Below are 56768 nucleotides of genomic sequence, written 5' to 3' on the forward strand. Positions count from 1 at the left end.
TGGGGTGCTTGGTCGCAGATCGAGGCAAGGCGAGCCACCCGATACGTGCCAAGATGCTGGAAAGCGCCGACGCACCAGATGCGTCTTTTTCACCACGGCGCAAAACGGCAAGCGCCGTCGCAAACAGCGCAAGGGTGGAAGCGCTGTTTCGCTAGTGATACACCTCGCGCGCCGGGACCGAACGAACGCCGGCCGCCATTCGCGAAGCCTTTTTGGGGCGAGGTTGGGACGTTGAAGAAATATTCGGTATTCGCCATCGCCCGGGAAGCCATGCGCGGCCACAAGGGCTGGGAGGAACAGTGGTCCTCGCCTGAGCCCAGGAAAGAATACGACGTCATCATCGTCGGCGCCGGCGGCCATGGCCTGGCCACCGCCTATTACCTCGCCACGGTGCACGGCATCACCAATGTCGCGGTGCTGGAAAAGGGCTGGCTCGGCGGCGGCAACACCGGCCGCAACACCACCATCATCCGCTCCAACTATCTCTATGACGAGAGCGCCGGCATCTACGACCACGCGCTGAAGCTGTGGGACGGGCTCAGCCAGGAGCTCAATTACAACGTCATGTATTCGGCGCGGGGCGTCATGATGCTCGCGCACAATGTGCACGACGTGCAGGTGCTGAAGCGTCACGTTCACGCCAACCGGCTGAACGGCATCGACAATGAGTGGCTGACGCCGGAGCAGGCGAAGGAATTCTGCCCACCGCTCAACACCTCCAAGGAGGCGCGCTATCCGGTGGTCGGTGCGTCGCTGCAGCGGCGCGGCGGGACGGCCCGTCATGACGCCGTTGCCTGGGGCTATGCGCGCGGCGCCTCGGCGCGCGGCGTCCACATCATCCAGAATTGCGAGGTCAGCGGCGTCAAGCGGGCCGCGAACGGCGCGGTCATGGGCGTCGACACGACGCGCGGCTTCATCGGCGCCAAGAAGGTCGGCGTCGTCGCCGCCGGCCATTCCTCGGTGATCATGAACATGGCCGGCGTGCGCATGCCGCTGGAGAGCTATCCGCTGCAGGCGCTGGTGTCGGAGCCGGTCAAGCCGGTGGTGCCCTGCGTGGTGATGTCGAACACCGTGCACGCCTATATCTCGCAGTCCGACAAGGGCGAGCTGGTGATCGGCGCCGGCACCGACCAGTATGTCTCCTATTCGCAGACCGGCGGCCTGCACATATTGCAGCATACGCTGGACGCCATCTGCGAGATGTTCCCGATCTTCACGCGCATGAAGATGCTGCGCTCGTGGGGCGGCATCGTCGACGTCACGCCCGACCGCTCGCCGATCCTGGCCAAGACGCCGGTGCCCGGCCTCTATGTCAATTGCGGCTGGGGCACGGGCGGCTTCAAGGCGACGCCGGGCTCGGGCCATGTCTTCGCCCACACCATCGCCAAAGACGATCCGCACCCGATCAACGCGCCTTTCACCATCGAGCGCTTCCGCACCGGACGGCTCATCGACGAGGCGGCGGCGGCGGCGGTGGCGCACTGATGATGGCGCAGATGGCTGTCGCGATGCCGCTGATGCTGGCGGGGGAACAAGTGCTTGCGGGGGAACGGGGCATGTTCCATTTTCCCTCGCCGGACGAAGTGCGCACGCAGCCGATCAGCCGCACCGGCAACGAAACCGTCTGGCCGTTTTCGGTCGATGACGGCACGCTGGCCTGCGTCTGGAGTGGCGGCCAGAGAGTGGTGATGTTCTTCGAGGGACGACCCGAAGGACTCGACGAGGCCGAGACATTCCAGCCGCGTCAAGTCATCGTCACCACCGATCCGATGCAGCTCACCCTCGGCAACATGGCGTCCCGCGATCTGTTTCGTCCCGCTGCAAGCGTGGAAGAGCGCATCCGGCTCGTCGCACCGTTCGCGACCTTGGGACAGAAGCTTTGCGATCAACCGGCGGGCGCCCACGTCGGCCACGGCGAATTGTAGGAACCAGGACAATGCTTCTCATCCGCTGCCCCTATTGCGAGGAAGAGCGTCCGGAACTCGAGTTCCGCAACGCTGGCGAGGCGCACATCGCGCGCTCGGCCAATATGGCCGGCGAGAGCGACGACGATTTTGAAAAGTTCTTCTTCATCCGCTCCAACCCCAAGGGCATCATTTATGAGCGCTGGCGGCACATGCATGGCTGTGCGCGCTTCTTCAATGCCGTACGCGACACCGTCACCGACAAATTCGTCATGACCTACAAGGCCGGCGAGCCCAAACCCACCAAGCTGCCGAAAAACTCCAACGAAGTGGTTGCCAAATGAGCGGCGCGTTCCGCATTCCCGGCGCTGGCCGCTTCAGCCAAGCCAAGACCGCGCGGTTCAGCTTCGATGGCCAGTCCTATGCCGGCATCGAGGGCGACACGCTGGCCTCGGCGCTGCTCGCCAATGGCGTCCATCTCGTCGGCCGTTCGTTCAAGTACCACCGTCCGCGCGGCATCCTGTCGGCGGGCGCCGAGGAGCCGAACGCCCTGGTCGAAATCAGGCGCGACGCGGCACGCAAGACGCCGAACGTGCGGGCGACCGTGCAGGAGCTCTATGATGGGCTTGATGCGCAGTCGCAGAACCGCTGGCCGTCACTGTCCTTCGACCTCGGTGCGGTCAGCGATATCGCCTCGCCGCTGCTTTCGGCCGGCTTCTACTACAAGACCTTCATGTGGCCGAAAGCGGCGTGGAAGACGCTCTATGAGCCAAAGATCCGCGCCGCGGCCGGTCTTGGCGTTTCCCCGGACCAGCCGGATCCCGACCATTATTCATCGCGCTATGCGCATTGCGACGTGCTGGTGCTGGGCGGCGGTGCGGCAGGCATCGCGGCAGCGCTTGCGGCGGCCGAGACCGGCGTGCGCGTCATCCTCGCCGACGAGCAGGCCGAGTTCGGCGGCAGCCTGCGTTTCGAGAGCGGCGCGAAGATCGACGGCCAGGACGGTTTTGCCTGGGCGCAAGCTGCCGTGGCGAAGCTCGCCGCGATGGACAATGTCCGCGTGCTGTCGCGCACGACGGCGTTCGGCTACTATGCGCAGAATTTTATCGGGCTGGTCGAGCGTGTCAGCGAACATCTGAGGACCCCCGGCCACGATCTGGCGCGCGAGCGGCTTTGGCAGGTCCGGGCCAAGCGCGTGGTGCTGGCCTCCGGTGCGATCGAGCGCCACATGGTGTTTGCCGACAATGACCGGCCCGGCATCATGCTGGCGGGTGCCGCGCGCACCTATCTCAACCACTATGGCGTCGCCGTCGGCAGGAATGTCGGCGTCTACACCGCCAATGATTCCGCCTATGCAGCGGCGATCGACCTGAAGAAAGCCGGCGTCAACGTGGCGGCGATCGTCGATCTGCGCGACAATCCGACCGGACCGGTGATCGACGAGGCGAGGGCGCTCGGCATCGAGGTCAATTTCGGCCGCGCGGTGATCCGCGCCGGCGGCAAGCTCAGGGTCTCGTCGATGACCGTGCAGCCGAAGAATGGCGGCGGCGAACGCACCATCGCGGTCGATGCGATACTGATGTCGGCCGGCTGGACGCCGTCGGTGCATCTGTTCTCGCAGTCGCGTGGAAAGGTCGCCTTCAACGACGAGACCAAGCGCTTCGTGCCGGGCATCTATGCGCAGGACTGCGTCTCGGTCGGCGCCTGCAACGGCACCGACGGGCTGTCTGCGACGGTCGATGAGGCCTATGCGGCAGGCGCCAAGGCGGCCAGGGATGCGGGTGCCAAAACCGCCAAGGGCAGCAAGCCGAAGGTAGACGCCTCGGAGAGCTGGTCGCGCGGCATGCTGGGTGCAGCGCCCGGCGCCGGGTCGGATACGACGGTGAAGGCCTTCGTCGATTTCCAGAACGACGTCACCGCCAAGGACATCCGCCAGGCGGTGCACGAAGGCATGCGCTCGATCGAGCACGTCAAGCGCTTCACCACCAACGGCATGGCGACCGACCAGGGCAAAACCTCCAACATGCACGGCTTGGCGATTGCCGCCGAGACGCTGGGCAAGCCGATCCCGGAAGTCGGCCTGACCACGTTCCGGGCGCCCTATACGCCGGTCACCTTCGGCGCGATCGTCAGCCATGCGCGAGGTCCGCTGTTCGACCCGACACGCAGAACCGCGATCCATCCCTGGGCCGAGGCGCAAGGTGCCGTGTTCGAGGATGTCGGCCAGTGGAAGCGCGCCTGGTATTTCCCCAAGGCGGGCGAGGACATGCACGCGGCGGTCGACCGCGAATGCGTCGCCGTGCGCAAGACGGCTGGCCTGTTCGATGCCTCGACGCTGGGCAAGATCGAAGTGGTCGGGCCGGACGCGGCCAAATTCATGGAGCTGCTCTACACCAACCCATGGGAGAAGCTGGAGCCCGGCCGCTGCCGCTACGGCATCATGCTGCGCGAGGACGGGTTCATCTATGATGACGGCGTCGTCGGCAGGCTGGCCCCCGACCGTTTCCACGTGACGACGACGACCGGCGGCGCGCCGCGCGTCATGAACCATATGGAGGACTATCTCCAGACCGAGTTCCCGCATCTCAATGTCTGGCTGACCTCGATCACCGAGCAATGGGCTGTTATCGCGGTGCAGGGACCCAAGTCGCGCGACATCATCGCGCCGCTGCTCGAAGGCATCGACATGTCGGACGAGGCGCTGCCGCACATGTCGGTGCGCGAAGGCAAGATCTGCGGCGTGCCGACGCGGCTGTTCCGCATGTCGTTCACCGGCGAGCGCGGCTTCGAGGTGAACGTGCCGGCCGACTATGGCCAGGCGGTCTGGGAAGCGCTGTGGGCCGAAGGCCAGAAGCATGGTGCGGCTGCTTATGGCACCGAGGCGATGCACGTGCTGCGCGCCGAAAAGGGCTACATCATCGTCGGCCAGGACACCGACGGCACGGTAACGCCGAACGACGCCGGCCTCGATTGGGCGGTCGGCAAGAAGAAAACCGATTTCGTCGGTATCAGGGGTTTGACGCGGCCGGATCTCGTTGCCAAGGGCCGCAAGCAGCTGGTCGGCCTCAAGACCAGAGATTCCAAGGTGGTGCTGGAAGAAGGCGCGCAGATCGTCGAGGATCCGAAACAGGCGATCCCGATGAAGATGATCGGCCACGTCACCTCGAGCTACTGGTCGGAAAATTGCGGCCGCTCGATCGCTCTGGCGCTGGTCGCCGGCGGCCGCGACCGGATGGGCGAGACCCTCTATGTGCCGATGCCGAACGGGGTGATCGAAGTGGAGGTTACCGGCATGGTGTTCTTCGACGAGACGGGAGGGCGCCTCAATGGCTAAGGCCGCTGCAAGAAAGACGGCTCCGGCTGCATCGCCTTCGGTCGAACGCCGTCCGGCGCTGGCTGGGCGCAGCACCACTGCCGCCAGCGTCAAGGTCGAGGTGCTGCCGCCGGCCGAGCGCGTTTCATTACGGGCGCCGGAGGCTTCGGTCGCAGCGCTTTCAAAGGCGCTCGGCGTGACCTTGCCGAACAAGCCGAAAACCGCTGCCGCGAACGGCGGGCGCACCGCTCTGTGGCTCGGCCCCGACGAATGGCTGGTCATCGATGAGGCCGACAACGATCCGCTCGCCGATTGCGCCAAAGTATCCGCGCTGCATTCGGCGGTCGGCGTCTCGCATCGCAACATCGCGATATCAGTGACGGGTGCCGGAGCGGCGGCGGCGATCAATGCGGGCTGCCCGCAGGACCTGTCGCTCGACGCCTTCCCGGTGGGAGCAGCGTCGCGCACCATCCTGGGCAAGACCGAGATCGTGCTGCTGCGCACGGGTAACGACGCCTTCCGGGTCGAATGCTGGCGTTCCTTCTCGGACTATGTCTTTACTTTGCTGTCCGAGGGATCGCGCGACGCGGCGGTCTGAACTCGGAACGTTTTGCAGGGCACGCTCGTTCTGCATCCGCACGCCGAGGGAGAATGCCGATGCCGTCGAATTCCGCGCCGAAGTCGCCGGTCATAAAGACATCGGCTGTCCGCTCGCTCGAACACGAGCGGCACGAAGCGCCGAGCGCCGAAGACGAACTCGAGGAAGGCCTCGAAGACACGTTCCCGGCCAGCGATCCGATATCCATCACTGGAACGGCCATTCCTGGAGCTCCGGCAAAACCAGGCAAGGCCAAGACCGTGCCCGGGCGCAAGAGGCGCAAGCCGTAGTTTCCATCGGGCAAGATCTCATCGGGCCTTCTCAATCCCCTTGGACATGCTATTTAAAGCGCTTTGGGAGATGAAAATGCCGACAAAAGCGATCGTATGGGGCGAGAACGTCCACGAGCAGACCAATGAAGCCGTGCGCGACCTCTATCCCTTGGGGATGCACGGCACCATTGCCGCCGCCCTCAACCAGGACAAGGGCATCGAGGCGACCACCGCCACCTTGCAGGAACCCGAACATGGCCTGAGCGAGAAGCGCCTGGCGGCCACCGACGTGCTTTTGTGGTGGGGCCACGCGGCGCATGGCGAGGTCAAGGACGATATCGTCGAGCGGGTGCAGAAGCGGGTCTGGGAAGGGATGGGCCTGATCGTGCTCCATTCCGGCCACTACTCGAAGATATTCAAGCGGCTGATGGGCACGCCCTGTTCGCTGAAATGGCGCGAGGCGGGCGAGCGCGAGCGCGTCTGGGCGATCAACCGCGGCCACCCGATCGCGCAAGGCATCGGCGAGTGCCTGGAGATCGGCGAGACGGAAATGTATGGCGAGCCGTTCGCCGTGCCGGAGCCGCTCGAGACGGTGTTCGTCTCCTGGTACGAGGGTGGTGAGGTGTTCCGATCCGGGCTGACCTACCAGCGCGGTGCAGGACGGATCTTCTACTTCTCGCCCGGCCACGAGACCTATCCGATCTATCACAATGAGGGCGTGCAGCAGGTGCTGCGCAACGCCGTCCATTGGGCGCACAACCCGGCGCCGGCCTGGTCCGGCATCACCAACGCGCCGAACGTGCCGACGGATGCGGCCAAGGAGAAGATCGTGCAGAAGGGGCTGCGCCTGCATGCCGACGGCGACAAGGGCCTGAGTTGATTCGGGCCTGAGCTGATCGGGGCCTGAATTGCTTAAGGCGTGAGTTGATTGGGGCTTGGGGCTAATGCACCGAATTCTTCTGCTCGGCACCGGCGGTATCGCCGGGCATCATGTCGAGGAGTTTGCCGAGATCCCGGGCTGCAGCATCGTCGCCTGTGTCGACCAGGTGCCCGGCCGCGCCGCAGCGTTTGCCGCCGTCAGCAAGATCGGCGAATCTTTCGAGAGCCTGGAGGCGGCGATCGCCTGGGGTCAGTTCGATGCCGCCATCAACGCGACGCCGGATGGTGCGCATATGGCGACGACGCTGGCGCTGCTTGCCCAGGGAAAGCATGTGTTTTGCGAAAAGCCGCTGGCGCCGAACCACGCCGACGCGCTTGATATGACCGAAGCGGCCGAGGCTGCAGGGGTGGTCAACATGGTCAACCTGACCTATCGCAACTCACCGGCGATTCATGAAGCGCGGCGCATGGTGCTGGCCGGCGAGATCGGCGAGCTGCGCCATGTCGAGGCGAGCTACCGGCAAAGCTGGCTGGTCAGCCAGTCATGGGGCGACTGGCGGGTCGAGGACAAATGGCTGTGGCGCTTGTCCAGCCGGCACGGTTCAACCGGCGTGCTGGGCGACGTCGGCATCCACATCCTGGACTTCGCCACCTATGGCGCCGATCAGGACATCGTCAGCCTCCACGCCGATCTGGTGACGTTTCCGAAGGCCGAGGGCGAGCGCATCGGCGACTATCTGCTGGATGCCAATGACAGCGTGGCGATGACGGCCCGGCTCAGTTCCGGCGCGCTCGCCACGATCGCGGCGAGCCGCTACATGACCGGCCACGCCAACGATTTGTCGCTGGCCCTGCACGGCACCAAGGGCGCCATCAGGGTCGAGACCGACGGCAAGGCATCTAACCTGTCGGCCTGTCTCGGCGGCGATGTCGATCTTCAGCAATGGCGAACGCTGGCGCTGCCCAGTGTCAAGCGCAATGCGCGACGCTTTGCCGATGCGCTGGATACAGGCCGGAATGGCGATCCGTCGTTCCGGCGTGCCGCCGACATGCAGAAGCTGATCGACGCAGCCTTTGAGAGTTCAGCGGCGAAGCTGCCGATTTCGGTCGGCTGAAACTGGCCGGCTTGTGCCGGCCAGACGTGATTTCCGCAGATATCAGAATGCGCTCGGCACAATCCACGGATTGATGCTGATGCCGAGGCGCGGGCCCTTGCCTTCAGCGGTGTTTTGCGTGGCACCCTTCTTCTCGACCGAACCGGTCGAAGCGCAATCGAGCTTCACGTTGGTCTTGGTGTCAACGCAGGCCGCCACCGGCGCATGCTTGACGGGGTGGGTGGTGTTGGCGGCGAAGGCCGAGCCCGAAAGTGCCAGCACGGCGGCGAGGGTGAGGAGTGTCTTTTTCATTGTCAGTCTCCGTTTTCGACGGGTAAATTTCTCTCGTACATGTACGATACACTGTACATATACGCCCGTCGATCGCGAAGTTCAAGGAAAACCGTACGCGTACAATAAATTTTTTGTTAACCAAGAAACCCCCAGTCTGGAGGGGATACACAAACCAAAGGAAACGGGGTTCAGCAGTTGACCGGTGTCTCGGTCAGCGGCGGGACGTTTTGCGTGCTGAGCGTGGCGAGCGTGAAATCGCACATCCGCTTCACGAAGGCCTGCGGATCGCCGAAAGGGTAAAAAGGAAAGGTGATGAGCAGCGAGATCGTGCCGTGTCCGACCGCCCAGAGCATGGTGGCGATGGCGCGCGGATCGCCCTGCAATTTGCCGGCGGCGACGCAGGCCTCGACCCTGCTGATCAGCACCTTCATAGCAGGGTTGCTCTCTTCCATTTCGTTGTAGCCTTCTGGCAGCTTGGTCTTTTCGGTCATGAACACGGTGCGGTATTCGTTGGGATTGCCGAGTCCGAAAGCGGCATATTCGGTCATCACCGCCTGCAAGGCCTCGATCGGATCGTCGGACGGATGCTCCTCGATGCGGCGGGCAAGCGTCTCGAATGCATCCTCGGCCAGAGCGAACAGGATGTCCTGCTTGTCGGCGAAGTAGGAATAGACCGACATCGGGGCGTAGCCGACCCGCTTGGCCAGCTTGCGGATGGTCAGGCCTTCATAGCCTTCCTCCTGGACGAGCTTGTGCGCGGCCTCGACCAGTTCGGAGCGCAGTTCGGCCTTTTGTTTCTCGCGGCGTGTCGGGACGCTCGGCGGCAAGATCTGGTGCCTTTGGTTGGTTGGTGTCTGGCTAAATTATATACGCTGTACGGAAACGGACAAGAGCGCGGGAGGTTCCCAAGCGGTATGCTTCGGATCGTGCCGACGCTTGTCGAAGTTGGCGGCACCCGTGATCAGCACCTTTGCTCCGTCAAAGCGGCCCATCACGCCTCCTTGTCGATCAGCTTCGCGGCAAGACGCGAAAGCAGCTTCACCGCCTCGCCATAGGTCCGGGCTTTTTCCGGATTGGAGGCGTTGCCGTCCAGCGCCCGCTTGTAGACGCCTTGGCAGATCGCGGCCAGCCGGAAGAAGGAAAAGGCCAGGAAGAACGTCCAGTTGCCGATACCGGTGAGCCCGCGCCGCCGGCAGTAGGCGGCGACGTAGTCCGTTTCGGAGGGCAGCCCGAGCGCCGCGCGGTTGATGCCGCCCAGGCCGCGAAAACCCGACGCGTGCGGCAGCCGCCATTGCATGCACTGATAGGCGATATCGGCGAAGGGGTGGCCCGATGTCGACAGTTCCCAGTCGAGCACCGCCAGAACCTTTGGCCGGTCCGGCGCGAAGATCAGATTGTCCAACCGGTAATCGCCATGCACCAGCGAGACGCGGCCGTCATCGGCGGGCATATGCGTCTCCAACCAGGCAATCAGCCGATCCATATCGGCGACGGTGCCGGTTTCCGAAGCGCGGTACTGGCTCGTCCAGCGCGCCAGCTGGCGCTCGAAATAACTGCCCGGCCGGCCGAAATCGCCGAGTCCCACTGTTTCGACATCGACCTCGTGCAGCGCGGCAAGAGTGGCGTTCATGGCATCGTATATGGCGGCGCGTTCTTCGTTGTCGCGAGCCTCCGGCAGGGCCGGATCCCAGAAAATGCGGCCGTCCAGGAAATCCATCACGTAGAACATGCGGCCGATGGGCGAGTCTTCCGCCGACAGATGCAGCATGTCAGGAACAGGCACGGCGGTGCCGGCAAGCGCGCTCATCACCCTGAATTCGCGGTCGACCTGATGCGCCGATTTCAGCAATTGCCCCGGCGGCTTGGCGCGCAGCACGTAACGGCCGCTTGCCGCCGTCAAAAGGTAGGTCGGGTTCGATTGGCCGGATTTGAACTTCTCAACTGCCTCAAGGCCGGAAAAGCCAGGTATGTTCGCCTTGAGGTAAGGCGCAAGCGCTGCCTGGTCGAGAACGGGATCACTCATGCCGTCTCGGGCTGGCGTTCTATCAAGGTCAGCGTCAGCCAGCGCGCGGTCAGCGCCGGCTTCTTCGAACCCTCGATCTCGATCGTCACGTCATGCGCGGTCTGCACCCAGCCCGACGGCCTGACCTTGACGTCGGCCAGCACGAAACGCGTGCGGATGCGCGCGCCGGTCTTCACCGGCGCCAGGAAGCGCAGCGAATCGAAGCCGTGGTTGACGCCCATCTTGCCGTTTTCCAGCGGCGGCATGGTCTCGAAAGTCATCGCCGACAACAGCGACAGCGACAGGAAGCCGTGCGCGATGGTGCCGCCGAACGGCGTTTCGCGCATGGCCCGCTCCGGATCGCAGTGGATGAACTGGTGGTCGTCGGTGGCGTCGGCGAACTGATCGATCATGCGTTGCGTGACCGCCCGCCACGGCGACACGCCAACCTCCTTGCCGACACTGGCCAGAAGCACATCGAGACTGATCGGTTCCACGCTCATGTCCTCCAGTTCCCCCCGGCTTCTGTGGCCGGAAAATGTCATTCCTTGAACAAGGTCAGCCCATGCTGCACCGACTGTCCGCCGTCGATCGGCAGAATGGCGCCGGTGATGTAGCTGCCTGCACGGCTGCACAAATAGAGCGTTGCGCCGGCAATGTCATCCGGTGCGCCGATACGGCCGATCGGAACATGGCTGCCGACGTGCCTGGCCTGCTCATCCGTGCCCGTGGCGAATGCCGTCATCCGGCTCTGGAAGGGGCCGGGAGCGAAGGCATTGACGGTGATGCGGCGGCCGGCGAACTCGAGCGCAAGGGTGCGGGTCAGATGATGCACGGCTGCCTTGGACGCCGTGTAGGAATAGGCGTCGTCGGCCAGCGGCTGCGTGCCCATCACCGAACCGAGATTGATCACCCTGGCCGGATCGGCGTCGCTGGCGGCAGCGTCGAGCAGTGGCAGCAATTCGCGGGTCAGATGGAAGACCGCGGTGACATTGACGCCAAACACCTTGGCCCAAGCCGAATAGGGGAAGCTTTCCAGCGGCGCGCCCCAGGAGACGCCGGCATTGTTGACCAGAATATGCAGTTTCCCGGTCCGCGCCTTGACCGCGGCGACGAGTGCAGCGATGCCGGCTTCGCTAGAAACGTCCCCGGCGAAGCCCTCGGCCCGGCCCGGTGCACCAAGCTCGTTCAACTCTTCGGCGACCTGGATGCAATCCTCGCCCTTGCGCGACGCGATCATCACGCTGGCGCCGGCCCTGACCAGCCCGGTCGCCGCCATGCGGCCTATGCCGGTCGCGGCACCCGTCACCAGCGCGGTCTTGCCGGCCACCGAAAACAGCTCGTCCAGATAGCTCATCACAATCCTCCGCGCTCGGCATGCGGGCAAACAGTTCGCGTTGACAAGGCTATCCGAAGTACGGTCATCCTTGCCACTGACAAAATGCCTGGCATGCATGAAGGGTTAGCGACCGATGACGGAGATGAATCTCGGCATGACCGAGCGGCTGAAGCCGATCCACACGCGCGTCGCGGCCATGGTGCGCGACGAGATCATGCCGCTCGACAGGGAATTTCTGAGCGAGGTGGGCAAGGCAGGCAACCGCTGGGTCTACAGTGCGCGCCAGAGCGAGATCCTCGAAGGGCTGAAGAAAACCGCAAGGGAGCGCGGCCTGTGGAATTTCTGGCTGACCGGCTCGGAACGCGGCTACGGCCTTTCCACCGTCGAATATGCCTATCTGGCCGAGGAGATGGGCAAGGCGCATCTCGGCGCCGAGACCTTCAACTGTTCGGCGCCCGACACCGGCAATATGGAGGTGCTGGAACGGTACGGCTCGGCCGACCACAAGAAAGAATGGCTGGAACCGCTGATCGAGGGCAAGATCCGCTCGGCCTATCTGATGACCGAGCCGGATGTCGCGTCGTCCGATGCCACCAACATTGCCATGCGCTGCGAACGCCAGGGCGACGACTACGTGCTCAACGGCGAGAAATGGTGGGCTTCGGGCGCCGGCGATCCGCGCTGCGCCATCTACATCGTCATGGTCAGGACCGGCGGCGATGACGAGCCGCAGCACCGCCGTCATTCGATGATCCTGGTGCCATCAGGCACAAGGGGTGTGACCAAGGTCCGGGCCATGCAGGTTTATGGCGATGACGACGCGCCGCACGGCCACATGCACCTTCGCTTCGACAATGTGCGGGTACCGACATCGAACCTGATCCTCGGCGAGGGCAGGGGGTTCGAGATCGCGCAAGGGCGGCTCGGTCCCGGCCGCATCCACCATTGCATGCGCGCCATCGGCCAGGCCGAGATGGCGCTCGAGATGCTGTGCCAGCGTTCCTTGCGCCGCGAGGCCTTCGGCCAGAAGCTGGCAAAGCTCGGCGCCAATTTCGACATCATCGCCGAATGCCGCATGGAGATCGAGATGGCCCGGCTGCTCTGCCTCAAGGCGGCGTGGATGATCGACCAGGGCGACGCCCGCGCCGCAGCCCCCTGGATCAGCCAGATCAAGGTGGTGGCACCCCGCGTCGCGCTCAAGGTCACCGACGAGGCGGTGCAGATGTTCGGCGCGCAAGGCATCAGCCAGGACACGCCGCTGGCGCGGTCGTGGACGCATCTGCGGACCTTGCGCCTTGCCGACGGGCCGGACGCCGTGCATCGCCGTCAGGTGGCGCGCACCGAGCTGAAGAAATACACGCAAGAAAAGGTCTGAGCGCCGGCATCGTCATCTGGCGATGCCGACAGTCCAAGCACGGAGTGTTCCAATGGCCGTCCCCTCCGAAATGAAGGCGCTGCTGCTGGTCGGCGACGGCTACACCAGGACGCCGAGCGGCAGTGTGCTGGAGGCGATGGAGCCGTATCTCGAGCCGGGCAACATCGCGGTGCCGACACCCGGACCGACGCAGGTGCTGATCAAGGTCAGCCTCGCCTCGATCAACCCCTCCGACATCGCCTTCGTCAAGGGCCAGTACGGCCAGCCGCGCGCCAAGGGACAGCCGGCCGGCTTCGAGGGCGTCGGCATCGTCGTCGCCAGCGGCGACGAGACCTATCCCCAAAGCCTGATCGGCAAGCGCGTCGCCTTTGCCACCGGCGTCACCAACTGGGGCTCGTGGGCCGACTATGCCGTCGCTGAAGCTGCTGCATGCATTCCGCTGCTCGACACGGTCCGCGACGAGGATGGGGCGGCGATGATCGTCAACCCGCTCACCGCGCTCGCCATGTTCGACGTCGTCAAGGAGGAAGGCGAGAAGGCCTTCGTCATGACCGCCGGCGCCAGCCAGCTCTGCAAGCTGATCATTGGCCTGGCCAGCGGAGAGGGCTTCCGGCCGATCGTCACCGTGCGCCGCGACGACCAGATCGCGGCGCTGAAAGCGCTCGGCGCGGCGCACGTCCTCAACGAAAAGGCGCCGGATTTCAAGGCAGCGCTGCGCGAGGTGATGAAGGCCGAACAGCCGCGCATCTTCCTTGACGCGGTGACCGGGCCGCTGGCTTCCGCCATCTTCGACGTCATGCCGAAGCGTTCGCGCTGGATCATCTATGGGCGGCTCGATCCCGAACACACTGTTATCCGCGAGCCCGGCCAACTGATCTTCCAGCACAAGCATATCGAAGGGTTTTGGCTGAGCGAGTGGATGCGCCAGTTCCGCGATCGCCGCGGCCCGGCGATCCTGGAAGCGCAGAAGCGTTTTTCCGATGGGCGCTGGTCGACCGACGTGACGGCGGTGGTGCCGCTTGCCGAGGCGATGGCGCGGGTGCCAGCGGAACTGGCCAAGCCGAACGGCAAGGTGTTCATCCGGCCTTAGGCCAATTCGAAAGATTCGAGCAGCTTGGACGGGAGGGGCCTCGGAGGGCTTTGCGGGCAGAGATTGCCGGTTATCCGCCGACGCGGGACCGTCAGGCCGATATCCTGGTCCATCAAGCCCCCTATGCCACGCCGCTGCGTCCGTGATATGCCGCCGCCATCGAATGCCGGGACAGGCTGGACTGAGCCTGTTCCGGGATTGTGTGGGGTGCCTTGATGACGATTTCCAAGCCGGTTTTCGACCGTTTGGGGTTTGGCCTGTGGATCGGAGCGTTCCTGGTCGTTCTTGCCATGGTCCTGTGGTCGCCGTACACGCGGACGGTATGGAAGGCCTATATAGATGGCAGCGAGGCGCTTCTGGCCGGTCTGCCACTCTACGACGCCCAATCCGAGATGGGGTATCTCTACGCGCCGGCCTTCGCCGCGCTCTACACTCCAATAGTCAAGCTCGGTCCGCATCTGGGCGGCGTGATGTGGCACTCCCTCGGGTTTGCGGTGCTGACCTATGCCGCGATGCGGCAGGTGCGCAAGCTCGGTGGTGACGAGTTGATGTGGCTGCTTTCTTTCGGCCTCTTCCTCGCTGTGCCGATGGCGCTCGGCGCGATCCGCAACGGCCAGGCGACGATCCTTTTGACCGGCGCTTGCTGGCTTCTCACATTGTCGGCGCTGGAAGGACGACGGGCGGAGACGTTCTTCTGGGCTTCGCTCGCCATCATCGCCAAGCCGACCGCGATCATAATGCTGTTGTTGGTAGGAGCCCTTCGGCTTCGGTTGATACCGGTGCTGGTGCTGGCGGTGCTGTTCGTGCTCGCACTGCCTTACGCTTTTGCTCCCGCCGGCTATCTCAACGATCAGTATCGTGTCTTCGCCCAGATGCTGACCTCCATGGCCGTCGAGAACACCAGCCATTTCGTGTCCACCGATTTCACGGCACCGTTCACCACGATAGGGCTGCCGATACCGGAATTCGGCGCAACGATCGTGCGCATGGTCATGGCCCTGCTTACGCTTTCAGCCGTCATCTGGTTCGACCGCAGGCTCGAACAGGGAAAGGCGGCGCTGGCGATCTTCCTGACGGCCACCTTCTACATGTGCGTCTTCAACCCGCGCGTCGAACCCAACACCTTTGCCATGATCGCGGTACCAGCCGGTCTTGCCATCGCCCTGTTGTGGCGCGAAGAACGGGGCGGCGTCCTCGCCTCGGTGCTGTCGATGACGCTGTTCGTGACCGGGCTGAGCGGCGTCGAGCGCCATGTGCACGATTTCCTCTTCCCCTGGTTCCGGCCGGTCGCTGTCACTTTCATCGCCGGTTCGCTGATCTGGTGGTTCTGGGCCAAGGCACGGGAAAAGGTGGTGAATGCGGGAGTCGCGAATGGCTGAGTTGCGACAGAGCCTCGATATCGTTGCGCCATTCTTCAACGAGGCGGCATCGGCATCGGCCTTCGCGCGCCTGCTAGGCGAGCTCGAAGCGGCCGTGGCACAGCGCTTCGGCATGACCGTGCACAAGATCCTGGTCGATGACGGCAGCGGTGACGATGGCGCTGGACGATTTTCGCAAGCGCTGACGGGATCGTGGGAGATCGTCCGCCTCAGCCGCAATTTCGGCAAGGAAGTCGCTGTACTCGCCGGCCTCGACCAGTCGCGCGGCGACATGGTGCTGATCATGGACGCCGACCTCCAGCATTCCCTGGACATCAGCCTGAAGCTGATCGCCGAGCTGGTGGACCATCCGGACATCGACGTCGTCTTTGCCCAGAACGACCGCCGCGAGGCGAGCTGGCGGCGCAGCCAGCTTGCACGGCTTTTCTACAGCCTGATCAACAGCAGTCAGCGTTTCGATATTCCCGAAAATGCCGGCGACTTTCGCGTCATGCGCGGCGCTGTCGCGCGCGCTCTGACCAGCCTGCGTGACAAGCGTCGCTTCAACAAGGGCCTGTTTGCCTGGGCCGGCTTTCGCCAGAAGGCGTTGCCCTATTCGCCGGAAGGCCGCGCCAGCGGCACATCGAAATGGAGCCGGCTCAACCTCATCGCCTTCTCGCTGGAGGGGTTCACCTCGTTCTCCGTCATTCCGCTACGCCTGATCAGTCTTAGCGGGCTGCTCGCGGCGATGGCCGGCGCGCTCTATGGCGCCAAGGTGTTCTTCGAGGTGATCTTCTACGGCATTGCCGTTCCGGGCTACCCCAGCCTGCTGGTTGCCGTCGTTCTGCTCGGCGGCCTCAACCTGACCCTGCTTGGCCTGATCGGCGAATATGTCTGGGTGACGCTCAGCGAGAGCAAGGATCGGCCGGTCTATCTCGTGCGCGATGTCGTGCGCAGCGAGGCCCCCGCCGACCGGCCGGAGCCGGGCACTTCGAACAGATGACGCGGCGCATTCGCCTGATCGCTGACGATTACGGCCTGGCGCCTGGCGTTTCCGCCGGGATTCTCGATCTTCTCGATCGGGGGCGCCTGACCGGCACCAGCTGCATGACCGGCTTTCCCGAGTGGGCAAAGGAGGCAGAGCGCATAAAACCGCTGTGCGGCCGGGCCGCGGTTGGGCTGCACCTCACCTTGACCGACCAGTTGGCCGCCACCGGCCGGTCGGCCTTGGCGCCGGAAGGCCGGCTGCCACCGCTCCGCGCACTGGCCTTGCCTGTTCTGCGCGGCCGCATCGGCGACCGCCATGTCCATGCCGAGCTTGACGCCCAGTACGGCCGCTTCGTCGAGGCGCTTGGCCGCCGCCCCGATTTCGTCGACGGGCACCAGCATGTGCATTTCCTTCCCGTTGTGCGCACATGGCTGCGCACACGGTTTCCAGAAGGCGCCGACAGGCCGGCCCTGCGCGGCGCCCCGGCGCTGGCCGCAGGGTCGAAAGTCGCCGCCATTGCCGCGCTGGCTGCCGGGTTCAACCGCTCGATGCAGCGCGCGGGCTTCATCGTTTTCCAGCCGCTCGCCGGCATCTATGACTGGCGACAGCCCGAAAAGTTCGCTGCGGTTCTGCAGGCGGCCGTCGAAGGGTTGCCGGAGCGAGGGCTGTTCATGTGCCATCCCGGCCATGTCGACGAGACGCTGCGCGCGCGCGACACCATGCAAGATGTGCGCGAGGTGGAATTCGCGGCCCTCGCATCGGACGAATTCGGCGCTGGTCTGGCCCGCGCCGGCGTCGAGATCTTGGACGGCAAGAGATGAGCGAAGCCGATCGGCCCCAGCGTTCGGCCGGCAGCAAGATCGTCCGCTTCGCCATTGTCGGACTGGCGAACACGGCCATCGACCTTGCCAGCTTCTTCCTGCTGCTCAAGCTCGGGGTTCCGCCGGTGCCGGCCAACATCGCTGCCTGGTTCGTCGCCGTCACCTTTTCCTTCGCGGCGAACGGCTTGTGGTCGTTCGAGCGCAATCGAGCCATCCGGCTGCATGATGCGTTCCTTCGTTTCGCCACGCTTGGAGCGCTGATTTCGCTCGGTGTCTCCAGCCTCTCGATCGCGCTATTCGCCGGCATAATCGGGGTGTGGCCGGCGAAAATCGGGGGCGTCGTGGTGGCGGCGGTGCTGAATTTCCTCGCCGCGCGCTGGTCGATCGAAGGTCGGTTGCTGAGATAGCCGGAATTATTTTTCTTACGAAATTCCGGACGAAAAACCGCTACACACTTTCCTGGAATTTCTATTCTGCCGGCTCCACATTGGTGTAGGCGGCTTCCTCCAACTCGCGCTTCAGCCGGGCTTCCTCGTGGGTCTTCGGCGTGACGAAGCGGCCAAGCAGGAGATAGGCGACCGGCGTCAGGAACAGCGTCGAGACGGTGGCCAGCCCCAGGCCGCCGACGATGACCCAGCCGAGCGCGACGCGCGCCTCGGCACCGGCGCCGCTCGCCAGCACCAGCGGCAGGCCGCCGAGCACGGTGCAGATCATCGTCATCATCACCGGCCGCACGCGGATGATCGAGGCCTGTTCGATCGCCTCGCGCACGCCAAGCCCGCGGTCGCGCAACTGGTTGGCGAATTCGACGATCAGGATGCCGTTCTTGGCCATGACGCCGACCAAAAGCACCAGGCCGATCTGGCTGTAGGCGTTGAGACTGGTGCCCGAGAGGAGAAGCGCGAAAATCGCACAGGCCAGCCCGAGCGGCACCGTCGCCATGATGATGACGGCGCTGACAAAACTTTCGAACTGGGCGGCCAGCACCAAAAGGATAATGACCAGCGCGAAGCCGAAAATGGTGACCATGGCGCTGTTGGTCTCGCCTAGCGTCGCCGCCTCGGCCAGGGGCAGGATGCGGCTGCCTGGCGGCAGCAGCGGTGTGGCGATTTGCTCGGCGCGGGTGAGCGCGTCGCCAAGCGCGAAGTCGCCGCTGAGGTTGGAGGTGATCGCCACAGAGGGCTGCTGCTGTTCGCGCGACAGCGACGGTGGCACGGCGCGTTCGGTCAGCGTTGCGATGGTCGACATCGGCACGAAACGTCCGTCGGCTGTTTTCAGGAAGATGTTTTCCAGATCCGTCGGATCGTTGATCGGATTGGTGGTCGAGACCAGCTTCACGCCGTAGCTGCGGTCGGCGATGTAGACGTCGACGACGTCGTTGCCGTCGAGCATGGCCTGCAAGGTGTTGGCCAGTCCTGATATGTCGATGCCGAGGTCGGAGGCGCGCTCGCGGTCGATGGCCACGGCTAGCTGCGGCTGCGTCGGGTCGATGGACAGGCGCGGTGTCTGGAAGCGCGGGTCCTTCTGCATCTCGGCGATGATCTTCACGGCGGCATCGCCGAGTGCCTTGCGGTCGTTGCCGACCAGCGCGAACTGCAGGCCGTTGCCGGCGCCACGGATACCGAGGCTGTTGGGCTGCACCGGGAAGATGCGCACGCTCGGCACCTGCCTGGTCAGCTGGCTGATCTCGGCCATGATCTCCTGCTGGCTGCGGCTGCGCTCGTTCCACGGCGCCAGCGTCATCACCATGAAGCCGGAGTTGTAGGAGCCGTTCTGGCCGGCATTTTCGAAAGTGCTGCGGATCTCGCCGGAATCGCGCATCGGCTGGATCAGTCTCTCGATCTTCTGCATCTGCTGCGTTGTGTAGTCGAGGCTGACGCCTTGCGGGGCGCTGATGCGCAGAAGCACGGCGGCGCGGTCCTCGGTCGGCGTCAGCTCCTGGCGGATGGTGCCGAACAGCGTGAAGGCGGTGCCGGCGAACAGCACCGCGACCAGAAGCACGATCCATGGCGCGTCGAGGCAGGCGTGCAGGCTGCGCTTGTAGGCCGTATTGAGCGCGCCGCCGATGCGGGCGCCGATGCCATGGCCACCTTCGTGGTGGAGCGATGCGCTGGTCAGCATGCGCGAGGCGAGCATTGGGCACAGCGTCAGCGCCACCACGCAGGACAAGAGCACCGACATGGCAAGCACGAAGCCGAATTCGCGGAACAAGCCGCCGGTCTGGCCGGGCAGGAACGAGATCGGCACGAAGACGGCGACCAGCGTCAAGGTGGTGGCGATGACGGCGAAGAACACCTCCTGCGCGCCGAGCACGGCGGCGGCGCGCGGCCCCATGCCTTCGTTGCGTCGTCGCACGATGTTTTCGAGCACGACGATGGCGTCGTCGACGACCAGACCGGTCGCCAGCACCAGCGCGAGCAGGGTCAGGATGTTGACCGAGAAGCCGGCCAGATAGATGGCGGCGATGGTGCCGATCATGGCGACCGGCATCGACAGGCCGGGGATCAGCGTCGCACGCCAGTCGAGGAGAAACATGTAGATGACGATCAGCACCATGGTGACGGACAGGCCGAGCGCGATCTCGACCTCGTGCACCGCCCCCTTGACGAAGACAGCGTCGTCGCTGGTGATCTTGATCGACATGCCCTCGGGCAGGTTTTCCTGCAGCTTGGCGACGGCGGCCTGGACGCCGGTCGAGATGTCCAGCGTGTTCGATTCCGCCTGGCGGATGATGCCGATGCCGATGCCGGTCTTGCCGTCCGAGCGCAACGTGGTCTGGCCGACGTCGGGGCCGAGCGTGACGGTGGCGACATCGCGGATGCGCGTCGTGCCGCCGACAATTATGTTTTCGAACTCTTCAGGCGTGGTCACGTCGGCAGTCGTGCGGACGATCAGGTCCTGGTTGGTCGTGGTGATCGAACCGGCGGGGGAATCGAAGGCGACCGAGGCAAGGGCGGCCCTGAGGTCGGCGACCGTGAAGCCGAGGCTGGCCAGCTTGTTCTGGTCGACATCGATGCGGAAGATCTTGTCGCGGTCGCCATAGACCTGAACGTCGGCAACGCCGGGCACGGCGGCCAGCTCGTCCTCGATCTGGTCCTGGACCACCACGGTCATGTCCTGGATCGACATGTTGTCCGAGGTCACCGCCAGTCGCATCACCGCGTCGGAATTGGCGTCGGCCTTGACGATGCGCGGCGGATCGGCGGTGTCCGGCATCTGGTTGGCGACGCGGCCGACGGCATCACGCACGTCCGAGGCGGCGACATTCAGATCGACGCCATCGTTGAACTCGATGGTGACGCGGCTCGAGCCGAATGAGGAAGACGACGAGATCGACTTGACGCCGGAGACGCGGGCGACGGCGCCCTCGATGGTGTCGGTCAGTTCGCGATCGACGGTCTCGGCCGCCGCGCCCTCGAAGGTGGTGGAAACGGTGACCACCGCGCGATCGACGTCCGGCAGTTCGCGGATCTCGACGCCGTAGAAGGCGGCCAGGCCGGCGACCGCAATCAGTGTGTTCAGCACGAAGGCCATCACCGGCCTGCGGATGAACAGGGCGGTGAAGCCGGTCTCGCTGGCAGTGTTGGCGGGGCTGGTCATGTGCCTGCGGCGGCGTCCGCGGCGCGCTGCTCTTCGCCGGCGAGGCGGACCGCGCCGCCCTCGCTGACGCTCTGGGTGCCTTCTGTGACCACCATGTCGCCATTGTCGATCTCGGCGTCGATCAGCACGGTCTCGGTGTTGCGCTGTACGATGCGCACCGGGACCCGCCTGGCCTTGCCGTCCTCGATCTGCCAGACATAGGCGCCGTCCGCCCCCCACAGGATCGCCAGCGGGCTGACGGCCGGATAGGTTTGCCCCGGAAATTTCATGGTGATGCCGAACGACATGCCGGCGCGCAGTGAATCCGCCGGGTTGGCGATCTTGGCCTTGACCAGCAGGGTGCGGCTCTTTTCATCGATGTGGTTGTCAATGGCCGAAACGGTGCCGCTATAAGCATTGCTGGGATTGGCGATCGGCGTCGCCGTCAATTGTGCACCGATCTTGACGGCGGCAGCGAAGCGCTCGGGCACCAGGAAGTCGACCAGGATCGAGGACCGGTCGTCGAGCGTGGCGATGGCCGACTGGTTGGTGACATAATTGCCGGCCGAGATCGGCAGGATGCCGACGGTGCCGGCGATCGGCGCCAGAATCGACCGGCGCTGCAGTGCGAGTTCCGCATCCTGAAGCGCCAGCTTGGCGCCCGCCAGCACCACCTCGGCGTCAGCCACTGCGACTGGTGTCGCGGCATTGGAGGCACGAAGCGACCTGACACGGTCGAGTTTGGCCTGCGCATCCTGCAAGGCGAGCTTGGCGCGGTCCTGAGAGATCACTTCGGTCTCGGAATCCAGGGTGGCGAGAATCTGTCCCTTATCGACATGGCTGCCGGATTCGACCAGCAGTTCGGCGAGGCGGCCGGAGCTGTAGGGATTGACGGCCACCGAGGCGTTGGCACGGCCGGTGCCGATTGCCTGCAGGCGGTCGTTGATAACAGCCGAAGTGGCCGCAAGGGCGACCACGTTCACCCGCTGGTTGCCGCTATTGCGGCCGTTTGACTGCTTCGCGTTGGCGGCGCCGGTCTCAGCCGGGGGCGTTGCCGCGGAGGCCCAGTCGATGCCCCAGCGTGCCAGCACGTCCGGCGCGCCGGGATAAAAGCGCAGCCAGGCGGCTGCCGCCACCACCAGCACCACAAGTGCAAAAAGTATCTGTTTCCAGGCGGCCATCGGCACTCCGGTTGGTAAAACAATCCTTCCGTCTACCGGTTTCCCGAAATGAAGCAGACGCAGCGAGGCTATTGTAAGGCAAAGAAGCCGCCTCGATATCGCGTCTTTATGACAATTCTCCGGGGGCTGCGCACATTAAATATATGTAACGTTTGAGAAAATATGCATAACGCTTTGGATCATCACACAGGCACTAACGCAGACTTTCCATCTCGCGAATGCGTTTGGCGCCTTCTGCTTCCAGTTGCCTGGTGACGGCGCCGATCAGCGTTTCGGCGACGACGAAAAGGGCAGCCGAAGAGTCCCATGCCGACGGCACCGCGGTTCGTCCGGCGATAACATGACGAGCAAAGCGGGCGATCGGCGACAGCCACTGGTCGGTGAACAGCACGATCTGGACGCCACGCTGATGCGCCTTTTCGGCGAAGCGGACGAGGCTGTCCTGGTAGCGCCTGATGTCGAAGATCACCAGCACGTCGCGCTTGCCCATGTCGATCAATCGGTCGCGCCACATGCTCTCCTGCCCGGCGAGGTGAAAGACATCCGGCTGGATGACAGCGAGGTGGGCGGCCATGTAGCGCGCCAGCGGATCGGTGAAGCGGCCGCCGATCAGGAAGGTCTTGCCGCGCCGGTCCGCTAGCCGGGCGGCGATGTCGGCAAGCTGCCTGTCGGACAGGTGTCTGAACGTCTCGCGCATGTTGTCGAGCGTCGCTTCCAGCATCGGCGACACCGTCCCACCACCAGGCGAGGGCGGATTGAGCGTCCTTGTCGCCGGCGATTGCAGTTGCGCCGCCAGTTCGTCCTGCAGGCTCGACTGGAATTCCGGATAGTTCTGAAAACCCAGCCGGGCGACGAAACGCAGGATCGTCGGCGAGGAGACGCCCGCCGCGGCCGAGAATTCAGCGACCGTTTTCAGGCCGATCATCGGATAGTTGGCGATCAGTGTCTGGGCCGCGCGCCGTTCGCCGGCCGGCATCGTGCCGAGGCGATCGGCGATCAGTTCGGCAATGCTGGAAATCATGTTTTCCCCACCCCTGGCCCGGCCGAAGGCCTTTTCCGAGATCGCATTTGACAAAGCCGGACAAACTGTATGAAATCATCCACAGGGACGCAATGAGGCAAAATACGTAACATACGATACAGCGCTCCCCGGGGACGGCACAGTATGGAGAAAGCACGGCCCGCCAGCCTTGCATCGTCTGATACCGTAAGGGTGACGAACCCCGGCGGATCGAGCCCTTTCGTGCTGACTTGCGATCACGCCTCGAACTTCCTGCCGGCCGAATTCGGTACGCTCGGCCTTGCCGCCGAGGACCTGTCCCGTCACATCGCCTGGGATCCCGGCGCGCTGCCGGTTGCCCGCCGCATGGCGCAGGCGCTCGACGCGACGCTGGTGGAAACTCGTATTTCTCGCCTTGTCATCGACTGCAACCGGCCACTCGACGCGCCCGACCTGGTACCGCCGGTCAGTGAGACAACGGCCATACCGGGCAATGCCGGCCTGTCGGAGAGCGAGCGGGCGGCGCGTGTTGCCCTGTCATGGCAGCCGTTCCACAACACGATTGCCGGTATCATCGACAACAGGCTGTCACAGGGTCAGCAAACCCGGCTGGTTTCGGTCCACTCCTTCACGCCGGTCTACAAGTCCATGAGCCGGCCCTGGCATATCGGCATCATCCACGACGAGGATCGCCGGCTGGCGGCGCCGCTGATATCGGCGCTGAAGCGGCTTGCCGGCGTCACCGTCGGCGTCAACGAGCCTTATTCGCCTGATGACCGCGTCTATTTCACGCTGGAACGGCATGCGCGCTCGCGCGGCCTGCCCTGCGCGATGATCGAAATCCGCAACGACGAAATCGCCGGCGAGACCGGGCAGCGGAAATGGGCGGATCTGCTCACGGGCATTTTTTCGGATCTGGAGCCAGAGGAGGCCGGATATTCCAGATCGCATTCAGTCGGAAAGTCAGTTCAATCGGCCAATTAGAACCACAGGGGAATGAAAATGGCAGGACCGGATTATACGGACGTTGACAAGAAGGAGGACCTGAAGGTTCTCCATGGCATGGGCTATGCCCAGGAACTGTCGCGAAGCATGAGCCGCTTCTCGAATTTCGCGATATCGTTCTCGATCATCTGCATCCTTTCGGGCGGCATCAACTCCTTCGCGCAAGCCACATCGTCGATCGGCGGCGCAGGTGCGGGCATCGGCTGGATCGTCGGCTGCTGCGTGTCGGGCTTCTTCGCCCTTGCCATGGCGCAGATCGCCTCGGCATTTCCGACCGCCGGCGGCCTCTATCACTGGTCGTCGATCCTCGGCAACCGCTTCACCGGCTGGCTGACGGCCTGGCTAAACCTGTTCGGCCTGATCACCGTGCTCGGCGCCATCAACATCGGCACCGCTTTCTTCTTCGTTGGAACGTTCGGAAGCTGGTTTGGCATCACCGGCACGCCGGGCGAAATCGTCGGGTTCGTCGCCTTCATCACCGTGCTGCAGGCGCTGTTCAACCATTTCGGCATCAAACTGACGGCAATGCTCACCGATGCTTCGGGCTTTCTTATCCTGGGCGCAACAGCAGTGCTGATCGTGGCCTGCCTGGTGTTCGCACCGGCAATCGACATCAGCCGGCTGTGGACGTTCACCAACTATTCAGGCGATGCGGGCGGCGGTGTTTTTCCGCAAACCGACTCCATGAGCTACCTGTTCCTGCTCTGCCTGCTTCTGCCCGTCTATACCATCACCGGCTATGACGCCTCGGCCCACACCTCCGAGGAGACCGTCAAGGCAGCACACTCCGTCCCGCGGGCGATCGTTTCGTCGGTGCTGTGGTCGTCGCTGATCGGCTGGGTGATGCTGTGCGCAATCGTTCTCGCGATCCCGGACCTGGCTGCCGGCGCCAAGCAGGGATGGAGCGTATTCTTCTCGACAATGGATGCAATCCTGCCGGTGTGGCTGAAGGAACTGCTTTATTTTGCAATCCTGATCTCGCAATTCCTCTGCGGCCTCGCCACCGTGACCTCGGCTTCGCGCATGCTGTTCGCCTTCTCTCGCGACGGCGGCATGCCTGTTGGCTCCGCGGCTCTCGCCAAGGTCAACCCGACCTGGCGCACGCCGGTCAATGCGATCTGGACGGCCGCGATCCTCGAGATCCTTTATGTGTTCCTTGCCCAGTTTATTTCGATCGGCGGCACCAACATCTACACCATCGTCGTCAATTCGACGCTGGTGTTCCTGTTCCTGTCGTTCACCATCCCGATCGCACTCGGCATGGTCGCATTCGGCACGGCCAAGTGGCCCAATCCTGGCCCGTGGAACCTGGGCGCCGGACTGTTCAAGCTCTTCTGTGCGCTGTCGATTGTCGGCATGGTGATCATCTTCTACATCGCCATCCAGCCGCCGAACGACAAGGTGCTTTACATCACCATAGGCTTCATCTTGCTGACCGCCGTGCTTTGGTTCGGTTTCGAGAACCGCCGCTTCCAGGGTCCGCCGATCGGTGACCAGATTGCCAAACGCCAGGCCGCGATCAGGGCAGCCGAGGTGGCTATCGGCGAAGCTGGCGCCTGATATCGCCCTATATGGCCATGGCCGGCCTCGCGCCGGCCATGGCTACGTTTATCCCTTTCAATCGACAAGTGCTGGAGTGCCAAAGGAATGGCCGGAAATTTCTCGTTCGATCAGTTGAAGAAAGCGGTCTCCAGCGGTGAGATCGACACCGTGCTGGCCTGCATCGTCGACATGCAGGGACGGTTGGCGGGAAAACGCTTCCTGGCGCAGTACTTCATCGATTCCGCGCATGACGAAACGCATGGCTGCAACTATCTGCTGGCGGCCGACATCGATATGGAACCGGTGCCGGGCTACAAGGCCGCGAGCTGGTCGAAGGGCTATGGCGATTTCGTCATGAAGCCGGATCTCGCCACGCTGCGGCGCATTCCCTGGCTGGAAAAGACCGCACTCGTGATCTGCGACGTGCTCGACCACCACACCCATGATGACCTGCCGCACTCGCCGCGCGCCATCCTCAAGAAGCAGGTCAAGCGGCTGAGCGAGCGCGGCTATATCGGCTATTTCGCTTCCGAGCTCGAATTCTATCTGTTCAACGAGACATACGATTCTGCCCGAAAGAAGCACTGGCAGGGTCTCGACACCGCATCGCCCTATATCGGCGACTACCAGATCGGCATCACCACCAAGGAAGAAGGCGTCATGCGCCGGCTTCGCAATGAGATGGAAGCGGCCGGCATCCCGATCGAAAATTCCAAGGGCGAGTGGGGTCCGGGCCAGGAAGAGATCAATGTGCGCTATGCCGAGGCGCTCGACATGGCCGACCGCCACGTCATCCTGAAGAACGGCGCCAAGGAAATCGCCGAGTCCGAGGGCAAGGCGATTTCGTTCATGTCCAAGTATAATTACGGGCTCGCCGGCAATTCCAGCCACATCCACAATTCGCTGTGGAGCGCCGACGGCAAGACACCGCTGTTCTTCGACAAGACGGCCGACTGGACGCTGTCGACGCTTGGCCAGCAATGGGCCGCCGGCCAGCTCAAATACGCCAAGGAATTCACCTGGTTCCTGGCGCCCTATATCAACTCCTACAAGCGCTTCCAGGCCGGCACCTTCGCGCCGACTAAGATCATGTGGAGCGAGGACAACCGTACCGCCGGCTTCCGCCTGTGCGGCGAGGGCACCAAGGGCATCCGCATGGAATGCCGCATCGGCGGCGCCGATCTGAATCCGTATCTTGCGTTCGCAGCGCTGATCGCCGCCGGCCTTGCCGGCATCGACGAAAAGCTGGAATTGCAGAAGCCGTTCGTCGGCGATGCCTATCAGGCATCTCGCCTGCCGGAGATCCCGAAGACGCTGCGCGATGCCACCGACACGCTGGCGAAGTCGAAGATGCTCAAGCAGGCGCTCGGCGAGGATGTGCTCGAACACTATGTCCACACCGCAAAGTGGGAGCAGTTCGAATACGACCGCCGCATTACAGATTGGGAACTGCACAGAGGGTTCGAGCGATATTGACAGTGTTGCGTTTTTCGCACTATGTTGTGATTATGGCAGCACAACATATGGGAGGCAGGATTGCCCCAAGGCAAAGCCAACGTCGACAAGGTATGGTTTGACAGTCAGATGAAGGAGCGCAACCTGACGGTGCGCCGCATGGCCACCCAAATGAACATGCACTACAGCGCCCTGTCGCGGACGCTGAACGGTGAGCGGCGTATGCAAGTTGATGAAATACGCAAGATCGCTGAAATTTTCGACCAGCCGGAAAGCGAGGTGTTGGTCCACCTGGGCTCTTCGGATGCGAAGGCGGCGGAGCGTCGTCCCGGCTTCATGGAGGGGCAGGTGGATTTCGAGAATGCGTCAGACAAAAACGACACCGCTGGAGAATACATCGTGCCGCCTCGAGGCGGCGATCCGTTGTTTGGGTGCATGGCTGGGACGCTCACGCTTCTTCCGGACGTCGATTACACCGCACCCGCGGATCCGGACTGGGGCAAGGTGTATGACGACTGATGGGGTGCTCCTGGACACATGCTTCATACTATGGCTCTCGACGGAACAACCGGTCGCGAGAGCGGCGGTTGAGAGGGTGACAAGCGCGCGGAAAAATGGCGACGTGATCGCCGTTTCCGTCATGTCCGCCTGGGAAATCGGAATGCTGGTTTCTAAAGGCCGGCTTCCGTTCATCAAGTCACCGCTCTCATGGTTTGAACGGTTCGTGCAGGCTGGTGCAACGAGTGTTGAAGGGATCGACAGTGAGCTCTTGGTCGAATCTTCGTTCCTGCCCGGCGTCGTTCACAACGATCCAACAGACCGGATCATCATAGCTACGGCGCGCTCGAAGAATTTGGAAATTATCACCCGCGATCGCGCGATCCTTGCCTATGGCTCGGCTGGCTTCGTCAAAACAGTTCCTTGTTGATTTGGAGACGTTTAATTGGAAACCGTGAAACTCATATCCCCCGTCGATGGCTCGATCTATGCCGAGAGGCCCGTGGCAACGGACCAGGCGATCAACGCCGCGGTGGAGCGCGCCAAGGCGGCGCAGGAGAAGTGGGCCGAGACACCGATCGTCGAGCGGGGCAAGTACATGCTGGCCATGCTGGAAGCGCTGGTTGCGATGACCGACGAGATCGTGCCGGAGATCGCCTGGCAGATGGGGCGGCCCGTACGCTACGGCGGCGAGTTCGGCGGCGTCAGGGAACGCACCACCTATATGGTCGAGATCGCCGAGCAGGCGCTCAAGTCGGTGCCTGCCTCCAACCCGAAGGACGGCTTCCGCCGCTATGTGAAGAAGGACCCCCTCGGCGTCGTCATGGTGATCGCGCCGTGGAATTATCCCTATCTCACCGCCGTCAACACCATCGTGCCGGCGCTGATGGCCGGCAACACCGTCATCCTGAAGCATGCGGCGCAGACCCTGCTGGTCGGCGAGCGCTTCCAACAAGCTTTCGACAAGATCGGCCTGCCCAAGGGCGTGTTCCAGAATGTGGTGCTGAACCACGCCCAGACCGAAAGGCTGCTCGGCTCGGGGAAGATCGACCATGTCAATTTCACCGGTTCGGTCGCCGGCGGCCGCGCCATCGAAAAGGCAGCGGCTGGCACTTTCATGACGCTCGGCCTGGAGCTTGGCGGCAAGGATCCGGCCTATGTGCTGCCCGACGCCAAGATGGACCATGCGGTCGCCAATCTGGTCGACGGCGCCTTCTACAATTCCGGCCAGTGCTGCTGCGGCATCGAACGTGTCTACGTGCACGAGAAGGTCTATGACGAATTCGTCGAAGGCTTCATCGCCGAGACCAAGAACTATGTCGTCGGCAACCCGCTCGACCAGGCGACGACGATGGGACCGATGGCGCAGGCGCGCTTCGCCGACCTGATCCGCGAACAGAAGGCCGAAGCGCTGCGCAAGGGTGCCAAGGCGCACATCAATATGAAGGTGGCTAACGACAAGGCGGGTTCGCCCTATCTGGCGCCGGAAGTGCTGACAGAAGTCGACCATCAGATGAGCGTCATGCGTGAGGAAAGCTTTGGCCCGATCGTCGGCATCATGAAGGTGCGCAACGACGAAGAGGCGATCGCGCTGATGAACGACAGCCCCTACGGGCTGACCGCTTCGATCTGGACGCGCGATACCGAGCATGCGGTGGCGATCGGCAACCGCGTCGAAACCGGCACGGTGTTCATGAACCGCTGCGACTATCTTGACCCGGCCTTGGTCTGGACCGGCGTCAAGGACACCGGCAAGGGTGCGGGCTTGTCGGCCATCGGCTACGATAATCTGACCCGGCCGAAATCTTTCCATCTGCGCGAAGCCATCTGATTTATTGAAAGACAAAAATGTCCAAGCTGATCTCCAAATGGAACTATCCCACCACCGTCCGCTTCGGCGCCGGTCGCATCAAGGAATTGCCCGAGGTATTGACGGCCACCGGCATCAAGCGGCCGTTGTTCGTCACCGATCCGGGCCTGGCGAAACTGCCGGTCGTCGCCTCGACCTTGAAGATCCTCGACGATGCGAAGGTCCCTTACGGCGTTTTCTCCGAGGTCAGGCCGAACCCGGTCGAATCCAACCTGACCGCCGGCATCGCCGTGTTCAAGAAGGGCAAGCATGACGGCGTCATCGCCTTCGGCGGCGGCTCGGCGCTCGATCTTGGCAAGCTGATCGCCTTCCAGGCCGGGCAGACGCGGCCGGTGTGGGATTTCGAGGATGTCGACGACTGGTGGACGCGCGCCAACTCGGATGCCATCGCGCCGATCATCGCCGTGCCGACCACCGCCGGGACCGGATCGGAGGTTGGCCGCGCCGGCGTCATCACCAATGAGGCCACGCACACCAAGAAGGTCATCTTCCATCCCAAATTGTTGCCGGCTATCGTCATTGCCGATCCGGAGCTTTCGGTCGGCATGCCGGGCTTCATCACCGCCGGTACCGGCATGGATGCGCTGGCCCATTGCCTCGAAGCCTATTGCGCGCCCGGCTACCATCCGATGGCCGACGGCATTGCTGTCGAAGGTGTCCGGCTGGTCTTCGAGAACCTGCCCAAGGCCTATGCCAACGGCAGGGATCTCGTTGCGCGCGCCCATATGATGAGCGCCGCTGCCATGGGCGCCACCGCCTTCCAGAAAGGGCTCGGTGCCATCCATTCGCTTTCGCACCCTGTCGGCGCGCTCTACGACACCCATCACGGTATGACCAACGCGGTGTTCATGCCCTATGTTCTGGCCTTCAACCGGGACTCCATCGAGGAGCGTATTGGCCGGCTCGCCGCCTATTGCGGCATCAAGGGCGGCTTCGACGGCTTCGCCAAAGCCATCATCAAGCTTCGCAAGGAACTGAAGGTGCCGCATGCACTGCCCGGCCTTATCAAGGGGCTCGACATGGACAAGAAGCGTAAGACGCTGATCGCCGACATGGCGGTGGTCGATCCGACTGCCGGCGGCAACCCGGTCAAGCTGACCAAAAAGGCGGCGCTGACGTTGCTCGAAAACGCCATCGCCGGCACGGTCTGAGGCGTTTTCCGCACGCAAAGTGATCTGAAAAGGGGCTATGAAAACAAAGGGGGAGGATGACGGGCAAGGCAGAAATTAGTTAGCCGGAAAAAGAATCCCGAAGCGATTGCTACATCAGGTTAAAAAGAGTTTACTTTTTCGCACTGCGAGCAGCCGCTTTCACAAAGCTTTCATCTGGCTGTCACATGAAAACGATACCGCATCGCAGGCGTCCAACGGCGTCAGTTCAACGGAGAGAACACATGTTCAAATTCACGGGGAAAGTGCTTTCCCTTTCGGCCGCGGCGCTTTTCGCGTCGACGGTGATTTCGTCCGCGGATTCGCTGGACGATCTCGTCAAGGCCGCCAAGGCGGAAGGCCAGCTCACCACCATCGCGCTGCCGCATGACTGGTGCGGTTACGGCGACGTCATCGCCGGCTTCAAGGCGAAGTATCCGGAAATCACCGTAAACGAACTCAATCCCGATGCCGGTTCCGGCGACGAGATCGAGGCGATCAAGGCCAACAAAGACAACAAGGGCCCGCAGGCGCCTGACGTCATCGACGTCGGCCTGTCCTTCGGTCCGACCGCCAAGGCCGATGGCCTGATCCAGCCCTACAAGGTGTCGACCTGGGACTCGATCCCCGACAGCGCCAAGGATGCCGAAGGCTTCTGGACCGGCGACTATTACGGCGTGCTTTCCTTCCAGGTGAACAAGGACCTCGTCAAGGAAGCTCCGGCCGACTGGGCCGACCTGCTGAAGCCGGAATTCGCCAACTCGGTAGCCCTTGCCGGTGATCCGCGTGCCTCGAACCAGGCGATCCAGGCGGTTTATGCCGCCGGCCTGTCGTCAGGCGCCGCCGCCGGTGAGGCTGCCGGCACCGCGGGCCTCGACTTCTTCAAGAAGCTCAATGCCGCCGGCAATTTCGTGCCGGTCATCGGCAAGGCCGCGACGCTAGCCCAGGGCCAGACCCCGATCCTCGTCACCTGGGACTACAACGCGCTCGCCGGCCGCGACACGCTGAAGGGCAATCCGCCCGTCGACGTCGTCGTGCCGAAGACCGGTGTTGTCGCCGGTGTCTATGTGCAGGCGATCAGCGCCTACGCGCCGCATCCGAATGCAGCCAAGCTCTGGCTCGAATACCTCTACTCGGACGAAGGCCAGATCGGCTGGCTGAAAGGCTATTGCCACCCGATCCGCTTCAACGATCTCGCCAAGAACGGCAAGATCCCGGCTGACATCCTCGCCAAGCTGCCGCCGGCCGAAGCCTATGCTTCCGCCGTGTTCCCGACGCTTGACGAGCAGGGCAAGTCCAAGGAAGCCATCACCAAGAACTGGGATGCCGTCGTCGGCGCCAACGTCAAGTAACTCACACCATGCCGGGCGGCCTCGCGGCCGCCCGGTCCTTCTCTCGAAGACGGTAGCCGGCGCATGACCGATATCTCATTGTCCGACCACGCTGTTACCGGGAAGACCGCGCCTCCCGCCGAGGCACGCAGCATGCGGCTGCCGACCCAGTGGCTTGGCGTTGCACCGTTCTTCATCTTCGCCATCATGTTCCTCATCCTGCCCACGCTCTATCTGATGCTGGGTGCATTCCAGAACGATGCCGGCGAATTCACTCTCGAAAACATCGCAGCGCTGGCGCAACCGTCCATCGTTGCCGCCTACTGGATTTCTATCAAGATCAGTCTTGCTTCATCGCTGATTGGCGCATTCGCGGGCCTGGCGATTGCCATTGCCATCGTGCGCGGTGGCCTGCCGGACTGGATACGTTCGGCGACACTGACGTTTTCCGGCGTGGCCTCCAATTTTGCCGGCGTGCCGCTGGCCTTTGCCTTCCTCGCCACGCTCGGCCGCCTCGGCCTTGCAACGGTGATCCTGAACACCGTGTTCGGCCTTAACATCTACGCGCATGGCTTCAACATCCTGTCATTCTGGGGCCTGACACTGACCTATGTCTATTTCCAGATACCGCTGATGGTGGTGATCATCGTGCCGGCCATCGACGGGCTGAAGAAGGAATGGGGCGAGGCAGCCGCGACGCTGGGCGCGACCATGTCCCAGTACTGGCGCATGGTGGTCATTCCGGTGATCTGGCCGAGTTTCCTCGGCACCGTGATCCTGTTGTTCGCCAACGCCTTCGGCGCCATCGCCACCGCCTATGCGCTGACCGGCTCGTCGCTCAACATCGTGCCGATCCTGCTTTATGCACAGATCCGTGGAGATGTGCTGCACAATGCCCATCTCGGCTATGCCATCGCCTTCGGCATGATCGTCATCACCGGTCTTGCCAATGTGTTCTACATCTGGTTCCGGACCCGTTCCGAGAGGTGGCTGAAATGAAGTCGGGAAAGTTCTGGGCCTGGCTCGTCTTCGCTCTTGGCGCGGCCTACTTTTTCATCCCGCTGATCGCGACCGTGGAGTTCTCGATGCGCATGCGGCGCGGGGAGTACTCCTTCGACGCCTACAAGGTCGTGTTGGGCGACGCCCGTTTCCAGGCCACCTTCGGCTATTCGGTACTGGCCGCCGTTTTCACCATCATTCTCGGTGTGCTGATCGTGGTGCCCGCCGCTTATTGGATCCGGCTTCGGCTGCCGCAATTGCGGCCGATCGTCGAGTTCATTACCCTGCTGCCGCTGGTTATCCCAGCCATCGTCATCGTCTTCGGCTACATCAGAATGTACGGGTCGAATTCGCCGCTGCCGTTTCTGGCGACCGATACAGGCACCAATGCCTTGTTGGTCATCGGCTATGCGACACTGGCGCTGCCCTATATGTATCGCGCCGTCGACACCGGGCTTCGCACAATCGACGTGCGCACTTTGACGGAAGCGGCCCAGATCCTTGGGGCTGGCTGGGGCACCATCATCACCCGTGTCATCCTGCCCAACGTGCTGATCGCGGTGCTCTCGGGCGCCTTCCTCACCTTCGCCATCGTCATCGGCGAATTCACCATGGCCAGCCTGCTCAACCGGCCTGCCTTCGGCCCTTATCTGCAGAATATTGGTGCCAACCGCGCCTATGAGCCGGCGGCACTTGCCATCATCGCCTTCGCCATCACCTGGGGCTGCATGTCGCTGATCCAGATACTGTCCCGCTTCGCGCCGAGATCCGCGAACCGTCCCAACTGATCGAAAAGTACTGATCGAAAGAAGAACGCCATGGCCGACCCCTTCCTCTCCATCCAGCACGTTCGAAAATCCTTCGGCGCCACCACGGTCGTGGAGGATTTCAATCTCGACGTCGAGCGTGGTGAATTCGTCTCCTTCCTCGGTCCGTCCGGTTGCGGCAAGACCACCGTGTTGCGCATGGTCGCCGGTTTCGAGGAGCCGAGCGCGGGCACGATCGTCGTCGGCGGCAAGGACATTACGAGGCTGAAGCCCAACCAGCGCAATGTCGGCATGGTGTTCCAGGCCTATGCGCTGTTCCCGAACCTGACCGTGGCGCAGAATATCGGCTTCGGCCTGAAGGTCGCCGGCATGCCGAGGGCCGATATCGATGCCCGCGTCGCCGAGATGCTCGGCATCATCAAGCTGCCGCAGATGGCGGATCGCTATCCCTACCAGCTCTCGGGCGGCCAGCAGCAACGCATCGCGCTGGCCCGCGCCATCGCGCCGAAGCCGAAGCTCTTGCTGCTCGACGAGCCGCTGTCGGCGCTCGATGCCAAGGTGCGTGTGTCGCTGCGCGAGGAAATCCGCTCGATCCAGAAGAAGCTCGGCATCACAACCATTTTCGTGACGCACGACCAGGAAGAGGCGCTGTCGATCTCCGACCGCATCGCCGTCATGTATGGCGGGAAGGCCGAGCAGGTCGGCACGCCGTTCGAGATCTACAACCGCCCGGCGACCAAGTTTGTCGCCAATTTCGTCGGCACGCTGAACGTGCTGGAAGGCACCGTCACCGATGCGGCTGCAGGCACGGTGCGGGTCAATTCCGAACAGGTCTCGCTTAAGGGCAAGCTCAACGGTTCCAAGTCAGGCGACACGCTGTCGCTGGCGTTGCGGCCTGAGGCAATCTCGCTCGGACGACAGCCCGGCCGCGATTCCAGCCTTTCGGGAGAGATATCCGAGGTGCATTTCCTCGGCTCGGTCATCCGGGTTCGTGTCGGCATCGGCGGCAACACGGTCTCGCTCGACACCTTCAACAGCCCGGCGACACCGCCCCCCGCAGTCGGTGAAAAGGCCGAGATCTCGTTCTCGTCGAGCGATATGCTGGTGCTTCACTAGGCTGATGCGCTTGTTCAAAATGAATGGCTGCATCCCGGTCTGCGAAGACGGGAGGATGCTTCCGTCCGCGTGGTATGGGCTGCAATGCAGGGTTTAAGCGAGCCCTCTATCGGTGATTTCGATGTCAGTGCGGTCGGCGCATTTGTCGATTTGGCAGGGCATCGGCGGAAGGCAATTCGAGGCATATTCCCATCGGCTCGAGCTTGCTGGCCAATCAACAGTTTCCAGCCGCTTTGCCACTGCCAGCGTCTCGCTTCCCGGCTATAACAGGCCATGGCGCTTTTCGAACTGACACTCGTTCTGCTGTTGATCGCCGTTGCGCTGACGGCGCTGTCGCGGCGCGTGCAGGTTCCCTATCCCTCTTTGCTGGCGCTGGCAGGGGTGGCCATCGCCTTCGTGCCTGGCGTCCCGACCATAGAGATCGATCCGGAACTGGCGCTAGCCCTGTTCATCGCGCCGGTGCTGCTCGATGCCGCCTATGATACCTCGCTGCGCGATCTCAACCGCTACAGGGTGCCGCTTGTGCTGCTGGCGCTTGGCGCCGTCCTTTTCACGACAGCGACGGTTGCGCTGGCCGGCTGGGCGATGGCAGGCCTGCCGATCGCCGCAGCCATAGCGCTTGGCGCCATCGTGGCGCCGCCCGATGCGGTTGCGGCATCGGCCGTGCTTGGCCAGTTCAAGGTGCCGCACCGCATCACTGCCATTCTGCAGGGCGAGAGCCTGCTCAACGACGCCACCGCGTTGCTGATTTACCGGATGGCGATTTCGGCGGCAGCAGGTTCCATTCTGCTGAGCAGCGCCGTTCCGATGATCCTGCTGTCCACGCTCGGCAGTCTTGCGGCCGGCTACCTGCTTGGCCGGGTGTCTCTGATAACGCTGGGCCGGATCGAGGACCCGGCGAGCGGCACCGTGGTGCAATTTGCCGGCACATTCGGGGTCTGGATCCTGGCCGACAGGATCGGACTGTCGGCCATCATCACCATAGTCGTCTATGCCATGACGATCGCCCGCACCGCGCCGCGCCGCATGCCGGCCAGAAACCGCATCAGCTCTTATTCGGTCTGGGAAACGGCGGTGTTCGTGCTCAATGTCCTGGCTTTCGTGCTGATGGGCCTGCAGGCACGTACGATCGTCGGCCGGCTTGCCGGGCAGGGGCAGACCGATGCGTTCGTCCTGGCCGGGACAGTGCTTGCCATCGTCATCGTCTCACGCCTCATCTGGGTGCTGGGGTGCGGCGCGATCATCAGGTGGTTTGACCGTTCCGGCGGAGCTGATCGTCAGCGTGACGCTCCGTCGTTTCGGGGCGGCGTGCTGATCGGCTGGTGCGGGATGCGCGGTTTGGTGACGCTTGCGGCGGCATTCGCCCTGCCGGCTGAATTCCCGGCCCGCGACCCGATCGTGCTCGCTGCCTTCACGGTCGTGCTCGGCACGCTGGTGCTGCAAGGCATGAGCCTGAAGCCGCTGCTGCGCCTGCTAAATCTCGACCCTGACGAAACGGTCGACCGCGAGGTTGCGCAGGCACGCGTCGTGGTCATGCAGGCCGCGCTCGACATATTGGGCGGCAAGACATCGGACGCGGCGGCCGCGGTGCGCGAGCAATATGCCGCTCAACGCAAGATCGCCAAAAATCCCGACGATGCCCAGGCAGCGACCGAATATGACCGCTTGCGTCTTTATGCGATCAAGAGCCAGCGCGACGCGCTGGAGGAATTGCGCCGCAACGGGACGATTGGCGACGAAGCCTATCATCGCCTTGAGGAAGAGATCGACTGGACCGAACTGGCGGCGTCGCCACCCGGCCGGTTCCAGCCGCTGAATACATAAGGCATCGCACGCCGTTTTCCGGCGCACGGAAGATACCGAAGTGCTTCGGGATCGGTGCATGATCCCGGTGAAGCAAGGCTGGTCCAAGCCACGTCCATTCTCCTGCACATTGCAACCGTGGCATCGAACCGCTACTGCCAACACGAAATTGAGCCGGATAAGCAATGAAGCTGGTCAGCTACAACATCCAGTACGGGTTCGGCGGCGACGGCCGCTACGATCTTTCGCGCGCCGCGCGCATCGTTGCCGGCGCCGACATCATTGCGCTTCAAGAGGTGGAGCGGAATTGGCAGCGCAGCAATTTCGATGATCAGCCGGAGCTGCTTTCCCGTCTGCTGCCCGAACATCACTGGGTTTACGGCCCGGCCTTCGACATGGATGCCAGCGAAAGGCGCGACGGCCGTCTGGTCAATCGGCGCCGCCAGTTCGGCACCATGGTGCTGTCGAAACTGCCGATCGTCTGGTCGCGGCTGCATGCGCTGCCGATGCGCCGCACGCAGCGGCCGCTCAACACCCGCAACGCCGCGCTTGAATGCATGATCCGCACGCCGGCAGGGCCGGTGCGGGTGTTGTCGCTGCATCTCGCCCACATCGCGGCCGAGGAGCGGCTGGAGCAGATCGACTATCTCTTGGCCGAGCATCGCCGGGCACCGTCCGATGGCGGGCCGTGGAGCGGCGTCGACGACGAGCCCGCGCGCAACTGGACCAGCGGCGAAGCGGAACCGGAAAACCCGCTGGCGGCGATCTGGATGGGTGATTTCAACATGGAGCCGGGCAGCGCCGAATATCGCCGCATCGTCGGCAGCACGCCCTACCATCGGGGTGCCGCCTATCTTGATGGTTTCGTCGATGCCGCCGCCGTTGCCGGGGAGCCGGTTCCGGACTTCCACACCCATGTGAAGACCATCGACGGCAAGCTGGCAAAGCGCCGGCTCGACCATTGTTTCGTCGGCGGCGTGTTCGCCGGGCGGGTGCGTTCGATCAGTGCCGACATCGGCGAGGTTGCGTCGGATCATTTTCCGCTACGGGTCGACATCGACCTGGAAACGCCCGGAATTGCCACATGACGCTTTTCGTCTTCTTCGCAGTGCTTGCCGCCGCCGCCATGCACGCGATCTGGAACGCGCTGGTCAAGGTCCATCTCGACCGCTTCCTGTCGATCACGCTGATGACGCTCGGCATGGGCGCTGCGGCCCTCGTGGTGCTGCCTTTCGTCGAAGTGCCGAAGGCGGAAGTGTGGCCCTACATCATCGCCTCGGTCATTTTCCACATGGGCTACCGGACGTTCCTGATCGGCGCCTACAAGGCCGGCGATTTCGCACAGACCTATCCGCTGGCGCGGGGCACAGCACCTCTGCTCTCGGCCTTTGGAGGCATGTTCGTCGTTGCCGAAATCCCCGGCCCGTTCGCCATGCTCGGCATCTTCCTGTTGTCGGCCGGCACGCTGGTGATGTCGTTTCGCGGCGGCGCGCATCTGGAGAAGCTCAATCTGCGCGCGGTCGGCTTCGCGCTGGGCACCTCTATCTTCATCGCCAGCTACACGCTGTCCGACGGTAGCGGCGCGCGGCTGGCGGCAACCGCGCAGAGCTATGCAGCCTGGCTGTTTATCTGCGATGCTTTTGGCGCCTTGGTGCTGTGCCTCATCTTCCGCGGGCCGAAGGCGCTGCCGGTGCTGGCGCGCGACTGGAAGGCAGGGCTGTTCACCGGCGTGCTCAGCGGTGCCGCCTACTGGATCGTCATGTGGGCGATGACCAAGGCGCCGATCGCTTCGGTGGCATCGCTGCGTGAAACCTCGATCCTGTTTGCCATGATGATCTCGGTCTTCGCTCTCGGCGAAAAAATGACCGGCTGGCGCGGTGCTGCCGCGCTCAGCATCGTGGCCGGCGTCGTCGCGCTGAGGCTTGGTTAGGCGCCGCTCAGGTCAGGACCGTCATCACCTGGCCACGTCGTTCCGGGCTGAAGCGGATGACGATGATGATGCAGACGGCGACCACGCCTGCGAACAGCGCCAGGGCATAGCCATAGCTGCCTCCGGCGCTTTCAGCGATTCCTGCTTGATAGGGGCCGCCATAGGACGCGGCGAGATTGCCCGCCTGATAGATAAAGCCGGGCAAGGTCGCCCGCACCGCGCCGGGCGAAAGCTCGTTGAGGTGCACGGGGATGACGCCCCAGGCACCCTGGACCGCGACCTGCATGACGAAGGCGCCGATGGCGAGCATGAACGGCGTGGTCGAGTAGGCCCATAGCGGGATGGACGGCAAGGCGATCAGGCATGCCAGCGTGATGGCGTTGACGCGGCCGATCTTCTCCGACAGCGCGCCGAATGCCAGGCCACCGACGATGGCGCCGATATTGGCAACGATGGTGATCCAGCTCACTGTGTGCGGATCAAAGCCATGCTGCTTCTTCAGGAAGGTCGGATAAAGATCCTGCGTGCCATGGCTGAAGAAATTGAAGAACATCATCAGCACGACGGCATAGAGCGCGACGCCCCAGTGTTTCTGCAGGGTTTCCCACATGCCCGGTCTCGCGGTCTTCTGCGCTTCGACGAAGGCCGGCGATTCCGGCACATGCGAGCGGATGAAGAGCACGATCAGCGCCGGCACGAAGCTGAGCAGGAACATGGCACGCCAGCCGATCGTGTAGCCGCCGATCGTCTGCTGATAGAGCAGACCATAGACCACCGCCGCCAGCAGATAGCCGGCCGGATAGCCGCATTGCAGGATGCCGGAGACCATGCCGCGTGCGCTCGGCGGAATGGACTCCATGGCCAGCGAACTGCCAAGCCCCCATTCGCCGCCCATGGCGATGCCGAACAAAGCACGCAGGGCGAGGAATATGCCGAGATTGGGCGAGAAGGCGGCCAGCGCGCCAATCACCGAATAGCTGACGATGTTGAGCATGAGGATCGCCTTGCGCCCGTATTTGTCGGCAAGCATGCCGAAGAAGAACGCGCCGATGAAGCGTGTCGCCAAGGTCAGGAACAGCGCCTTGGAGACCGCGGGCACGTCGGCGTGGAATTCGGTCGCGATATCGGTGAGCAGGAATGTCAGAAGGAAGAAATCGAAAGCATCGAGCGTCCAGCCCAGGAATGAGGCAAGGACGGTCTTCTTCTGCTGCGAATTAAGGGGCAAATCTTCCTCCATCATCATCGATGGGGGGAATTATCGGCCAGTTCAGGGAAGACCGGTGGTCACGTTTTCGCGTGGCTCATTTGATCGAACGCCCGCAGGAATGGCGGAAGGTGCGATGAGACCGACCGGTGCCATCTGTCGATGAACTCGATCGTGGCTTGAGGGTAGGTTTAGATTTCGAGATCAAACACCAGCAGTCCGTCCGTGCCGCCTTCCAGGGCAGCGACCAGGCGCGCGCCGGCGCGCTGGTGCGCTTCATGCACAAGATAGGCATCGCGCGCGGCAGCATCGCGGAAATCGATGGTGAAGCCGTGGGTGAAGCCGCGTGCGAACGGCTCCGGGCTGACATTGGCGCTGAATTTTACTGCGTCCATGCCGTCGATCACCTGTCGCAGCGCCTCGAGATCGGCATGGATCGCCGTGCGCTCGGTGGCGTCGACATCGTTGCGCAGCTTGACGAAAACACAGTGCCTGATCATGTCTTACTCCTCAGTGGCTAAGCAGCCCGGTTTCCGGAAAACACCGCCGGCGGCAGCGGCTCGCGGCCAAGGACCAGGTCGGCGCCCTTTTCACCGACCATGATGGTCGGCGCATTGGTGTTGGATGAAGGCACGCGCGGCATCACCGAGGCGTCGCAGACGCGCAGGCCCTCGATGCCGCGCAGCCGCAGATCCGGCGTCACGACAGCCATATCATCATGGCCCATGCGGCAGGTGCCGACCGGATGGTGGTCGGTCTTGGAACTGCGGCAGGCATAGTCGAACAGCTCGTCGTCGCTGGCGAGTGACGGGCCGGGCAGCACCTCGCGCAGCACGTAAGGGGCAAGCGCCTTCTGCCGCATGATCTCGCGGGCCAGCCGCAGCCCCTTGATCGACATGGCGCGGTCATAGGGATCGGACCAATAGTTCGGATCGATCAGCGGGTGGTCGGCCGGGTCGGCACTCTTCAGCCGGACCGTGCCGCGCGAACGCGGACGCAGGAAAGCCGAGTTCAGGGTGACGCCAGGGTTTTTCAGCTTCTCGACGCCGGCTTCGATGCCGGAACCCAAGCCGAGATGAAACTGGATGTCGGGCGAGGCGGCGGTCGGGTCGGCGTACCAGAAGCCGCCGGTCTCGAACAGGCTGGAGGCCACCGGCCCTTTCTTCAGCAGCAGATACTGCAGGCCGGCCCAGGCCGTGCGGTGCAGCTTGGCGTAGTTGTCATAGGTGTGATCGCCCGTACATTCGGCGATGACGAACAGATCAAGATGGTCCTGCATGTTGGAGCCGACGCCGGGCAGGTCGTGCACCGGCGTGACGCCGACCGACTTCAGATGGTCGGCGGGGCCGATGCCCGACTGCATCAAGAGTTTCGGCGAGCCGATGGCGCCGGACGAGACGATCACCTCGCGCTCGGCGCGCAGGATTTTCTTCTCGCCGCCCGGTCTGTCGACAATTTCGACGCCGATGGCGCGGCCCTTCTGGACGACGATGCGCGTCACCAGCACATCGGTTCGGACGGTCAGGTTCTTGCGGGCGCGGATCGGCCTCAAATAGGCGACTGAAGCGGACGAGCGCCGGGCATCCTTCTGGGTCAGCTGGTAATAGCCGACGCCTTCTTGGGCAGCGCCGTTGAAGTCCGGGTTGAAGGGGATGCCCATCTGCTGCCCGGCACGGAAATAGGCCTCGCAGATCGGCAGCGGCGCAATCGGGTTCGAGACGCCGAGCGGGCCCTGGTCACCGTGAAAATCGTTGGCGTAGCGCTGGTTGTTCTCAGCGCGCTTGAAATAGGGCAATACATCGCGATAGCCCCAGCCGGCGAGGCCTTCTTCCTTCTCCCAGTCGTCGTAGTCGCGGGCGTTGCCGCGCGTGTAGATCTGGGCATTGATGGACGAGCCGCCGCCGACCACCTTAGCCTGCGTGTACCAGAAGACGCGGTCCTTCATATGACTCTGCGGCACGGTCGACCAGCCCCAGGAAGCAATACCCTTGGTCATCTTGGCAAAGCCGGCAGGCATGTGGATATAGGGATGCCAGTCCTTGCCGCCGGCTTCCAGCAGCAGGACCGAATTTGCCGGATCCTCGCTCAATCGGTTGGCCAGAACGCAGCCGGCCGGACCGGCGCCCACGATGATGTAGTCGGTCATGACACTGTCCACTTATAGTCGCGGCACGGAGAGGGCGCCATCGACATTGATGATCGAGCCGGTCGAAAAGCCGAGCCTGCCGCCGGCGAGCGTCGCCACCACCGCACCGATGTCCGATGCTTCGCCCCAGCGTTTGGCCGGCACCAGTCCACTGTCGATGAGGGCATCGTATTTGGCGGTCACGCCTGAAGTCATGTCGGTGCGGATGATGCCGGGCCGCACCTCGAACACGCCGATGTTTTCGGGCGCCAACCGCAGCGCCAGGTTCTTCACCCACATCGAAAGCCCGGCTTTCGAGATGCAGTAATCCGGCCGCTCCGGCGACGCCATTTCGGCGCTGACCGAGGTGATGGTGATGATCGATCTCTGATCGCCCGAAGTGGCCAGCATCGCCTTGGCGACAGCCTGGCTGAGGAAGACGGTACCGCGCAGGTTGATGCCCATTGTGCGGTCGAAGTTCTCCGGTTTGAGGTCCAGGAGGTCACCGCGCACCACGGCGCCGATGCCGGCATTGTTGACCAGGCAGTCGATGCGGCCGAAGGCGCGCATCGCGGTATCGACAAGTACGGTGTGGCTTGCGAGATCGGCGATGTCGGACTGGACGTAGGCGAACTTCGCGCCACGCTTGGTGATGTCGGTGGCAAGTCCGTCAGCGGCCGTTTCGGCAAGGTCGACGACCAGAATATCGAAGCCGGCATCCGCCAGTGCCTGGGCGCAGGCAAGCCCAATGCCGCGCGCGCCGCCGGTGACGATGGCGGAGGGGCGGGTCATGCGGCGAGGTCCGTCTTATGGATGTGATCGGCGACACGCAGCGCCTGCGCGGCGATCGACAATGCCGGATTGACCGCCGCCGAGTTCGGCAGGAAGCCGGCGTCAACGACAAACAGGTTCCGGTGATCGAATGAGCGGCAGAACGGATCGAGCGCCGCCGTCGCCGGATCGTCGCCCATCTTTATCGTGCCGCATTGGTGCGACGGCGTGCGCTTGTCGAAGGGGCGCGAGAGAACGATGGGATAACCGCAGGCGCGGAAGTTTTCGCGCATCACCTTGGTCAGCCCGTCGAGCGATTGCATGTTGGAGCGCCGCCATTGCATGACGATGTCCTTGCCATCAACCATGATGCGGCTTTCGGGATCCGGCAGGTCCTCGCACATCAGGTACCAGTCGACGGCGTGGCCGGCCATGAAATCAAGCGCGAATTTTGGCGTGTACCTGACATTGGCCTGCAGCATGTTGCCGTCGATCTTGCCGAGCAGCTGGACGTTGCCGAGCGGCTTGCCGCCCTTGCCGCCGGACAGGTAATAGTCGTTCAGCATCAGCGTCTTCTGGTACACGGCATCGTTGCGGCGGCGCGGGTCGATCGCCAGCATGGCGCTCGAATTGTGGTTCATGAAATTGCGGCCGACCTGGTCGGACCGGTTGGCCAGGCCTTTGCCATCAGGAGAGGGCGAGCGCAGCAGGATGACTGCGGAATTGACCGCGCCGGCTGAGAGGATGACCAGCTTCGGTGATACTTTCTTCAACTCGCCATTCTGGCGGTAGTGAATGGCTGATATCGTCGTGCCGTCCGCCGAGGCTTCGAGATATTCGACGCAAGCGCCAGTCTCGAGCCGAATGTTCTGGTCGGTCAGCGCCGCCGTCAGCGGACCGGTCTGCGCGTCGACCTTGCCCTGGCCGGTGTTGGGAAACGCGTCCCAGCCGGTCTTGCCCTCGTTCAGCCAGGTTTCGATGTCGACACCGAGCGGCAGCGAGGCCGGATGCAGGCCAAGGTTTTTCAGCTCGGCGCGGGCGCGGGCGATCGGTGCCTCGTCGGGCACCGGCTTGTAGGCATAGGGGACCGAATGGAACGGCTCGGTGGGATCCTCGCCCAGTGCACCGCGCACGCGAAACAGCTGTTCGGCTTTCGAATACCAGGGCTCGAATTCGTCATAGGTGAACGGCCAGGCCGGAGAGACGCCGCCGAAATGCTCCATGGCCGCAAAGTCCTCCTTGCGGTAGCGGATCAGCACCGCGCCATAGAACTTCGAATTGCCGCCGACATAGTAGTAATTGCCGGGGTTGAAGGCGGCACCACCCGCCTCACGCCACATCTCCTTCGGCCTGTAATGGCCGTCGACGAAGATCGAGCGTGTGTCGCGCGCGTGCGGTGTCGCCGGCAACGGCTCGCCGCGTTCCAGCATCAGGATCGAGGCGCCGCTGCCGGCAAGGCCGGAGGCGATCGTGGCGCCGCCAATGCCGGAGCCGATGATGACGATGTCCGGATTTGTCATGGCCTAAATCGCGTCCCGACGCGCTTTAGTTTCTTGTTTTGATGCATGTCGTTGCCCCAAAACCGGATCCACTTTTGGGCGACATACATTAGCGAATACGGGTCTCGGTCGCCGGATCGAAGAACACCGCCTTGGTCAGGTTGAAGGCGAGCGGCGTGTTGGTGCCCGGCTGGATGTTGGCATCGGCGCGCAGCCGCGCCACCACGCCCTTGCCGCCGAGATTGGTGACGGCGAAGGTATCCGAGCCGGCCGGTTCGACGACCTCGATGTGACAGTCGGCGGTTGCGATGTGCGAGGCGTTGCGCTCGGCACCTTCCGGATCGGTCAGGGCTTCGGGGCGGACACCGAAGATAATCGGCTTGCCCTGGAATGCCGACAGGCCGGCCGGTGCATTCGCCATCGGCAGCGAGATCGGCTCGCGCGCCTCGCGCTGCAGCACGACCGACAGCGCATTGCCTGACGTGCCGATGGTCGCCGGGATCAGGTTCATCGCCGGCGAGCCCATGAAATCGGCGACGAAGAGATTGCTCGGGTTGTTGTAGATCTCGGCCGGGGTGCCGAACTGCTGCACCTCGCCATCGCGCATGACAGCGATCTTGGTGGCCAGCGTCATCGCCTCGATCTGGTCGTGGGTGACGTAGACGATTGTTGTGCCGGTGGTGGCGTGCAGACGCTTGATCTCGATGCGCATGTCGACGCGCAGCTTGGCGTCGAGGTTGGACAGCGGCTCGTCGAACAGGAACAGTTTGGGGTCGCGCACCAGCGCCCGGCCCATGGCGACGCGCTGGCGCTGGCCGCCCGAAAGCTGGCTCGGCTTGCGCTGCAAGAGGTGGCCGATCTGCAGCACCTTGGCCACCTTGTCGATGGCCTTCTGGCGCTCCGCCGCCGGCACGCCGCGCATCTCCATGCCGAAGGAGATGTTTCCGGCCACCGTCATGTTCGGGTAGAGCGCATAGCTCTGGAACACCATGGCGATGTCGCGCTTGGAGGGGTGCAGATCGTTGATGGTGCGGCCGTCGACACGGATTTCGCCAGACGTGATCGTCTCCAGGCCGGCGATGGTGTTGAGCAAGGTCGACTTGCCGCAGCCGGAAGGGCCGACCAGCACCAGGAAGCCGCCTTTCTCGAGTTCGACATCGATCCCTTTGAGGATCTCGACCTGGCCGAAGCGCTTTCTCAGACCATCAATTTCCAGAAAAGCCATCAGATCATCCTTTGACGGCGCCAGCCATGAGACCACGCACGAAGTAGCGGCCGGCGAGCACATAGACGAGAAGGGTGGGCAGTGCCGCGATCATCGCGGCGGCCATGTTGACGTTGTATTCGACGACGCCGGTCGAGGTGTTGACGACGTTGTTGAGCGCCACCGTCATCGGCATCGCGTCGCCGGTGCCGGCGTAAGCCGAGGCGAACAGGAAGTCGTTCCAGATGTTGGTGAACTGGTAGATCACCGTGACGACGAAGATCGGCATTGAATTCGGCAGCATGATGCGCCGGAAGATCTGGAAGAAGGAGGCGCCGTCGACCTGTGCCGCCTTGACCAGTTCGGTCGGGAACGCCTCATAGTAGTTGCGGAAGAACAGCGTGGTGAAGCCGATGCCGTAGACGACGTGGACGAAGACGAGGTTGACCGTCGGGTTGCCTAGGCCAAAGCTGGTTCCCGTTGCATTCTGCAGCGTGACGCCGAAGCGGCCGAGACTGCCGAGGATGGTCGCCATCGGCAGCAGCACCGACTGGAACGGGATGAAGCAGGCGAACAGCATCAGCCCGAACACCAGCGTTGCCCCGCGAAAACGCCACTTGGTCAGCACGTAGCCGTTGAGCGCGCCGAGCATCGTCGAGATCAGGACGGCCGGGACCACCATCTTGATGGAGTTCCAGAAATAGCCCTTGATGCCGGCGCAGGTGAGGCCGACGCAGGTCTCGCCCCAGGCCTTCAGCCACGGATCGAAGGTCGGCGCCCTGGGCAGCGCCAGCATGTTGCCGTTCTGGATCTCGTCCATGGTCTTGAACGAGGTCACCAGCATGACGAACAGCGGCATCAGATAAAATAGCGCAAACAGCGCCAGCAGCCCGTAGATGACGATGCGGTTGATAACCTTGACGTTGACGCCGCCGGAGGCCTGGCGGGCGGGAGTGGTGACGGCGCTCATCGCGGCTTCTCCCGCAGTTCCGAATAGAGATACGGCACGATGATTGCGACGATGGTCATCAGCATGATCACGGCGCTGGCCGAGCCGACGGCCATTTCGTTGCGCTTGAACGTGTACTCATACATGAAGTTGGATGGCAGCCAGGCCGAGCCGCCGGGGCCGCCGCTGGTCAGCGCCACGACCAGATCGTAGGACTTGATGGCGAGGTGCGCGAGCACGATGAAGGCCGACAGGAAGATCGGCCGCAGCAGCGGGATGACGATGCGGCGGTAGAGCTGGAAGGTGGTGGCGCCGTCGATCTGCGCCGCCTTCATGATCTCGCCGTCGATGCCGCGCAGGCCGGCCAGGAACATCGCCATGATGAAGCCGGAGGCCTGCCAGACGCCGGCAATGACCACCGTGTAGATGACGAAATCCTTGTTCTTGATCCAGTCGAAATGGAAGCTCGTCCAGCCCCATTGATGCAAGGTCTGCTCGAGGCCGAGGCCGGGATCGAGGAACCATTTCCAGGCGACGCCGGTGACGATGAAGGACAGCGCCATCGGGTAGAGATAGATCGGCCTCAGCACGCCTTCGCCGCGGATCTTCTGGTCGAGCAGGATGGCCAGGAACAGGCCGAGCGCCAGGCAGATTGCGATGTAGAGGAAACCGAAAATACCCATATTGGTGATCGACGTGTACCAGCTCGAGGGCGGGTCGGTGTCGAAGGTCCAGCCCCACAGTCGCTGATAGGCGCGCGAGCCGGTTAGGACATAGGATGGAAAGGTCTTGGAATTGGTGAAGGACAAATAGATCGTCCACAGGATGAAGCCGTAGACGAAGACGATGGTGATGGCGAAGCTGGGCGCCAGCACGATCTTCGGCAATGCGTCCTGCAGGCGTGAGCGCACCGAGGCGCGTGGCCGCGCATGCTCCGGCGTCAGCTTGATCTGGCTTGTCGCTACCGTGCTCATGGGGCTCCTCCCGTCGACTCGCGGCCAACCAGCTTCGCAGACATAAGTTCGCGGATCTGGGCCTTCCCCGCCGGAGCGGGGAAGGCGTTTTTGGCGCGTGGCGCTTACTTGGCGTCGTCGATCGCCTTGACCAGCTCGGTCACGGCTTCGTCCGAGGTCTTGATCTGACCATGGACGAATTTGGAGACGACATCCTTATAGGCATTGGCGACCGCCGGGGGCGCGCCATAGCCCTGGGCGAGCGAGCCGAACAGCGTGCCGCCTTCGTTAGCTGCCTTCAGGTCGGCGATGCCCTTCTTGCCGCACGCGTCGAAGTCGGTGTCCGGAACGTCGGTACGGGCCGGAACCGAACCCTTGACGACGTTGAAGGCCGACTGGAAGCTCTTCGACAGGGTGGCGGTGGCCAGCGCGACCTGGGCGGCCTTGCGGTCGTCCGGAACATTGAACATGCCGAACATGTCGGAGTTGTAGATCACCGAGCCGTCGGTGCCCGGGAAGCGATAGCACAGGAAGTCGGTGCCCGGCGTTTTCTTGGCGGCGTTGAACTCGCCCTTGGCCCAGTCGCCCATGACCTGCACAAGAGCATCGCCCTTGATGACCATGGCGGTGGCAAGGTTCCAGTCGCGGCCCGAGAAGTTCGGGTCGACATACGTGACGAGCTTGGCGAGGTTATCGAACGACTTCTTCATCGTGTCGGACTTCAGGGACTCGTCATCGAGGTCATTGAAGGCCTTCTTGTAGAACTCGGGTCCGCCGGTCGACAGCACGACGGAGTCAAACATGGTGGCTTCCTGCCAGTTCTGGCCGCCGAGAGCGAGCGGGATCACCCCTGCCGCCTTGGCCTTGTCGAGCAGGGCAACGAAGTCGTCGAAGGTCTTCGGCTCGGTGCCGCCGATCTTGTCCAGGACGGCCTTGTTGATCCACAGCCAGTTGACCGAGTGAACGTTGACCGGAGCCGCGACCCACTTGCCGTCATAGACCGAAAACTTCTGCAGGGCTGCCGGAACGGACTTGTCCCAGCCTTCCTTCTTCGCCGTTTCGGTCAGGTCGCCCATGACGCCGGCAGCGGCGTAGTCGAGCACGGTGTAGCCGAGCATCTGCGAGGCGGTCGGATAATTGCCGGCCGCGACCATCGCCTTAAGCGCGGTCATGGCGGCATCGCCGCCACCGCCGGCCACCGGCACGTCCTTCCAGGCATAGCCTTCCTTGGCCAGGTCGCCCTTGAGGACGTTGAGAGCAGCCGCTTCGCCGCCCGAGGTCCACCAATGCAGCATCTGGACTTCCTTGACGTCCTCGGCGTGGGCTGTGAAAGCCAGGCCCGACGCGAGAGCCGTTCCGATAAGCAGTTTGCGCAACATGTACTTCCTCCCTTGTTGCATTACACGACCGGCGGATGCCGCCGGGTTCTTCTCAACTCAGCCGACCCACCACCCGGTGCGCTGGCCGCGATGAAACTGGATTGTCTTTTCCTCGGTATAATCCTCGACGGCGCGTTTGCCGAGTTCGCGTCCGAGACCGGACTGCTTGTAGCCTCCGAAAGGCAGCTCGGGATAACCTTCCATGAACGTGTTCACCCAAACGGTTCCCGAACGCACCCCACGCGCCACCGACATGCAGGTGTCGATGCTGGCGCTCCACACGCCCGCCGCCAAACCATAAGGCGTGTCGTTGGCGATGTGCAACGCCTTTTCAATCGATTCAAATGTCAGCACCGAGAGCACCGGGCCGAACACTTCCTCGCGGGCGATGGCCATCTCCTCGGTGACGTCGCGAATGATGGTGGGATCGAGATATTGGCCGACATTGGAGGCCAATTGCTTGCCTCCGCTGTAAACCTGGCTGCCGTCGCCTTCAGCGGCAGAAACATAGCCGGCCACCTTCTTCAGATGGTCGGACGAGATCATCGCGCCGACTTTGGTTTGGTCATCGAGCGGATCGCCGACCGTAACCCTGGCGGTAAGCGCCTTGACAGCGCTGAGAAAATCGTCGGCGATCGCCTCGTGCACGATCAGCCGGCTGCCGGCATTGCAGCACTCGCCGGCATTGAAGAAGCCGCCGAACACCGCCGCATCGGCGGCCGCTTCGAGGTCGGCGTCCGGGAAGACGACCTGACCGTTCTTGCCGCCGAGCTCCATCGAGACTTTCTTCAGCGATTGCGCGGCCGAGGCCATCGTCATCTTGCCGACGCGGGTCGAGCCGGTGAACGAGACCATCTCGACCAGGGGATGGCTGACCATCGGCGCGCCGACGTCGGCACCAAAGCCGGCCAGGATGTTGACGACGCCGGGGGGTAGGCCGGCCTGCATTAGGATATCGCCGAGCACAAAGGTCGACGCCGAGGTCATTTCGCTCGGCTTGACCACGGCCGTGCAGCCGGCGGCGAGCGCGAAGGGCAGTTTCTGGCTGACGATCAGGAACGGGAAATTCCACGGCGTGATGATCGAGACGACGCCGATCGGCTCGCGCAGCACGACGCCCAGCATGGCATCGCCGAGATTGGCATAGCTTTCGCCGTGCAGCGTGCGGGCGAGCGAGGCGGCGTAGCGCCAGATGTCGACGGCGCCGCCAATCTCACCGCGCGCCTGGGCGATCGGCTTGCCGGATTCCAGTGTATCGAGCCGGGCGATCTCTTCCAGCCGGCCCTCGATCAGGTCAGCCGCCTTGAGCAGGATCGCGGCACGCTCAGCTGCCTTCATGCGCGGCCATCGACCGGTCTCGAACGCCTTGTGGGCGGCCTGCACAGCGGCTTCCACTTCGGCCGCGCCGGCCTGCGCGTAGTGCGAGACGGTGAAGCCGTGGCCGGGGCTATTTCGAGCAATCGTGCGGCCGTCGCGGGCATCGACATGCTTGCCGTCGATCAGCAGTCTGTACGCTTTCGGTGCCGCAGCCGCCTCGGCCGGCATGGCGATCTTGAGGGGGGCGTTCATCTGTTTTCCTCTAGGATCTCGAAAAGGCTGGCTTCTGCTTGGCCTTGAAGGCATCGACGCCGGCCTTGAGATCTCCGGTCAGGGCGATGAAGCCGCTGGCCAGCGCTTCGGTGGCGGCGGCACTTTCCTCGCCTTCGGCGACCGCGATCATCAGCTTGGCGGCTTCGGTCGCCAGCGGGCCGCGCTCGGCGATCTTTTCCGCCCACGCCCTTGCTTCGTCGTATGCCTTGCCAGTCGCGACCACCCGGTCGACGATGCCCAGAGCGAGTGCCTCGGGGGCGAGAAAGATCTCGCCGCCGAGCGCCATGCGGCGCACCGTCTGCGCGCCGAAGCGGCGCACGGCGCGCTGCGTGCCTGACCAGCCGGGCACGACACCGATCGAAGTTTCAGGGAAGCCCAGTTTCACTTGTGTTTCCGCCACGCGGAAGTCGCAAGCCACAGCCAACTCCAGGCCGCCGCCCAGCGCATGGCCGGACAGGACGGCGATGGTCGGCTGCCGCAGCCGCGCCAAGCGGTCGAAGACGCGGTGGCCATAGCGCACCCATTGCACCTGGAAATCGGCGGCACTCATCCGCGCCCACGCCTCGACATCGCCGCCGGCGCAGAAGCCCTTGCCTTCGCCACGGATGAGCACGACGCGCACGCCGTCGGCCGCTTCCGCTTCGTCGAGCGCTGTTTCGAGCGCGCGAAGCATGGGGATATCCAGTGCGTTGAATTTCTCCGGCCGGCGCAGCGTGACGATGCCGAGGGCGCCATCCTGTTTGAAGGTGACGAGAGGCTCAGCCATGCGCGCCTCCGAGCGAGGCGCCGCCATTCAGTGACAGGCCTATCGGTTGCTCCTGATAGAGGGCTGCCGGTGTCGTCTTGAGGTCCTTGGCAACGCCCAACGGGATTTCCGACTGCGCCAGCACATCGCGCTGTAGATCGATGCCGGGTGCGAGTTCTGTGACGACCAGGCCCTCCGGCGTGAGCCTCATCACGCAGCGCTCGGTGACATAGGTGATGTCCTGCCCCTGCGCGACCGCGCGCTTTCCCGAAAACGAGATGTGCTCGACCTCGTTGACCACCTTCTTGACCTTGCCCTCCTGCTCGATGCGGATACCGCCATCGGCCAGAGACAGCTTGGCGCCGGCGTTGAAGAAGCCGGAGAAGACGATCTTCCTCGCCCGTGCGGTGATGTCGACAAAGCCGCCGGCGCCGGCGGTGACATGCGGGCGCGCCGAAAGCTTCGAGACATTGACCGAGCCATGGCGATCGATCTGCAGGAAGGACAGCAGCGAAGCGTCGAAGCCGCCGGCCTGGAAATAGATGAACTGGTGCGGCGAGGGCATGAAGGCGTCGGCGTTCGACGAACAGCCGAATTTGAAGTCGAGCAGCGGCACGCCGCCGACCGCGCCCTGTTCGATCACCCAGGTAATCTTGCCGTGCTGTCCTTCCTCGAGAAGGATGCGAGGGACATTGGCGGAAATACCGAAGCCGATGTTGACGGCCATGCCGTCGCGCAACTCCATGGCGACGCGGCGCGCGATCACTTTCTGGACGTTCATCTCCGGCGTGCGGAAGCTCGACAGCGGCCGGAAAATTTCTCCGGAGATGGCCGGGTCATAGGGTGTCAGCGTCGTCTGCAACTGGTCGGGCGCGACGACGATGTGGTCGACCAGGACGCCTGGCACGCGCACATCATGCGGTTTCAGCGTGCCGTTTTCGACGACGCGCTTGACCTGCGCGATAACGATGCCGCCATTGTTGCGGGCGGCGAGTGCCTGTTCGAGGCCGCCGAGATAGGCACCCTCATGCTCATAGGTGAGGTTGCCGCGCTCGTCGGCTGACGTGGCGCGGATGATCGAGACCTGCGGCACGATGGAGCGGAAATAGAGCCATTCCTCGCCGTCGAACTGCTGCACCGAAACGATCGGCTCGCTGGCGGCGGCGTTCATGGCGCAGCCCTGGTGGCGCGGGTCGGCGAAGGTGTCGAGACCGACCTTGGTCAGCACGCCCGGCCGCTTGGCGGCCGCTTCGCGGTGCATGTCGAACAGGATGCCGGACGGCACGTTGTAGGCGGCGACCGAATTGTCGCCGATCATCTTCCAGATCTGCGGCGGTTCGGAAGAGGAGGGGCCGGACGGGTAGGAGCCGCACAAAGTACGCTTCAGCAGGCCGGGCTTGGCCAGATGGTCGATGCCTTTGATGCCGTACATGTCGCCGGCGGCGATCGGGTGAAGTGTGGTGATATTTTTTGGGTGGCCTTCCCCATCGAAGCGTTCGCCGATCGCGGCAAGCACCGCGTCCGGACAGCCGAGACCGCTCGACGACGACACGGATACGACCATGCCGTCCTTGATCAGGCCCGCTGCCTGCGCTGCCGAAACGACCTTGCTCAATTCATGCTCCCCGAACCGGCCGTCCTGTTTCGGGTGCGGCGATCCGGGCCACAGCTTTCCCTGACGACCAGATTGACCGCGCCGATATGGTCCTCGGCCCGCGTGGTGCGCGACTGGATCATTTTCAGCATGACATGGGCGGCGCGTTCGCCGAGGCCGGCCGAGTCCACCGCGACGCTGGTCAGCGCCGGCATGTAATGCTCGGCCTCGGCCACGTCGTCGAAACCGACGATGGCGAAATCAGTTCCCGGCTCAAGCCTACGCTTGCGCAGCGCCAGCATGGCGCCAAAGGCGACAGCGTCGTTGAAGCAGAGCGCCGCGGTCGGCGGCTCAGCCATAGCGAGAGCGGTTTCCAGGCACGCTATACCACCTCTGCGGCTGGTCTCGCCCTCGACGACAAGTGCATCGCGGGCGGCGATGCCCTGCGTCTCGCAGGCTTCGCGAAATCCGCCAAGCCGCTCGTGATAGACCACGAGATCGGACGAGCCGCCGAAGAAGACCAGTCGGCGATGTCCCTTGCCGATCAGATGAGCGGTGGCGAGATAGGCGCCGCGATGATTGTCGGGCGCGATCACCGGGATGCGGCTCTCGGGAAGCCGGCGCATGGCGAAGACAACCGGCAGACCCGCCGTCTCGATCCGCCTGAAGGCGCCCGGCGTCGTGCCGCGAGCCGGCGAGACGATGAGACCGGCGACGCCTTGCTCCATCAGCGACTTCAGCACTTCTTCCTGGCGCACCGGGTTTTCCGCCGTGTTGGCGATGAACGGCACGATGCCGGCCGACTGGAAGACGCGCTCCATGCCGACCGCCAGTTCGGCGAAGAAAGGATTGGTGAGATCGTTGATGACCATGCCGATGACGTTGGAGTGCGCCTTGCGCAGATTGGCGGCGCCGCGGTTGTAGACGTAACCGACATCCTCGATCGCCTTGCGCACCTTGCTCGCTGTTTCGGGCCGGATCAGTCCGCTGCCCTGGAGCACGAGCGATACCGTCGATTTGGACACGCCTGCTTCGCGGGCGATGTCGAATATCGTCGCCTTGGCCCGGTTGGCCATCCAGATGCATCCTCCTCGACTTCAGGGTCCAAAGTATTGGAACGTTCTAATCTCTGCTCCGTTCGTGAGTCAATCGGGATTTTCCCCACGCCTCGAATGCCAATTGTGCGTACTCAAATGGCTTGCTTCATAGGGCTTTGTGTTGCAATGCAGCATTCTTCCTGCCGTGGAGCCTGAATCTTAAAGGTTCTTGATTTATTGGAACGTTCCATTTAGTAGCGTTGCGAAGGAGAGATCGATGGACATTTCCTTGCCTGGTGAGGGTGGCGGCAGCACCCGGTACACGCTGGTCGGCGAACCGGTGCAGGCGATGATCGGCGCGCGATTTTCGCGTATTGCCTATGCCGCCGCGCACGTCGTTGCCGATCCGCTCGCCCTGACCGATCCGTGGTCCAGACCGGCAGTCGACTGGGACAGGACGATGGCGTTCCGTCACCATCTGTGGCGGCTGGGCTTCCGCATCGCCGAAGCGATGGACACGTCGCAGCGCGGCATGGGCTTCGACTGGGCAAACGCACAGGAATTGATCCGCCGTTCGATCGCCGAGGCGCGCACCGTCGATGGCGCCGATCTCGCCTCGGGTGCCGGCACCGACCATCTGGCGCCCGCCGCCGCCAGGACGCTGGACGATGTGATCGCCGCCTATGAGCAGCAATTCGCTTTCATCGAAGGCTTGGGCGGCAAGGCGATCATGATGGCCAGCCGGGCACTGGCGGCAGTGGCCAAGGGGCCGGACGACTATGTCGGCGTCTACGACCGCATCCTGTCCCAAGCATCCGGCAAGGTCATCCTGCACTGGCTGGGCGACATGTTCGATCCGGCGCTCAGGGGCTATTGGGGCAGCGAGAATTTCGAGACTGCTCTCGATACAGTTGTTGCCATCATCGAACGCCACGTTGGCAAGGTGGAGGGGATAAAAATCTCACTGCTCGATGCCGGCAAGGAGGTCGCGCTGAGAAACCGTCTGCCGGACGGCGTCGTCATGTTCACTGGCGACGATTTCAATTATCCCGAACTGATCGCCGGCGACGAGAAAAGACACTCGCACGCACTGCTCGGTATTTTCGATGCGATTGCGCCGGTCGCCAATGCAGCGCTGGCGAAACTGGCGGAGGGTGACCGCGCCGGCTATGACACATTGATGGCGCCGACCGTGCCGCTATCGCGAAAAATCTTCGAAGCGCCGACCGAGTACTACAAGGCCGGCATCGTCTTCATGGCCTGGCTGAATGGCCATCAGGACCATTTTGCGATGGTCGGCGGCATGCAGTCGGCGCGCGGCATCCGTCACTATGCCGACGTGTTCCGCCTTGCCGACCAGGCAGGATTGCTCGCTGATCCCGATCTGGCGGTAGCCAGAATGAAGAGCCTTTGCACCGTCGCGGGCATCTGAAGCGCGGAAAGGCTGACCGGTCGAAGAGGACGCGTCGCCACGCGATTGCTGCGCCTGCCCAGGTGTTTCCGCTGTCGAACGACCGCGAGGGTGGTTTTCGCGTCACCAATTTTCTTGTGAACCAATTTCTCTCGAGGCGCGACCAAGCGATGTGTCCAAACATGGTCCATCAAGGAGAACGTCTGATGTTTACTGTTTCAAGAAACGTCCTTTTGGCCGCCATCGCCGTTTCGGTGCTGGCCGGCTGCAAGACAACCGCTCCCAGGGAATGCGACAAGCTGAAGCCTGGCGTCACCTACAACGGCAAATGCTGCGGTCTCGGAGAGCCTTGTCGCGAAGGCAAGGGCGGCGGCGACAGGCCGGGAAATACGCCTGATCCAGCGCCGCAATGATCTGATCGAGTGCGGCCCGTTCCGGTCAAACGCCGGGACGGGCGCGTTGCGCTCGAAAAACTCGCCAGTGTCCAGCTTCCCTTGGGCGAACGAAAATTGTCCAGCTCGGGCGAGCGGGCCAGGATGCCGATTCAAGTCTGATCGTCTGGTTGGATGGTGGGCGTGACAGGGATTGAACCTGTGACCCCTGCAATGTCAATGCAGTGCTCTCCCGCTGAGCTACACGCCCATCCGAAGCCGCGCATACACCATTTTTGATCCAGCGCGTCAATAGCAGGAAAAAGGAAAGAAGGCGTCGTCTCGCCGCAGTGGCGAAGAGGCGCGGCGCCTTGCCTAGAAAACGGCTCAGGCCGCCTGCAGCATCTTCTCGACCTCGTTGACGAGGTCACGCAGGTGGAAGGGCTTCGACAGCACCTTGGCGTCTTTCGGCGCCTTGGAATCCGGGTTCAGCGCAACGGCGGCGAAACCGGTGATGAACATGACTTTCAAATCAGGATCGATCTCGGTGGCGCGCCGCGCCAGTTCGATGCCGTCCATCTCCGGCATGACGATGTCGGTCAACAGCAGCGAGAACGGTTCCTCGCGCAGCCGCTCATAGGCGCTGGCGCCATTGTCGAAATCGCTGACCTGGTAACCGGCGCGCTCCAGCGCCTTGACGAGGAACCGACGCATATCGTCGTCGTCTTCCGCCAGAAGAATGCGTGCCATGATATCCCGTCCGAATCACCCGCCCGAGATTGCCGTTGGGCAAGCCCGTTAACCATCCTGTATATGAGGAGGTGAGGGTAAACATCAAGTGAACGCGGACGGCGATGATCCATATTTGCCAGGGCGCGTGCTGCCGCTGAAATGCTGGACACGCGGCCTGCAAGGTGACACTTTCACATCATGATGCACTGGTGTTTTCGGGTTCGCTCAAATTGAAGACGGCAGCCGAGGATTTTTCGGTCTTTCCACCCTTCGAAATCCGGTCGGGCGCCGAGCAGCGCGTCCCCTTCCTCTTCAACTCGCCGCATAGCGGCCGCTACTATCCCGAACGCTTCCTGGCCATGGCAAGGCTGGACCGCAATGCCATCCGCCGGTCGGAAGACTGTTACGTCGATGAGCTGTTCGGCGGCGCCGTGGCGCTAGGCGCGCCGTTGCTGGCAGCGAATTTTCCGCGCGCCTATCTCGACGTCAATCGCGAGCCGTGGGAACTCGATCCGCGCATGTTCGCCGAGCCAGTGCCGTCTTTCTGCAACATCCGCTCGGCGCGGGTGGCCGGCGGGCTTGGCACGGTGCCGAAGCTGGTGGGCGAGGGGCTCGACATCTATTCCGGTCGCCTGCCTCTGGCCGAAGCCGTT

General features: G+C 63.3%; 53 protein-coding genes and 1 tRNA gene (1 of these 54 cut by a window edge). 31 read left to right on the forward strand and 23 right to left on the reverse strand.

The window, feature by feature from the left end:
- The first annotated feature begins 231 nt into the window (after positions 1–231).
- From NKJ11_RS13750 to NKJ11_RS13785, 8 genes are all read left to right on the forward strand, one after another.
- Positions 232–1485 (forward strand): sarcosine oxidase subunit beta, encoded by a 1254-nt coding sequence (locus NKJ11_RS13750; RefSeq protein ID WP_352793521.1) that lies wholly within the window; start codon positions 232–234, stop codon positions 1483–1485.
- Positions 1485–1925, forward strand: coding sequence for a hypothetical protein (locus NKJ11_RS13755; protein ID WP_023810125.1), 441 nt, complete (start codon positions 1485–1487; stop codon positions 1923–1925). Before NKJ11_RS13750 ends, NKJ11_RS13755 begins: the two co-directional genes overlap by 1 nt.
- Positions 1926–1936: 11 nt before the next feature.
- Entirely contained in the window at positions 1937–2248 is a 312-nt protein-coding gene (locus tag NKJ11_RS13760) for a sarcosine oxidase subunit delta (protein WP_023810124.1), read from the forward strand.
- Complete coding sequence (locus NKJ11_RS13765) at positions 2245–5238, forward strand: sarcosine oxidase subunit alpha (protein ID WP_352793523.1); 2994 nt, start codon at positions 2245–2247, stop codon at positions 5236–5238. Before NKJ11_RS13760 ends, NKJ11_RS13765 begins: the two co-directional genes overlap by 4 nt.
- Positions 5231–5815, forward strand: a complete 585-nt coding sequence (locus tag NKJ11_RS13770; RefSeq protein WP_023810122.1) for a sarcosine oxidase subunit gamma — start codon at positions 5231–5233, stop codon at positions 5813–5815. The genes NKJ11_RS13765 and NKJ11_RS13770 overlap by 8 nt, the downstream gene beginning before the upstream one ends.
- A 59-nt stretch (positions 5816–5874) precedes the next feature.
- Positions 5875–6105: a hypothetical protein gene (locus NKJ11_RS13775; RefSeq protein WP_023810121.1), complete on the forward strand. Its 231-nt coding sequence runs from the start codon at positions 5875–5877 to the stop codon at positions 6103–6105.
- A gap of 76 nt (positions 6106–6181) precedes the next feature.
- Entirely contained in the window at positions 6182–6967 is a 786-nt protein-coding gene (locus NKJ11_RS13780) for a ThuA domain-containing protein (protein WP_023810120.1), read from the forward strand.
- A 64-nt stretch (positions 6968–7031) separates the two neighbouring features.
- Complete coding sequence (locus NKJ11_RS13785; protein ID WP_352793525.1) at positions 7032–8081, forward strand: Gfo/Idh/MocA family protein; 1050 nt, start codon at positions 7032–7034, stop codon at positions 8079–8081.
- A 42-nt stretch (positions 8082–8123) separates the two neighbouring features.
- Here the strand turns inward: NKJ11_RS13785 and NKJ11_RS13790 are convergent, their stop codons facing one another.
- From NKJ11_RS13790 to NKJ11_RS13810, 5 genes are all read right to left on the reverse strand, one after another.
- Positions 8124–8372 (reverse strand): DUF680 domain-containing protein, encoded by a 249-nt coding sequence (locus NKJ11_RS13790; RefSeq protein ID WP_128303161.1) that lies wholly within the window; start codon positions 8370–8372, stop codon positions 8124–8126.
- 170 nt (positions 8373–8542) lie between these two features.
- Positions 8543–9181 (reverse strand): TetR/AcrR family transcriptional regulator, encoded by a 639-nt coding sequence (locus NKJ11_RS13795; protein WP_023810117.1) that lies wholly within the window; start codon positions 9179–9181, stop codon positions 8543–8545.
- Positions 9182–9345: 164 nt separating this feature from the next.
- Entirely contained in the window at positions 9346–10377 is a 1032-nt protein-coding gene (locus NKJ11_RS13800) for a phosphotransferase family protein (RefSeq protein ID WP_352793527.1), read from the reverse strand.
- The gene (locus tag NKJ11_RS13805) at positions 10374–10859 is read right to left on the reverse strand and encodes a MaoC family dehydratase (protein ID WP_023810115.1); all 486 of its coding nucleotides are present in this window, start codon (positions 10857–10859) and stop codon (positions 10374–10376) included. Before NKJ11_RS13805 ends, NKJ11_RS13800 begins: the two co-directional genes overlap by 4 nt.
- Before the next feature lie 38 nt (positions 10860–10897).
- Entirely contained in the window at positions 10898–11713 is an 816-nt protein-coding gene (locus tag NKJ11_RS13810; RefSeq protein ID WP_023810114.1) for an SDR family oxidoreductase, read from the reverse strand.
- Between the two features lie 115 nt (positions 11714–11828).
- Here NKJ11_RS13810 and NKJ11_RS13815 point away from each other — a divergent pair, with 115 nt between their 5' ends.
- The 6 genes from NKJ11_RS13815 (at position 11829) to NKJ11_RS13840 (ending at position 17734) form a co-directional block, all read left to right on the forward strand.
- Entirely contained in the window at positions 11829–13070 is a 1242-nt protein-coding gene (locus NKJ11_RS13815) for an acyl-CoA dehydrogenase family protein (RefSeq protein WP_352629500.1), read from the forward strand.
- Positions 13071–13122: 52 nt separating this feature from the next.
- On the forward strand, positions 13123–14160 hold the full coding sequence (locus NKJ11_RS13820) for a zinc-binding dehydrogenase (protein WP_023810112.1): 1038 nt from the start codon (positions 13123–13125) through the stop codon (positions 14158–14160).
- Between the two features lie 215 nt (positions 14161–14375).
- On the forward strand, positions 14376–15539 hold the full coding sequence (locus tag NKJ11_RS13825; RefSeq protein WP_352793529.1) for a glycosyltransferase 87 family protein: 1164 nt from the start codon (positions 14376–14378) through the stop codon (positions 15537–15539).
- A complete protein-coding gene (locus tag NKJ11_RS13830) occupies positions 15532–16521 on the forward strand; it encodes a glycosyltransferase (RefSeq protein WP_023810110.1) in 990 nt (329 codons plus the stop codon). Before NKJ11_RS13825 ends, NKJ11_RS13830 begins: the two co-directional genes overlap by 8 nt.
- Entirely contained in the window at positions 16518–17327 is an 810-nt protein-coding gene (locus NKJ11_RS13835) for a ChbG/HpnK family deacetylase (protein ID WP_023810109.1), read from the forward strand. The genes NKJ11_RS13830 and NKJ11_RS13835 overlap by 4 nt, the downstream gene beginning before the upstream one ends.
- Positions 17324–17734, forward strand: a complete 411-nt coding sequence (locus NKJ11_RS13840) for a GtrA family protein (RefSeq protein WP_023810108.1) — start codon at positions 17324–17326, stop codon at positions 17732–17734. The genes NKJ11_RS13835 and NKJ11_RS13840 overlap by 4 nt, the downstream gene beginning before the upstream one ends.
- A gap of 61 nt (positions 17735–17795) precedes the next feature.
- On the opposite strand, the gene NKJ11_RS13845 is transcribed toward NKJ11_RS13840, so the two are convergent.
- The 3 genes from NKJ11_RS13845 to NKJ11_RS13855 all read right to left on the reverse strand — a co-directional run bounded on the left by NKJ11_RS13845 (position 17796) and on the right by NKJ11_RS13855 (position 23108).
- Positions 17796–20927, reverse strand: coding sequence for an efflux RND transporter permease subunit (locus NKJ11_RS13845; RefSeq protein ID WP_023810107.1), 3132 nt, complete (start codon positions 20925–20927; stop codon positions 17796–17798).
- On the reverse strand, positions 20924–22087 hold the full coding sequence (locus tag NKJ11_RS13850; protein ID WP_023810106.1) for an efflux RND transporter periplasmic adaptor subunit: 1164 nt from the start codon (positions 22085–22087) through the stop codon (positions 20924–20926). Before NKJ11_RS13850 ends, NKJ11_RS13845 begins: the two co-directional genes overlap by 4 nt.
- A 193-nt stretch (positions 22088–22280) precedes the next feature.
- The gene (locus NKJ11_RS13855) at positions 22281–23108 is read right to left on the reverse strand and encodes a MurR/RpiR family transcriptional regulator (RefSeq protein WP_023810105.1); all 828 of its coding nucleotides are present in this window, start codon (positions 23106–23108) and stop codon (positions 22281–22283) included.
- Between the two features lie 144 nt (positions 23109–23252).
- On the opposite strand from NKJ11_RS13855, the gene NKJ11_RS13860 reads away from it, so the two are divergent.
- The 14 genes from NKJ11_RS13860 to NKJ11_RS13925 all read left to right on the forward strand — a co-directional run bounded on the left by NKJ11_RS13860 (position 23253) and on the right by NKJ11_RS13925 (position 38551).
- Positions 23253–24071 carry an N-formylglutamate amidohydrolase gene (locus NKJ11_RS13860; RefSeq protein WP_023810104.1) on the forward strand — a complete coding sequence of 273 codons (819 nt, stop codon included), beginning with the start codon at positions 23253–23255 and terminating at the stop codon, positions 24069–24071.
- Positions 24072–24089: 18 nt separating this feature from the next.
- Complete coding sequence (locus tag NKJ11_RS13865; protein WP_023810103.1) at positions 24090–25652, forward strand: amino acid permease; 1563 nt, start codon at positions 24090–24092, stop codon at positions 25650–25652.
- An 87-nt stretch (positions 25653–25739) separates the two neighbouring features.
- Positions 25740–27110: a glutamine synthetase family protein gene (locus NKJ11_RS13870; protein ID WP_352554228.1), complete on the forward strand. Its 1371-nt coding sequence runs from the start codon at positions 25740–25742 to the stop codon at positions 27108–27110.
- Positions 27111–27170: 60 nt separating this feature from the next.
- Complete coding sequence (locus tag NKJ11_RS13875; RefSeq protein ID WP_352793531.1) at positions 27171–27608, forward strand: helix-turn-helix domain-containing protein; 438 nt, start codon at positions 27171–27173, stop codon at positions 27606–27608.
- The gene (locus NKJ11_RS13880; RefSeq protein WP_352793533.1) at positions 27598–28017 is read left to right on the forward strand and encodes a type II toxin-antitoxin system VapC family toxin; all 420 of its coding nucleotides are present in this window, start codon (positions 27598–27600) and stop codon (positions 28015–28017) included. Before NKJ11_RS13875 ends, NKJ11_RS13880 begins: the two co-directional genes overlap by 11 nt.
- Before the next feature lie 15 nt (positions 28018–28032).
- The gene (locus NKJ11_RS13885; protein WP_352793534.1) at positions 28033–29418 is read left to right on the forward strand and encodes an aldehyde dehydrogenase family protein; all 1386 of its coding nucleotides are present in this window, start codon (positions 28033–28035) and stop codon (positions 29416–29418) included.
- A 17-nt stretch (positions 29419–29435) separates the two neighbouring features.
- The gene (locus tag NKJ11_RS13890; protein ID WP_352440920.1) at positions 29436–30608 is read left to right on the forward strand and encodes an iron-containing alcohol dehydrogenase; all 1173 of its coding nucleotides are present in this window, start codon (positions 29436–29438) and stop codon (positions 30606–30608) included.
- A 242-nt stretch (positions 30609–30850) separates the two neighbouring features.
- Positions 30851–31957, forward strand: a complete 1107-nt coding sequence (locus tag NKJ11_RS13895; RefSeq protein WP_127290572.1) for an ABC transporter substrate-binding protein — start codon at positions 30851–30853, stop codon at positions 31955–31957.
- 63 nt (positions 31958–32020) lie between these two features.
- On the forward strand, positions 32021–32935 hold the full coding sequence (locus NKJ11_RS13900; protein WP_023810098.1) for an ABC transporter permease: 915 nt from the start codon (positions 32021–32023) through the stop codon (positions 32933–32935).
- A complete protein-coding gene (locus NKJ11_RS13905; protein ID WP_023759707.1) occupies positions 32932–33723 on the forward strand; it encodes an ABC transporter permease in 792 nt (263 codons plus the stop codon). Before NKJ11_RS13900 ends, NKJ11_RS13905 begins: the two co-directional genes overlap by 4 nt.
- Positions 33724–33753: 30 nt before the next feature.
- A complete protein-coding gene (locus NKJ11_RS13910; protein ID WP_023810097.1) occupies positions 33754–34818 on the forward strand; it encodes an ABC transporter ATP-binding protein in 1065 nt (354 codons plus the stop codon).
- Between the two features lie 273 nt (positions 34819–35091).
- Entirely contained in the window at positions 35092–36642 is a 1551-nt protein-coding gene (locus NKJ11_RS13915; protein WP_023810096.1) for a cation:proton antiporter, read from the forward strand.
- 164 nt (positions 36643–36806) lie between these two features.
- The gene (locus NKJ11_RS13920) at positions 36807–37709 is read left to right on the forward strand and encodes an endonuclease/exonuclease/phosphatase family protein (protein WP_352793537.1); all 903 of its coding nucleotides are present in this window, start codon (positions 36807–36809) and stop codon (positions 37707–37709) included.
- Positions 37706–38551 carry an EamA family transporter gene (locus NKJ11_RS13925; protein WP_013529691.1) on the forward strand — a complete coding sequence of 282 codons (846 nt, stop codon included), beginning with the start codon at positions 37706–37708 and terminating at the stop codon, positions 38549–38551. Before NKJ11_RS13920 ends, NKJ11_RS13925 begins: the two co-directional genes overlap by 4 nt.
- A 7-nt stretch (positions 38552–38558) precedes the next feature.
- Here NKJ11_RS13925 and NKJ11_RS13930 read toward each other — a convergent pair whose 3' ends face one another.
- The 13 genes from NKJ11_RS13930 to NKJ11_RS13990 all read right to left on the reverse strand — a co-directional run bounded on the left by NKJ11_RS13930 (position 38559) and on the right by NKJ11_RS13990 (position 53640).
- Complete coding sequence (locus NKJ11_RS13930) at positions 38559–39794, reverse strand: MFS transporter (protein ID WP_502905795.1); 1236 nt, start codon at positions 39792–39794, stop codon at positions 38559–38561.
- 152 nt (positions 39795–39946) lie between these two features.
- Positions 39947–40255, reverse strand: coding sequence for a Dabb family protein (locus NKJ11_RS13935; RefSeq protein ID WP_023810093.1), 309 nt, complete (start codon positions 40253–40255; stop codon positions 39947–39949).
- A gap of 17 nt (positions 40256–40272) precedes the next feature.
- Complete coding sequence (locus NKJ11_RS13940) at positions 40273–41901, reverse strand: GMC family oxidoreductase (RefSeq protein WP_023810092.1); 1629 nt, start codon at positions 41899–41901, stop codon at positions 40273–40275.
- A 12-nt stretch (positions 41902–41913) separates the two neighbouring features.
- Positions 41914–42672 carry a 3-ketoacyl-ACP reductase gene (locus NKJ11_RS13945; RefSeq protein ID WP_023810091.1) on the reverse strand — a complete coding sequence of 253 codons (759 nt, stop codon included), beginning with the start codon at positions 42670–42672 and terminating at the stop codon, positions 41914–41916.
- Positions 42669–44171: a GMC oxidoreductase gene (locus tag NKJ11_RS13950; protein ID WP_352610306.1), complete on the reverse strand. Its 1503-nt coding sequence runs from the start codon at positions 44169–44171 to the stop codon at positions 42669–42671. The genes NKJ11_RS13945 and NKJ11_RS13950 overlap by 4 nt, the downstream gene beginning before the upstream one ends.
- Before the next feature lie 88 nt (positions 44172–44259).
- Positions 44260–45375 carry an ABC transporter ATP-binding protein gene (locus NKJ11_RS13955; RefSeq protein WP_023810089.1) on the reverse strand — a complete coding sequence of 372 codons (1116 nt, stop codon included), beginning with the start codon at positions 45373–45375 and terminating at the stop codon, positions 44260–44262.
- 4 nt (positions 45376–45379) lie between these two features.
- Positions 45380–46324 carry a carbohydrate ABC transporter permease gene (locus NKJ11_RS13960; RefSeq protein WP_023810088.1) on the reverse strand — a complete coding sequence of 315 codons (945 nt, stop codon included), beginning with the start codon at positions 46322–46324 and terminating at the stop codon, positions 45380–45382.
- On the reverse strand, positions 46321–47277 hold the full coding sequence (locus NKJ11_RS13965) for a carbohydrate ABC transporter permease (RefSeq protein ID WP_024502750.1): 957 nt from the start codon (positions 47275–47277) through the stop codon (positions 46321–46323). The genes NKJ11_RS13960 and NKJ11_RS13965 overlap by 4 nt, the downstream gene beginning before the upstream one ends.
- Positions 47278–47381: 104 nt before the next feature.
- A complete protein-coding gene (locus tag NKJ11_RS13970; RefSeq protein ID WP_352554237.1) occupies positions 47382–48635 on the reverse strand; it encodes an ABC transporter substrate-binding protein in 1254 nt (417 codons plus the stop codon).
- Between the two features lie 57 nt (positions 48636–48692).
- Entirely contained in the window at positions 48693–50204 is a 1512-nt protein-coding gene (locus tag NKJ11_RS13975; protein ID WP_352440929.1) for an aldehyde dehydrogenase family protein, read from the reverse strand.
- Positions 50205–50214: 10 nt separating this feature from the next.
- Complete coding sequence (locus tag NKJ11_RS13980) at positions 50215–50991, reverse strand: enoyl-CoA hydratase/isomerase family protein (RefSeq protein ID WP_128303133.1); 777 nt, start codon at positions 50989–50991, stop codon at positions 50215–50217.
- Positions 50984–52585, reverse strand: a complete 1602-nt coding sequence (locus NKJ11_RS13985) for an acyl CoA:acetate/3-ketoacid CoA transferase (RefSeq protein ID WP_128303132.1) — start codon at positions 52583–52585, stop codon at positions 50984–50986. Before NKJ11_RS13985 ends, NKJ11_RS13980 begins: the two co-directional genes overlap by 8 nt.
- Positions 52582–53640, reverse strand: coding sequence for a LacI family DNA-binding transcriptional regulator (locus tag NKJ11_RS13990; protein WP_023810081.1), 1059 nt, complete (start codon positions 53638–53640; stop codon positions 52582–52584). Before NKJ11_RS13990 ends, NKJ11_RS13985 begins: the two co-directional genes overlap by 4 nt.
- A gap of 238 nt (positions 53641–53878) precedes the next feature.
- On the opposite strand from NKJ11_RS13990, the gene NKJ11_RS13995 reads away from it, so the two are divergent.
- Together NKJ11_RS13995 and NKJ11_RS14000 are read left to right on the forward strand one after the other, a co-directional pair.
- Positions 53879–55033 (forward strand): dihydrodipicolinate synthase family protein, encoded by a 1155-nt coding sequence (locus NKJ11_RS13995; RefSeq protein ID WP_352793541.1) that lies wholly within the window; start codon positions 53879–53881, stop codon positions 55031–55033.
- Positions 55034–55218: 185 nt separating this feature from the next.
- Entirely contained in the window at positions 55219–55425 is a 207-nt protein-coding gene (locus NKJ11_RS14000; RefSeq protein ID WP_023810079.1) for a hypothetical protein, read from the forward strand.
- Between the two features lie 154 nt (positions 55426–55579).
- Here the strand turns inward: NKJ11_RS14000 and NKJ11_RS14005 are convergent.
- Both NKJ11_RS14005 and cpdR read right to left on the reverse strand, forming a co-directional pair.
- Positions 55580–55654 (reverse strand) — tRNA-Val (locus tag NKJ11_RS14005).
- A 116-nt stretch (positions 55655–55770) separates the two neighbouring features.
- Complete coding sequence (gene cpdR, locus NKJ11_RS14010; RefSeq protein WP_006199474.1) at positions 55771–56133, reverse strand: cell cycle two-component system response regulator CpdR; 363 nt, start codon at positions 56131–56133, stop codon at positions 55771–55773.
- A 164-nt stretch (positions 56134–56297) separates the two neighbouring features.
- On the opposite strand from cpdR, the gene NKJ11_RS14015 reads away from it, so the two are divergent.
- Positions 56298–56768, forward strand: the start of a protein-coding gene (locus tag NKJ11_RS14015) for an N-formylglutamate amidohydrolase (RefSeq protein WP_352760628.1). The gene runs 471 nt beyond the window's last position; 471 of the gene's 942 nt are visible here — the first part of the coding sequence; it begins with the start codon at positions 56298–56300; the stop codon falls past the right edge of the window.

The organism is Mesorhizobium sp. M0243 (assembly GCF_040321775.1).
Lineage (GTDB): Bacteria > Pseudomonadota > Alphaproteobacteria > Rhizobiales > Rhizobiaceae > Mesorhizobium.

Excerpts from the sequence above, each read along its gene's own strand:
- NKJ11_RS13940 (WP_023810092.1), bottom strand. The coding sequence starts at position 41,901 with ATGACCGACTACATCATCGTGGGCGCCGGTCCGGCCGGCTGCGTTCTG.
- NKJ11_RS13870 (WP_352554228.1), top strand. The coding sequence starts at position 25,740 with ATGGCCGGAAATTTCTCGTTCGATCAGTTGAAGAAAGCGGTCTCCAGC.
- NKJ11_RS13855 (WP_023810105.1), bottom strand. The coding sequence starts at position 23,108 with ATGATTTCCAGCATTGCCGAACTGATCGCCGATCGCCTCGGCACGATG.
- NKJ11_RS13865 (WP_023810103.1), top strand. The coding sequence starts at position 24,090 with ATGGCAGGACCGGATTATACGGACGTTGACAAGAAGGAGGACCTGAAG.
- NKJ11_RS13830 (WP_023810110.1), top strand. The coding sequence starts at position 15,532 with ATGGCTGAGTTGCGACAGAGCCTCGATATCGTTGCGCCATTCTTCAAC.
- NKJ11_RS13930 (WP_502905795.1), bottom strand. The coding sequence starts at position 39,794 with ATGATGATGGAGGAAGATTTGCCCCTTAATTCGCAGCAGAAGAAGACC.
- NKJ11_RS13980 (WP_128303133.1), bottom strand. The coding sequence starts at position 50,991 with ATGGCTGAGCCTCTCGTCACCTTCAAACAGGATGGCGCCCTCGGCATC.
- NKJ11_RS13950 (WP_352610306.1), bottom strand. The coding sequence starts at position 44,171 with ATGACAAATCCGGACATCGTCATCATCGGCTCCGGCATTGGCGGCGCC.
- NKJ11_RS13995 (WP_352793541.1), top strand. The coding sequence starts at position 53,879 with ATGGACATTTCCTTGCCTGGTGAGGGTGGCGGCAGCACCCGGTACACG.
- NKJ11_RS13910 (WP_023810097.1), top strand. The coding sequence starts at position 33,754 with ATGGCCGACCCCTTCCTCTCCATCCAGCACGTTCGAAAATCCTTCGGC.
- NKJ11_RS13900 (WP_023810098.1), top strand. The coding sequence starts at position 32,021 with ATGACCGATATCTCATTGTCCGACCACGCTGTTACCGGGAAGACCGCG.
- NKJ11_RS13780 (WP_023810120.1), top strand. The coding sequence starts at position 6,182 with ATGCCGACAAAAGCGATCGTATGGGGCGAGAACGTCCACGAGCAGACC.
- NKJ11_RS13890 (WP_352440920.1), top strand. The coding sequence starts at position 29,436 with ATGTCCAAGCTGATCTCCAAATGGAACTATCCCACCACCGTCCGCTTC.
- NKJ11_RS13820 (WP_023810112.1), top strand. The coding sequence starts at position 13,123 with ATGGCCGTCCCCTCCGAAATGAAGGCGCTGCTGCTGGTCGGCGACGGC.
- NKJ11_RS13775 (WP_023810121.1), top strand. The coding sequence starts at position 5,875 with ATGCCGTCGAATTCCGCGCCGAAGTCGCCGGTCATAAAGACATCGGCT.
- cpdR (WP_006199474.1), bottom strand. The coding sequence starts at position 56,133 with ATGGCACGCATTCTTCTGGCGGAAGACGACGACGATATGCGTCGGTTC.
- NKJ11_RS13905 (WP_023759707.1), top strand. The coding sequence starts at position 32,932 with ATGAAGTCGGGAAAGTTCTGGGCCTGGCTCGTCTTCGCTCTTGGCGCG.
- NKJ11_RS13915 (WP_023810096.1), top strand. The coding sequence starts at position 35,092 with ATGGCGCTTTTCGAACTGACACTCGTTCTGCTGTTGATCGCCGTTGCG.
- NKJ11_RS13965 (WP_024502750.1), bottom strand. The coding sequence starts at position 47,277 with ATGAGCACGGTAGCGACAAGCCAGATCAAGCTGACGCCGGAGCATGCG.
- NKJ11_RS13765 (WP_352793523.1), top strand. The coding sequence starts at position 2,245 with ATGAGCGGCGCGTTCCGCATTCCCGGCGCTGGCCGCTTCAGCCAAGCC.
- NKJ11_RS13945 (WP_023810091.1), bottom strand. The coding sequence starts at position 42,672 with ATGACCCGCCCCTCCGCCATCGTCACCGGCGGCGCGCGCGGCATTGGG.
- NKJ11_RS13960 (WP_023810088.1), bottom strand. The coding sequence starts at position 46,324 with ATGAGCGCCGTCACCACTCCCGCCCGCCAGGCCTCCGGCGGCGTCAAC.
- NKJ11_RS13845 (WP_023810107.1), bottom strand. The coding sequence starts at position 20,927 with ATGACCAGCCCCGCCAACACTGCCAGCGAGACCGGCTTCACCGCCCTG.
- NKJ11_RS13990 (WP_023810081.1), bottom strand. The coding sequence starts at position 53,640 with ATGGCCAACCGGGCCAAGGCGACGATATTCGACATCGCCCGCGAAGCA.
- NKJ11_RS13805 (WP_023810115.1), bottom strand. The coding sequence starts at position 10,859 with ATGAGCGTGGAACCGATCAGTCTCGATGTGCTTCTGGCCAGTGTCGGC.
- NKJ11_RS13815 (WP_352629500.1), top strand. The coding sequence starts at position 11,829 with ATGACGGAGATGAATCTCGGCATGACCGAGCGGCTGAAGCCGATCCAC.
- NKJ11_RS13975 (WP_352440929.1), bottom strand. The coding sequence starts at position 50,204 with ATGAACGCCCCCCTCAAGATCGCCATGCCGGCCGAGGCGGCTGCGGCA.
- NKJ11_RS13925 (WP_013529691.1), top strand. The coding sequence starts at position 37,706 with ATGACGCTTTTCGTCTTCTTCGCAGTGCTTGCCGCCGCCGCCATGCAC.
- NKJ11_RS13760 (WP_023810124.1), top strand. The coding sequence starts at position 1,937 with ATGCTTCTCATCCGCTGCCCCTATTGCGAGGAAGAGCGTCCGGAACTC.
- NKJ11_RS13860 (WP_023810104.1), top strand. The coding sequence starts at position 23,253 with ATGGAGAAAGCACGGCCCGCCAGCCTTGCATCGTCTGATACCGTAAGG.
- NKJ11_RS13895 (WP_127290572.1), top strand. The coding sequence starts at position 30,851 with ATGTTCAAATTCACGGGGAAAGTGCTTTCCCTTTCGGCCGCGGCGCTT.
- NKJ11_RS13785 (WP_352793525.1), top strand. The coding sequence starts at position 7,032 with ATGCACCGAATTCTTCTGCTCGGCACCGGCGGTATCGCCGGGCATCAT.
- NKJ11_RS13920 (WP_352793537.1), top strand. The coding sequence starts at position 36,807 with ATGAAGCTGGTCAGCTACAACATCCAGTACGGGTTCGGCGGCGACGGC.
- NKJ11_RS13840 (WP_023810108.1), top strand. The coding sequence starts at position 17,324 with ATGAGCGAAGCCGATCGGCCCCAGCGTTCGGCCGGCAGCAAGATCGTC.
- NKJ11_RS13755 (WP_023810125.1), top strand. The coding sequence starts at position 1,485 with ATGATGGCGCAGATGGCTGTCGCGATGCCGCTGATGCTGGCGGGGGAA.
- NKJ11_RS13880 (WP_352793533.1), top strand. The coding sequence starts at position 27,598 with ATGACGACTGATGGGGTGCTCCTGGACACATGCTTCATACTATGGCTC.
- NKJ11_RS13955 (WP_023810089.1), bottom strand. The coding sequence starts at position 45,375 with ATGGCTTTTCTGGAAATTGATGGTCTGAGAAAGCGCTTCGGCCAGGTC.
- NKJ11_RS13770 (WP_023810122.1), top strand. The coding sequence starts at position 5,231 with ATGGCTAAGGCCGCTGCAAGAAAGACGGCTCCGGCTGCATCGCCTTCG.
- NKJ11_RS13835 (WP_023810109.1), top strand. The coding sequence starts at position 16,518 with ATGACGCGGCGCATTCGCCTGATCGCTGACGATTACGGCCTGGCGCCT.
- NKJ11_RS13825 (WP_352793529.1), top strand. The coding sequence starts at position 14,376 with ATGACGATTTCCAAGCCGGTTTTCGACCGTTTGGGGTTTGGCCTGTGG.
- NKJ11_RS13935 (WP_023810093.1), bottom strand. The coding sequence starts at position 40,255 with ATGATCAGGCACTGTGTTTTCGTCAAGCTGCGCAACGATGTCGACGCC.
- NKJ11_RS13850 (WP_023810106.1), bottom strand. The coding sequence starts at position 22,087 with ATGGCCGCCTGGAAACAGATACTTTTTGCACTTGTGGTGCTGGTGGTG.
- NKJ11_RS13810 (WP_023810114.1), bottom strand. The coding sequence starts at position 11,713 with ATGAGCTATCTGGACGAGCTGTTTTCGGTGGCCGGCAAGACCGCGCTG.
- NKJ11_RS14000 (WP_023810079.1), top strand. The coding sequence starts at position 55,219 with ATGTTTACTGTTTCAAGAAACGTCCTTTTGGCCGCCATCGCCGTTTCG.
- NKJ11_RS13970 (WP_352554237.1), bottom strand. The coding sequence starts at position 48,635 with ATGTTGCGCAAACTGCTTATCGGAACGGCTCTCGCGTCGGGCCTGGCT.
- NKJ11_RS13790 (WP_128303161.1), bottom strand. The coding sequence starts at position 8,372 with ATGAAAAAGACACTCCTCACCCTCGCCGCCGTGCTGGCACTTTCGGGC.
- NKJ11_RS13800 (WP_352793527.1), bottom strand. The coding sequence starts at position 10,377 with ATGAGTGATCCCGTTCTCGACCAGGCAGCGCTTGCGCCTTACCTCAAG.